Consider the following 54,842-nt stretch of genomic DNA (forward strand, 5'->3'; position numbering starts at 1 on the left):
CGTCTTCCAGCGTCCCGCCGAGCCCGCGCACCATCTCGGCGATCACATGGTCGCGCCGGATCAGCAGGCAGTCGCCGGAGATCGCCGTCGGCAGATGCCGGTTGCCCAGGTGCCAGGCCAGCGTCAGCAGGTGCGCCGCATCGCGACCGCGCACGGCATGGAGTTCTTCCGGCTTGGCGCGCACTTCGATGAGCCGCCCGTCGCCCAGCACGATGGCGTCGCCCTCGCGCAGCAGCACGGCCTCCGCAAGGTTGAGAAGAAAGGCGATACCGCCGTCCGAAACCATGGCCATGCGGCGTCGGTGCCGCTGGCTTTCGTCCAGGGTGATGGTGTCGGCCAGCGGGCCGGGCCCGGCCTCGCGGGGGATGATTGTTTCAGCTTCGATCACGCCGGTTTCAAGCCTTCTTCTGCGTGCAGGTGACGGGGGCGGCGTCGCTTTCCATCTCGTTGGAGAAGGTCACGCTTTCGCCCTTGCTCCACCAGACATACTGGCGCGCGGCATACCGCGCGCCCGAGCCCGCGATCACGTTGACGAATACCACCGGTGCGCCGTCGATGCCCACGATCGCCAGGCTGTTTTCTCCCACGTTGATGTAGTCCGCGCTGCGGTCGACACCGTCGGAACAGGAATAGACGACCGTCGTCCGCTCGACCTGCCCGGGCAGGTCCAGTTCGACCGGGGCCGCAAGTGCGCCCACAGGGGCAAGCATGATTGCGGCGGCGAAGATGCGGTGCATGTCGGGCGCTCCGTTCCGTTGCGTGTCCCGTCCTTAGATAAAGGCCGTTTCAGAACAGGAAATAGCGCTGCGCCATCGGAAGCACCGCCGACGGCTCGCAGGTCAGGAGCTCGCCGTCGGCGCGCACCTCGTAGGTTTCGGGGTCCACCTCGATATGCGGCGTCCTGTCGTTGAGGATCATGGAGGCCTTGGAGATGCCGCCGCGCGTGTTTTGCACCGGCAGGAAGGCGCGCTCGCAGCCGAGCCGCTCCACGATGCCGTCGTCCAGCGCCGCCTGCGACACGAAATGCGCGGTGGACGCACCGACCGCCTTTCCGAAAGCGCCGAACATCGGGCGGTAATGCATAGGCTGCGGCGTCGGAATGGAGGCGTTCGGGTCTCCCATCGGGGCGGCCGCGATGGTGCCGCCCAGAAGCACCATCTCGGGCTTCACGCCGAAGAAGGCCGGGTTCCACAAGACGAGGTCGGCCCGCTTGCCAACCTCTATCGAGCCGATCTCGCGCGACAGGCCATGCGCGATGGCGGGGTTGATCGTGTATTTGGCGATATAGCGGCGGACGCGGAAATTGTCGTTATCGCCGGTCTCCTCGGCCAGCGCGCCGCGCTGGCCCTTCATCTTGTCGGCGGTCTGCCATGTGCGGATGATGACTTCGCCCACGCGGCCCATGGCCTGGCTGTCCGACGAGATGATCGAGAAGGCGCCGATATCGTGCAGGATATCCTCCGCCGCGATCGTCTCCTTGCGGATGCGGCTTTCCGCGAAGGCGATGTCCTCCGGAATGGACGGGTCCAGATGATGGCACACCATCAGCATGTCGAGATGCTCTTCCAGCGTGTTTACCGTGTAGGGCCGCGTTGGGTTGGTGGAGCCGGGCAGCACGTTGGGCAGGCCGCAGACCTTGATGATGTCCGGCGCATGGCCGCCGCCCGCCCCTTCCGTGTGGAAGGCGTGGATGGTGCGACCCCGGAAGGCGTCGACCGTGTTTTCCACGAAGCCGCTTTCGTTCAGCGTGTCTGTATGGATCATCACCTGCACGTCGAAGGCGTCGGCTACCGAAAGGCAGCAGTCGATGGCGGCGGGCGTGGTGCCCCAGTCCTCGTGGAGCTTCAGCGCACCGGCCCCGGCGCGCACCATCTCTTCCAGCGCCGCGGGGCGCGAGGCGTTGCCCTTGCCGGACAGGACGAAGTTCATCGGAAAGGCATCCAGCGCCTGCAGCATGCGGGCCATATGCCACGGGCCAGGCGTGCAGGTGGTTGCCAGCGTGCCGTGCGCCGGGCCCGTTCCGCCGCCGATCATGCAGGTGACGCCCGAGTAGAGCGCCTCGTCGATCTGCTGCGGCGCGATGAAGTGGATATGCGCGTCGATACCGCCCGCCGTCACGATCTTGCCTTCGCCGGCTATCGCCTCCGTGCCGGGGCCGACGATTATGGTGACGCCGGGCTGCGTGTCGGGGTTGCCGGCCTTTCCGATGGCGGCGATGCGCCCGTCCCGAAGGCCGATATCGGCCTTGTAGATGCCGGTGTGATCGACGATCAGCGCGTTGGTGATGACCGTGTCGACCGCGCCTTCGGCACGCGAGGCCTGCGACTGGCCCATGCCGTCGCGGATTACCTTGCCGCCGCCGAACTTCACCTCTTCGCCATAGATGGTATGGTCGGACTCGACCTCGACGATCAGGCCGGTATCGGCCAGCCGCACTTTATCACCGGTGGTCGGGCCATACATGGAGGCATAGGTTGACCGGTCTATCCTGGCTGGCATCGCAAGTCTCCGGGCATCGATGGGCGGCGTACGAGTCGCCACCTCGGAATGCCTGAGTTTTAAGCTGATCCCGCCTCTGTTCGCAATGCGTGCAGCGTCGATGAAAGGGAGATTCCCATGGCTACCCCGAAGGGCCTTGTTCTGGCCGGGCTGACCGCGCTCGCGGCGACGCTTTCGACAGAGGCCGTCGCGCAGCCCTACGAGCCCGGACCGCTCGGCCGGGTCCCGGGCTCTTCCGTATCCGGCATGCGGATCGACGGCGCGCCGCGCGTCCGGCGCAATGTCGATATTCCACGCGCCAAGGTTTACGGGGATACGGTGGAAGAGCGCGCCTATGGCCGGGAGTTCGACGACAGCTATTTGCGCCCCAAGGTCGTGCAGCCACGCGCCGCCCCACCGGTGGAATTGCGTGCGACGGAAGGCCGCTCGGATCTGAACACCATCAATTCCGGCGTGTTCTCGCGGTCGGACCCCGGCGTCATCAGCCGCAGCGGCGTGACCCGCCCGCAGTTGAAGCCGCCCCGGGTGAAAGATCGGGCCCGTATCGTCGAATGAGGCTTCTCAACCGTGCGGAACCGCTGCATTCTCCTGGCAGTTGAAGCTGCACAACCGTCGCTATCCAGGATGAACGAAATGACCATAGCCAGAGTTTCGATTGCCGCCATGCTCGCGCTCGGCCTGGGCGTCCCGGCCATGGCGCAGGATCTTGGCGGCGCAGGCGCGGGCGGCGGCTCCAGCCTCGGCGGCGCGGGCGTATCGGTGGGCGGCACGTCCGGCGGCGTCGGCGCCGGGCCGGACCCGGCAGCATCTGCCGGCTCGTCCAGCATCAACAGCCTCAATGTGGACGACGCGGCCCGCACGGGCGATTTCGGTGCAGCGACGACCATCGGCGGCACTTATGGCGGCACGGATGATTTCCAGTCGCTTGCCCGTACGGGCCCTTCGCGTCTTTACGACATTCCGCGCCCGCATGTCGGCGTGCAGCTGGAGCAGATCCGCTCCGCGCTGCGCATGTGGCCCAGCGCAACGCCGAAGCCCGACGGTTCCTGATGACCTAGAGCGCGCCCATCACCCGCGCATTGAAACCATAGACCGTGCGGCTGCCGGACAATGGAACCAGCGTCACGTCGCGCCCCTGCCCCGGCTCGAAGCGAACGGCCGTACCGGCCGCAATGTCGAGGCGCATGCCGTGTGCGGCTTGCCTGTCGAAAGCCAGGGCCGGGTTCGTCTCGGCGAAATGGTAATGCGAGCCGACCTGAACCGGCCGGTCGCCCGTATTGTCGACGCGCAGCGTAATCGCCGCCGCACCGGCGTTGAGGACGATCTCGCCCGGCTTCACGATCACTTCACCCGGAATCATGCAGACCTCGCCCATTGATGGTCGGTCGATCATAACGACGCCCGTTGGCGGCGCAACTCTTTGACGCGCCATCCGTTAACCATACGCATCTTGAATGCCGCCTTTCACGATCGCATATACAGACAAGTTCACGCGGCAAGCGTATTGAAGACCGCGTCACCGGATGGTGGGAACGGAAACCATGAAATCGCTGATCGCCCTCGCCGGAGGGCTTACCCTCGTGGCCCTCTCGTCCGGCGCTGCCGGAACGGGCGCTTCCGACGTAACCCGTGTCGTCACCATCGGCGATCGCACGGGACCCGCCTTCTATTCCGCCATCGAAGGCCGCTATCGCTTCGTCGAGAAGGATGGCGGCATGGTTGCCGACCTGCCCCGCTGAAGGCTCAGCGTATCGGCTCGTGTACGGTCACGAGCTTGGTTCCGTCGGGGAAAGTCGCCTCCACCTGAATATCGTGGATCATCTCGGCGATCCCGTCCATGACCTGGTCCCGCGTCAGCACCGACGCGCCGGCCGCCATCAGATCGGCGACGCTGCGCCCATCGCGCGCGCCTTCCACGACGTAATCGGTGATCAGCGCGATGGCTTCCGGGTGGTTCAGCTTCACGCCGCGTTCGAGCCGCCTGCGCGCCACCATCGCGGCCATGGAAACCAGGAGCTTGTCCTTCTCGCGGGGGGTCAGGTTCATCGATCTACCTTCGGGATTTCAAGTTCAACTCGACCATAGGCGCGGCAATGGCGCGTCGGCCAGCACTTCCAGCACCGGGATCAACGTTTTCCGCAATCGATAACCATCCTCGGCCACGATGCGCACCGCCAGCAGCCCCTCGAAGACGCTTGCGCCGCCCGCCCGTGGCGGCAGCCTTTCGCGCACCGCGCCAAGGCGCATCGATGCGTCCGGCAGTTGCGCGACGATCGTCGCGAAGGCGCGCGCGCCATCCAGCGTCGCGGCCTGCCGGCCAAGCTCGCCGATCGCGCCGGAAAGCCGCGCCTCTTCGGCATGGAGCAACCGGCCGCCGCGCCGTATGCGCCAACGCTCGTGCAGCAGCCCGGACGCGACGGTCTCGCCCATGGCCGCCCGGCCTAGCACCACGCTCTCGCACAGCAGGAACGTCGCACTGGAAGCGGCGTCCAGCGTCAGGCTGCGGCGCAGCTCTGCGGCATCGTAGAGGATCGTCTCCTGCGGCAGCCAGAACAGCCGCGCGCCCGCGCCCGCCATCAGCTTGACGTCCAGCTGCGCCGGGCCGCCCAGTGCGCGATAGACGCGTTCCGCCGCCTGGGTCGTCACCGTCAGCGCCGCCCCGTCGGCAACCGTCATGCCGACATCCAGACGGTCTCCACCCGCCATTCCGCCGGCCGTGTTGACCAGCACAGCCTCTGCCGAAGGCAGGCGCGGAAAACGCAGCTTGAGGCAACCCTCCTGGTACAGGTCGGCGATGCGCGTGCGGCCCGCCTGCAGGTGCACCCGCAGCGACGCCGCGCCGCGTGCCCGCTGCAAGGTGGGCATGCCGTCAGACGGTAAGGTGCCTGCGCACGGAAGGGTCATCCAGATCCTCGCCAACTCCGTCGAACACGATCTGCCCGCGATCCATGATGTAGACCTTGTCGGCCAGGTCGCGGCAGAAATCGAGATACTGTTCCACCAGCAATATGGCCAGTCCCGCCTCGTCCTTCAGGAAGCGGATGGCCCGCCCGATATCCTTGATGATGGACGGCTGGATGCCTTCGGTCGGCTCGTCCAGCACCAGCAGGCGCGGCCGGGTGACGAGCGCCCGCCCGATGGCAAGCTGCTGCTGCTGGCCGCCCGACAGGTCGCCGCCCCGCCGGCCCAGCATGCTCTTCAGCACGGGAAACAGCTCGAAGACATGGTCGGGTATACTCATGTCGGCGCGCTTGAGCGGCGCGTATCCGGTCATCAGGTTTTCCCGCACCGTCAGCAGCGGAAAAATCTCGCGCCCCTGCGGCACGAAGCCGATGCCGCGTCGGGCGCGGCGGTAGGGCGCTTCGCCGGCGATCGCCGCCCCGTCGAATTGGATGGCGCCGCGCCGTATGGACTGCTGGCCCACGATGGCGCGCATCAGGCTGGTCTTTCCGACGCCGTTGCGCCCGAGGACGCAGGTGATCTGCCCTTGGCCCGCTGTCAGGGAGACGCCGCGCAGGGCCTGCGCCGCGCCGTAATAGAGGTCGATATCGTCGACTTTCAGCATCTCGTCAGCGCCCCAGATAGACTTCGATGACGCGCGGATCGGCGGAAACCGCATCGAGCGTGCCTTCCGCCAGTACATGGCCCTCGTGCAGGCACGTTACTTTCACTCCCAGCTCCCGCACGAAATGCATGTCGTGCTCCACCACCACGACGGACCGCGTCTCGGCGATCTCGCGCAACAGGCGGGCGGTTTCTTCCGTTTCGGCGTCGGTCATGCCGGCCACCGGCTCGTCGATCAGCAGCAGCTCGGGATCCTGCGCCAGCAGCATGCCGATCTCCAGCCACTGCTTCTGCCCGTGGCTGAGGTCCGCCGCCATGAGGCCGCGCCGCGCCGTCAGCCGCGTGACGTCCAGGATGGCGGCGATGCGCTTCGACTCCGTGGCATAGGCGTTGAAGAACAAGGTTCCGAACACGCCGCGCGTGCCGGCCATTGCGAGGCTCAGATTGTCGGTGACGGTGAGGTTCTCGAACACGGTGGGTTTCTGGAACTTGCGGCCGATGCCGAGAATGGCGATCTCCGCCTCGTCGTGGCGCGTCAGGTCGACGGTGCCGCGAAAGAAGACTTCGCCGCTGTCGGGGCGGGTCTTGCCGGTGATGATGTCCATCATCGTCGTCTTGCCCGCACCGTTGGGGCCGATGATGGCCCGCATCTCTCCCTTGCCGACGACCAGCGACAGGGCATTGATGGCCTTGAAGCCGTCGAAGCTCTTGGAGACGTTGTCGAGGTAGAGGAGCGAGCCGCCCTTGTCGGGCTGGCTCGGCATGCCGATGATCTGCGTGCTCATGTCCGCCTACTCCGCCGCGCTTTCCGCGATGACGCCCTTTTCCGCCCGCATCGCGCGCCGGCGCTCCGACAGCGCGGTCCAGCCGTGCTGGGCCGTGCCGACGATGCCGCGCGGCAGGAGGATGGTGACGGCGATGAACATGCCGCCGAGGGCGAAGAGCCACAGGCCCGGCGCAACCCCCGTCAGCCAGCTTTTCGCGGCGTTGACGACGAGGCCGCCGAGCGCCGCTCCCCACAGGGTTCCCCGTCCGCCGACGGCGACCCAGATGACCGCCTCGATGGAGTTGGCCGGAGCAAACTCGCTGGGGTTGATGATGCCGGTCTGCGGCACGTAGAGCGCGCCCGCCACGCCGGCCAGGATGGCCGATACGGTGAAGACGAACAGCTTGAACCGCTCCACCCGGTAGCCGAGGAAGCGCGTGCGGCTTTCCGCGTCGCGGATCGCCACCAGCACGATGCCGAGCTTGGAGGTGACGATGCCGCGCGCCACGAGGAAGGCGGCGGCCAGCATCAGTGCGGTGATGGAAAACAGCGCGATGCGCGTTTCCCGGGCACGCAGATCGAAGCCGAGAATATCCCGGAAGTCTGTAAGGCCGTTATTGCCGCCGAAGCCCATTTCGTTTCGGAAGAAGGCCAGCATCAGCGCGAAGGTCAGCGCCTGCGTGATGATCGACAGGTAGACGCCGGTGACGCGCGAGCGGAAGGCCAGCCAGCCGAAGCCGAAGGCGAGCAGGCCCGGCACCAGCACCACCATCAGCATGGCGAAGCCGAAATTGCCCATGCCCCACCAGTACCATGGCAGCTCCGTCCAGTTCAGGAACACCATGAAGTCGGGCAGGTCCGGGTTGCCGTAGACCCCGCGCGCCCCGATCTGCCGCATCAGATACATGCCCATGGCATAGCCGCCGAGCGCGAAGAAGGCGCCATGGCCGAGCGACAGGATGCCGCAATAGCCCCAGACGAGGTCCAGCGCCAGCGCCAGCATGGCGAAGGCCAGCCAACGGCCCAGAAGCACCACCCAGGTGGTGGGCAGCGAGGCCGGTGAATCCGGCCCGAAGACGATGTTGGCCAGCGGCACGTAGACCGCGATGGACAGGAGCACGGCAATGAAGACGAAGCCGCCCGGCCCGCCGAAGAGACGTTTGGCGATCATGCTTCCACCGCCCTTCCCTTCTGCGCGAAGAGACCGCGCGGCCGCTTCTGGATGAAGAGGATCACGAGCACCAGGATGAAGATCTTGGCCAGCACGGCGCCGGCATAGGGCTCGAGGAACTTGTTGACGACGCCCAGCGACATCGCGGCCGTCAGCGTGCCCCAGAGCGAGCCGACGCCGCCGAAGACGACGACGAGGAAGGAATCGATGATGTAGCTCTGCCCGAGATTGGGGCTCACATTGTCGATCTGGCTGAGCGCCACGCCCGCGACGCCGGCGATGCCCGAGCCGAGGCCGAAGGTCATCGCGTCGACCCACGGCGTCCGAATGCCCATGGCCGCCGCCATGCGCCGGTTCTGCGTCACGGCGCGGATGGACAGGCCGAAGCGCGTGGCCTTCAGGAGCAGCATCAGGCCGGCCAGAACCGCCATGGCGAACAGGATGATGACGAGGCGGTTGACGGTCAGGCTTGCGCCGAACACGTCGATGGTGCCCGACATCCAGGATGGCGAGGAGACCTCGCGGTTGGACGCGCCGAACAATGTGCGCACGCCCTGCTGCAGGATCAGGCTGACGCCCCATGTGGCCAGCAGCGTTTCCAGCGGCCGGCCGTACAGGAAGCGGATGACGCCGCGCTCGATGGCGACGCCGACGAGGCCGGCCACGACGAAGGCGGCAGGCAAGGCGAACAGCAGCGACAGGTCGAACAGGCCCGGCGCATGGTCGCGCAGGATTTGCTGCACCATGAAGGTCGTGTAGGCGCCCAGCATCACCATCTCGCCATGCGCCATGTTGATGACGCCCATGACGCCGAAGGTGACGGCAAGCCCGATGGCGGCCAGAAGCAGCACGGAGCCGAGCGACAGGCCGAAGAAGACGTTCTGGGCGATATCGATCAGCGCCAGCCGGCCCTGCACCGCCTCCAATGCGCTGCCGGCAGCTTCCGCAAGCGGCCCCTCGCCTTCCACCAGCGGCGTCAGGATCACCAGCGCGTCGCGATCGCCGCGCGCGCCGATGATCTCCACCGCCTCGATCTTTTCGGCCTCGGGCCGGTCCGAGTTGAGGATGGCGCCGGCACGCGCCTGCCGCATCAGGGCGGCGATGCCGGCGTCCGGTTCGGCCGCGATGGCGGCGTCCAGCGCCTCGATCGCTTCCGGATCGCGGGCGGAAAAGATGGCGTTGGCGGCGGCGCGGCGCTGGCCGGCGTCCGCGCTCTGCAGCGTCAGGGAGCCCATGGCCGCCCGCACGGCGCGCCGTATGCGGTTGTTGACGCGGATCGCCTCCACGGCGCTGCGCGGCGCCTGTCCGGCGGCCGCGCCCGTCAACGGATCTTCGAGGTCATAGGCATTGCCGTCGCGCGTTCCGATGAAGACGGCGCCGTCGGCCTTGCGCGAGACGAGGTTGCCCGCTTCCAGCTCTTCCAGCACGCGGGCGGCTTCCGGCCGTCCGGTCGCGGCGAGCGCGCCGATCGCCTCTTCGGTCTGGTTGTAATTGCCCTGGCCGAGCGCGTTCACGAGCGCGCCGAGATCGTCCTGCGCAAGCGCGGGGCTCGGCAGGCACAGGCAGGCCAGCCATAGAAACGTGGTTGCGATGATGGTGCGGAGCATCTTGTCCCGTTTGCCCTGGCAAGAGGCGCGCCGGAGCCTGGCCCGGCGCGCCGCATGGTGGAGAGGTGGCTTCCGTCAGGCGCCCTTACTGGGCGGCTGCCTGCTCGCCCTGGCCGCCGCACTTGCCGGTGACGACGTTGAAATTACCGCAGGACATGGGCTTGCGCCAATCGGAGATCAGGTCCTTGGAGCCTTCGAGATAGGGGGACCATTCCTGCGCCACGACCAGGCCGGGCGTTTCGAACACGGTCTGGAACTGGCCGTCGTCCTGGATCTCGCCGATCAGCACCGGCTTGGTGATGTGGTGGTTCGGCATCATGCTGGAGTAGCCGCCCGACAGGTTCGGCACCGAGACGCCGACCATCGCATCGATGACGGCATCCGGATCGGTCGTCCCGGCCTTCTCGACGGCCTTAACCCACATGTTGAAGCCGATGTAATGGGCTTCCATCGGATCGTTGGTGACGCGGTCCTCGTTGCCGATGAACGCGTGCCAGCTCTTGATGAACTCTTCGTTCTCGGGCGTATCGACGCTCATGAAGTAGTTCCAGGCCGCCAGATGGCCGACCAGCGGCGCGGTGTCGATGCCGGCCAGCTCTTCCTCGCCGACCGAAAACGCCACGACCGGGATGTCCTCGGCCTTGACGCCCTGGTTGGCCAGCTCACGGTAGAAGGGCACGTTGGCGTCGCCGTTGATGGTGGAAACGACGGCGGTCCGCTTGCCGGCGCTGCCGAACGCCTTGATCTCGGACACGATCGACTGCCAGTCGGACTGGCCGAAGGGCGTGTAGTTGATCATGATGTCTTCCTGGGCGACGCCGAGCTGGTCCTTCAGGTAGGTTTCCAGGATGCGGTTCGTCGTGCGCGGATAGACATAGTCGGTGCCGGCAAGCACCCAGCGCTCGACACCTTCTTCCTGCGCCAGGTAGTCGACGGCCGGAATGGCCTGCTGGTTGGGGGCGGCGCCCGTGTAGAAGATGTTGCGGGAGGATTCCTCGCCCTCGTACTGGACGGGGTAGAACAGGATGCCGTTCAACTCCTCGAAGACCGGCAGCGCCGACTTGCGCGACACCGACGTCCACGCGCCGAAGACGGCCGCGACCTTGTCCTGCGTCAGGAGCTGGCGCGACAGTTCCGCAAAGCGCGGCCAGTCGGATGCCGGATCGACCACCACCGCCTCGAGCGGCCGTCCGAGAAGGCCGCCCTTCTTGTTCTGCTCGTCGATGAGCATGAGCATCGCGTCTTTCAACGTGGTCTCGGAAATGGCCATCGTGCCGGACAGCGAATGCAGCACGCCGACCTTGATCGGCTCGCCCTGCGGCGCGGCGGCGTCCTGCGCAAAGGCCCCCGTCAGGCTTGTCGCCGAAATCATGGTGGCGCCGAGCGCCCCCCGCACCCATTGCATAGCTGAAGTCATCCCCATCTCCATTTCGTCGACCGCGACATGCGGTTGCCGACGGAGAGGTGTGCAAGCCTCATGCCAACTTGCGACAGCCCGCCTGCGACGGGTGGCGCGCCATGAAACGAAAGCCTATTTTTTCCGCAACGCGACAGGCATGCGTCAAAAGCGGTAACGCGCGCTCACAACTGCAGGTCACTGATTAGGCACTCTGCCTACGCAATGCGCCCGATGCCTCCACTGATCATGCAATGGGCAACAGGATTTCGCCTTTACCGATGGTCGTCATGTCGCCTGCAAGTCTGCGCAGCGAGGAGGGCAAGGCCGGCATGTCCGGCACGAGACGGCTGAGAAGGCGGAGAAACAGGATCTCGGCGACGCCGTTGTCGACGAAGCTTGCCGGCACGGATGCCGGCGCGGCCGCAAGGACGATCGTGCCGCGCCGCATCAATTGTCCGACCCCGGCTCCGCAGGCGCCTCCGACGACGAGCGTGCCGGCGATCATCCGCGATCCGGCATAAGCAGCCGCGCTTCCGGCAACGATGATCGTGCCGCGCCGCATTCTGTCTCCGGCGCGCGCGCCTGCATCGCCCCTGACGACGATCTGCCCCCCGCGCATTCCGGCCATTTCGCCGGGCATCGGCCCGCCCAGACGGTCGCCGGCGTCGCCGCCGATGCGGATGCTGCCCCCGGCCATGCCGGAGCCCGCCAGCGGCCCCGCCCCGCCCTCGATATCGAGATGTCCTCCCGTCATGCCGCGGCCGGCCAGTTGTCCGACATCGCCGACGACACGGATCGTACCGGCCTCCAGCCCCTGGCCCAGCCCGTCCAGTCGCGGCGAGCCGCCCTCGATCACTAGGGCGGCTTCATCGCCGATTCGGATGTCGAACAGATCGCCCAGCAACGGCCCGCCCCGCGCCATGCCGATGGGCAAACCGGCGATCTCCGCCGGCGTCGAAGCGGCGAAAGCCGATGGGTCGATGCCGGACATGTCCAGCCGTTCACAAGGCGATGCACGCAGGGACAGGACGGACGCGGTCATGGCAGGAGATCCAGGAGGCGGAAGTGATGGGGGCCGAGCTTGCCGCCGTAATTGCCGGCCGAGATACGCATGGCGCCCCGTTCCGGCCCAAGGGCGACGGCAGCGGCCAGCCCCGCCCGCATAGCCGCCGCGACGTGGTCGAAGCTCAGTCCGTCGATGACGATTTCCAGCACCGAGCCGATCTCCGGCGACAGGGCGCTGTCGACCGTGCCTTTCAGCGTCGGGCAGTAGGCATCGTTGGTGGAGGCCATCATGCCCTTGTACTTGCCGCCGATCTTGGAGCCGGAGCGCACGATGCCGCCGGGAAACGGCATGATGCAGCCGTCGATGGCGGCGATGGCGTCGCGCGCCGCCTCCGCCGCGGCCAACGCGCGTGCGGCGTCGGAGGCCAGCAGCAGAAGATTGCCGCCGCCCACGGCCTCTTTCGTCAATCCGGTGGAGGCTTCGCACAGGAACTCGCCTTCCATCACCGGCAGCCGCCAGAAATGGCGCGCGCCGATACGCTTGGAGATCTGCCAGCCATCGGCGAAGTAACGGATCGCATCGCCCAGCGGCAGCCGCGCCTCGCCCTCCAGCCCGGCATAGCAGGCGGAAGAAGGGCTGGTCAGGATGCACTGTCCGAGCCGTGTGGCGAGTTGTTTCCCGAGCCCTGCGGTATCCATCGCGAAAATCAGGATACGCACGCCCGGCCGCCCGTCCGGCGTGTCTTGCGGTGCCAGGACGGCATCGATGGCGGCCTCGCAGCCGCAGGCGATGACCGACGTGGCAAAACCCGTAAAGGAACGCGCTGCCTCGATGGCCCACGCTTCGTCGACCGCCGTCACCACGAGGGCGGTGCCGCGCATGGGGAAGGCCTCGGCGAACGTGTCGTCGACGGTGACGCCGTTGACGAGGCGCGCGCTCATCGCACGACCTCCAGCACGCCGCCGCCCAGCGCGCCGTCTTCCACCTCGAACCAGCGCAGCGGCAAGCCGTATTTCTGGTCGTAGAAGGTCTCCAGCCGACGCACCATCGCGCGGTCGCGGGGGCGCGACAACGCCATCGTATGCCCGGCGGGCGTGGCGGTGACCTGCCCGCCGCGCACAACGGGCACGCCATCCTTCAGCACATGCTCGGCTGCGCCGAACATCGCGGCGACATCCGCGCCCGGACGAAAGACCGAGATATCTGCCCGTGCGCCGGGGGCCAGCGTGCCCCGGTCCGGCAGGCCCAGCAGCCGTGCCGGGGCGGCGCGCGTCATGATGGCGATCTCCGTCAGCGTGTACTCGCGCGAGAGTTCCGCCAGCGCGCTGTGCTTGCGTACGCCCGGCGGCAGAGCATCGAGCCACTCGGCGCGCAAGTCGCGGCTCATCAGCAGCGCGAAGAGATCCGGATAGGTGGTGAAGGGAGCCCCGTTCGGATGGTCGGTGGTGAAGAAGACCCGCCACGGATCCTCGATCAGCAGGAAGAGCTCCAGCCCGATCGCCCACTGCATGGCGTTGTAGTAATCGGTCTGGCGATAGTTCATCGGCACGACGCCGCCGCCATTGGCGTCGCCGTCCACGATGGCCGACTTGCGCGGGCGGGCCAGCGGCCGCCCGGCGAACTGGCGCAATTCGTCGGACGAGATGGTGACGGTCTGGCCGAACATCACCTGGCCGATATCCACGGTCAGCTCGGGCCGGGTGTTGACGAGGTCGGCCAGCCGCCGCGCCTGCGACGAGAAGCCACGGCGGCCATCGGTGCCGTAGCCGTAGAACTGGATATGGGCCAGGTGCATCGGAACGCCCTCGGCGGCAAGCATCGTGGCCTCGGCAGCGGCCTGTCCCTCGCCCGGCACTCCCAGATTGTTGCAGTGGACGTGCAGCGGATGCGCGATGCCGAGCCGTCCTACGCTGTCATGCAGTGCCTTTACGATACGCCGCGACGAAAGCCCGTATCCCGGCACCTCGTCGTCGAAACCGAAGCTGCGGACATCGGCCTTGAAGGCCGCCGATCCGCCGGCATTGATGCATTTGACGCCGAGGGCGCCGGCCGCGGAAACCTGCCACGCGACATAATCGTCGATCTCCGCCTCGCCCGCGCCGTCCCGCAGGCGCGACAGCAGGAAATCGTCATTGCCCAGAACCACCAGCGCCGCACGATCGATGATCGGGATATCCGCCAGTTCCAGATGGGTATGCAGGGCGCCCGATGGGCCCATGGCGGGCTCGACCACCATGGTGAAGCCCATCCGGGCGTAGCGCGTCCCCGTTTCCCAGGTGGTCCAGCCCACCTGCGACAAGGCCGTTGCGGCGGGACGCCGCGCATGCGCCGGATGAAACTCGGGCAGGAGCAGCCGCGCGGTATTCACCAGCCCGCCGGCGATGTGGGAATGGATATCGATGCCGCCGGCCATCACCACGAGGCCCGTGCAGTCGATCACTTCGTCGGGGCCGGACGCCCCCTCCACGATCCGGCCCTCCGTCACGACGACATCCCCGACCGCATCGCGCCCGGCCGCCGGATCCAGGATGCGGCCGCCTTTCAACAGGATCGTCATGGCCGCTCCTCCGCCGAATGCCGATGCCGCACCGCCTGTTCCAGAGCGCGCAGAGCCTCAGGGATCGCCATCGCGCCAGGTTCTCCACCAGTGGCGGACCGGCCGAAACCGCCGAGTTGCGGGCGAAAATAGACGGGCTGTCCGGGAATGGCGGCGCGGATCACGATGTCGGCGGCATCTGTCCGAAATGCGGGCCCGACCGCGATATGGCTGCCGTCGATGACCTCCGCCGTCTCGGAGACGGCCAGGACGAGGTCGCACTCTTTCTGCGCGATCATGCGAATGCCGTCGAACGCATAGGGGTCGTGCCGCGGCGCTCCGCCCGCATAGGACACGCGCAGGGGAAAGCCGGTGATGGACGTGGACAGGAGCGCCGCGCCATAGGCGCCATCGTCCGGCAGAAGCGGCAGGGCCGTAAAACGGCGGCCGGTATTCAAGTCGTCGATCAGGCCGGCGGCCATCTCGTTGCCGATCGCGCAGGTGGCGGCCGCCGACCAGACGATCGCACCGAACCGGGCGCCCTGCACGAAGGCAAGAAGCCGCGCAACATCGGCCTCGCCCATCGGGCCGGCGCCGTGGCGATGTCCCTTGACACCGGCGCGCAGGATGGCCAGCGCCTCGGTCAGCCGGTCCGGCGGACAGGCCGCGAATTCCGGCCGGAGCGACGCCGGGATGACGCAAGGGGCGCTGGCCGGTCCCAGCCAGAACAAGCGCCGCGGCCCCTCCTGCGGTGTGGGCAGGTCCGGGCCGGCCTGTCCCAGGTCGTCGAGAAAGCCGGGGTGGAGCCTCGCGGCATCGGCGCCGACCACCAGGATACGGTCGGCGCGGCGTCGCACTTCGGGCGACAGGCCCATGACCAGGCCGTGATCGCGATAGGCAGACAGGAAGGGGTAGATGCCGCCGGAGCCGGCGTGGTCGATGACGCCGCCGCAGGCGCGGGCGAGCCGATGCGCAGAGCGAACGGCGTTGGCGTCCGCGTCCAGCCCGGTCACCAAAGCGCATCTGGCACGGACAAGGGCCAGGGCCGCCATGTCGATGGCTTGTTCGAGGGCGACCTCGCCCCCTGCAACGAATGCACTGCCCAACTTGATCGCTTTCTGGCGCCCCGAAACGATTTCTAGTCGAGGCTGCCATCGAGGTGAAGCGCAAAATGGTGCTGCAATGCGCAATGACGGCGATCGCGACTTGTCTTGGCGGTTGCGATCTTTTGACTCATAATACTCGTGGGCACGCGATGGCAGGGGGATTCGTGAAAACGGACGTCGTCCGCGTCTTGGCTCCGGCGCGCCTACATCTCGGCTTTCTCGACATGAATGGCAGCCTCGGCCGCACATTCGGCGGCATCGGGCTCGGCATTGCCGAACCCTGGACCTCTCTGACCCTGTGCCATGCCACCGGCGGGGCCGACAGGGTGACCGGGCTGGAGGGTCGGCGGGCCGCACGCTACCTGGAGGCGATCTCCCGGCACCTTGCGCTTCCGGGCCCCTTCTCGCTGCATGTTTCCAAGGCCATTCCCTCGCATTCGGGGCTTGGCTCGGGAACCCAGCTTGCGCTGTCCGTCGCGGCGGCCCTGCGCCATCTGGAAGGGCTGCCGTTGGACCCGGAGGGCGATGCGGCGCGTCTGGGCCGGGGCCTGCGCTCCGGTCTCGGAGCCGGCCTCTTCCGCCGCGGCGGCCTGATGGTGGATGGCGGCAAGGGCAGCCGCGACAGGCCCCCGCCCATCGTGTCATGCCTGCAATTCCCGTCCGAATGGCGCGTGCTGCTGGTTATGGACAGGAAGGGCGAAGGCATCCACGGTGCAGCCGAGGCCGAGGCGTTCCGGCGCCTCCCGCCCTTTCCCGAGGGCGATGCGGCGCGCATCTGCCGGCTCACCCTGATGCAGATGCTGCCCTGCGTCGCGGAACGCGACATCCAGGGGTTCGGCGCTGCGGTCCACGAAATCCAGCGCATGGTCGGCGCGCACTTCGCTCCGGCGCAGGGGGGCGTATTCACCAGCCCGCGCGTCGGCGCAGCCATGGCTGCCCTGGACGCCATGGGCGCTCACGGAACCGGACAGAGCTCCTGGGGGCCCACCGGCTTTGCCTTCGCCGACAGCGAGGACGCCGCGCAGAATCTCCGGCGCGGCCTTGTCGGCAAGGGTCTTGCCGATGGTCTCGACATACGCGTCGTCGCGGCGCGCGGCGGCGGGGCGGTCGTCGAGACCGTCCCGCATCGGCTGGACGGCATGGAACATGACAGGATGGAGGGAGCCCGATGAGCGAAGCGAAGATTCTTCACATGCTGACACCGCACAAGCATGTCAGCCCTTTCGACGTGAACATGGCAAGCGATGCGGGCTTCGGCGTCGTGATTCCCTATGAGTCGGTCGAGTTGTCGGAAGTGCCGGATCTGGTGCAGGACGCCATGTTCTCGCGTCCGCCGAAATGGGGACGGTCGACGGCGATCTTCTTCGGCGGCGACGATGCGGTGCTGGCCCTGGACATGATGGATGCGGCTCGCCGGGCGATGGTGCCGCCGTTCGGTGTCCATCTCTTCGCCGATCCGGCCGGCTCCTTCACCACGGCCGCCGCCATGGTGGCCTCAGTCGAGGCCGCCTTGAAGGCGGGGCCCGGCAAGACGCTGCGGGAGTGTTCGGTGGCCGTGTTCGGCGCTACGGGCGTCGTCGGCTATTGCGCCGCCGTCATAGCCGCGCTCGAGGGCGCCCGCGTGACCCTTGTCGGCCACAATGGGGTGGAGCGGGTGCGCAGGCGGGCCGAGGAGATGAAGGCGCGCTTCGATATCGACGTCGATGCGGCGGACGGGCCGGACGATGCCGCGAAGGCTGCCATATTGGGCAAGGTCGATGTGGCGCTGGCCGCCGCCAAGGCCGGCGTGCGCGTGCTGGATCGCGGCCTGCTGCAAGGTTCGCATAGCCTGCGTATCGCCGCCGACGTCAACGCCGTTCCGCCCGCCGGCATAGAGGGCATCGACCCATTCGACGACGGCAAGCCCATCGACGGCACGAATGCCGTGGGCATCGGCGCGCTGGCCATCGGCAACATCAAGTACAAGACCGAGTCGGGCCTGTTCGCACGGATGATCGAAAGCGAAACGCCGCTGGCGCTCGACTTCCGCGACGCCTTCGCCTTCGCCCGCTCGCTCAAGGTCGGATAGAGTGGCCAGGGCCTGTCTTCTCGTCGCCGCCTTCTCGGCCCGCCAGATTGCCCGGTCCGCCGTAGCGGCGGGTTACGATGTGCTCGCTGTCGACTTCTTCAACGACAGGGACCTCGCCCCGCTGTGCCTTGCCTGCGAAAGCCTGCCGGGCGGCTATCCGGACGGGTTCTCCGGCCCGGCGCTGATGGGCGCGCTCACGCGTCTTGCCAATGGGCGGCGGCCCCTGGGCTTCGTCTACGGTGCAGGCTTCGAGGACAGGCCCGACCTTCTGGACGAGATCGCACGGTTCTGGCCGGTGCTCGGCAACGAGGCCGCGACCGTGCGCCGCATCAAGGACCCCATCCTGTTTGCCGGAGCCTGCGCCGCCGCGAACGTGCCGCATCCCGAAACGCGCATGACCCCGCCGGCCGACAGGCGCGGCTGGCTGGGCAAGCGGCAGGGTGGTGCGGGCGGTGGGCATGTCGTGCCGGCCGAAAGCCTGGCGGACCCTGCCGGCCATTACTTCCAGCGCGTCGTTCCGGGCGAGCGCCTGTCTCTGGGCTTCGTGGCGCACGGCGTGCAGATCGCCAGCCTCGGCGTCACGCGCCAATGGTGCGACCCGGTTTCGAGCGCGCCCTACCGGTATGGCGGGGCCGTCGGGCCCCTGCCTCTCTCCATCGAGACCAGGCTCGTCGAAGCGGTCGAAGGCGTTCTCGACCGGATCCCGCTGGTCGGCATCGGCAGCGCCGATTTCGTGGTCGACGGTGCGGTGGCAACGCTTCTGGAGATCAACCCGCGGCCCGGCGCCACCCTGGATGTGCACGATACCCCGGAAGACCCGCTGCTGGTCCATCATCTTGCCGCCGTGCACGGCCTTGGCAGCCGGCGGCAGCCGAAGCGACCGGGCATCCGGGCAAGCGGCCTCGCCTGGGCCACGGAGGCCGGCGCCGTGGACGCCGCCTTCGCATGGCCGGACTGGGCGGCCGACCTGCCCGCCGCCGGCGCGCAGGTTGCGGCGGGGGAGCCGCTGTGCACCGTCTGCGTGGAAGACGGGGCCCATGACGGAAGAGAGGTCGACGCCCGCCGTCTGTTCGACGGCCGGCGGACCCATCTTCTCTCTTGCCTGAGGAGGGATGCCGCATGACGAGCGACCATGTTTCCGTCAACCGTGGAGCTTTGCCGCTCGTCGATGTCCTCAAGCGGAACGCCGCCGCGCTACGCGTGGCGGTATCGCAAGGCGGCTCCGGCGAAACGCTCGTCGATGCCGGCGCGCGCACGCCCGGCAGCATCGAGGCGGGCCGCATCATCGCCGAAATCTGCCTGGGTGGCCTCGGCACCGTGCGGCTCGACGCGGGCACCGGGCTTCGCAACCATCCCTTCGGCGTCACCGTGGCCACGTCGCGGCCCGTGCTGGCCTGCCTTGCCAGCCAGTATGCAGGCTGGCAGCTGACGCACGGCGCGGGCAAGGCGGGCTATTTCGCCATGGGCTCCGGCCCGGCCCGGGCACTCGCCCGCCGCGAACCCCTGTTCGAGGATCTCGGCTATCGCGACGACAGCGATGCCGCGACGCTGGTACTGGAGACGTCCAGCGCGCCGCCGGAAGCCCTGGTGCGCCGCCTGTGCGAGGATTGTGGCGTCGAGCCGGCCAACCTGACCTTGATCTATGCCCCGACGCAAAGTCTTGCCGGCACCGTGCAGATCGTGGCCAGGGTGGTGGAAGTGGCGCTGCACAAGGCGCACGAGATGGGCTTCGCCCTTGCCGACATCGTCGAAGGCATCGGCACCGCCCCGCTGCCGCCGCCGCACCCCGACTTCATCACCGCCATGGGACGCACCAACGATGCCGTCATCTATGGAGGGCGCATCCGCCTGCATGTCAAAGGGTCGGCCGTGGAGGCGCGGCGTCTGGCGCAGAACCTGCCCAGCAGCATGTGCAAGGATTACGGCGCGCCCTTCGCGGAGATATTCCGCCGTTTCGACGGCGACTTCTACAAGATAGATCCAACGCTCTTTTCCCCGGCTGAGGTGACCGTCGTGGCGCTCGAGACTGGCGAAACCTTCCGCTCCGGCGGGCTCGACGAACGGCTCGTCGACACGTCCTTCGGCTGAGGCCGCGATGCGCATCGCGCTTCTCTCCGCCGCGCCCGACCGGCATGCGCGGCAACTGGAAGAGGCCTTCGCCGCACTCGGCTGCGACTGCCATCGCTTCGAGACGGCGGAGATCGGCTTCGACACCGGCGCCGCCCACGGCATCGTCATGCCGCGGCTGGGCGAGGCGTTGCCCGATGCCGTCTGCCTGCGCACCATGGCCGGCGGCAGCTTCGAAGCGGTCACCCGGCGGCTCGGCGTCCTGCATGCCCTGTCGGCGCAGGGCATCGTCGTGTCCAACGACGCGCGGGCCGTGGAGCGCTGTACCGACAAGTCGATGACGAGCTTCCTTCTGGCGCGGGCCGGGCTGCCGACCCCGCGCAGCCATGCGGTGGAAACGCGCGCGCAGGCGCTGGCCATCCTGGCCGCAGCGCCCGGGCCGCTTGTGCTGAAACCCCTGTTCGGCGCGCAAGGGAAGGGCATCCGGCTGGTGGAGACGCCGGACGACCTGCCCGAGCCCGGCGATGTCGGCGGCGTGTACTACCTTCAGGAATTCATCGGCCATCGCCGTGCGGGGGCCTGGTGCGACTATCGGATTCTCGTATCGCGGGGCGTGGCGGTGGGCGCCATGATGCGCCGCTCGCCTGCCAGTTGGATCACCAATGTCGCGCAGGGCGCGGAAGCGGTCGGCATCGCGCCGGATCCGGAGCTGGAGCGTCTCGCCATCGCGGCGGCGGATGCGGTGGGAGCGCATTTCTGCGGCGTGGACCTGATGCGCGACGCGCATGGCGCGGCGCAGGTGATCGAGGTCAATTCCATGCCGGCCTGGACGGGGCTGGAACAGGCGACCGGCATCGACTTCGCCGCCATCCGCGCCCGCGACCTGGTTGCCGAGCTCCGCGCCGAAGGCCGGCATCGCGTCCGGACGGCGCGATGAAGACCCCGGACGACATCGCCGCGCTGTTCGTCCGCGCATGCAACGCCGAACTGGCCGCACTGAAACCCGGCAACGTGCATCGCTTCGAGGCGGGGCACGGCATGACGGTCGCCGATTTCGAGACGAGCGCCGATGTCTCCGCCCCGGCGATCTGCGCGCCCGGCGCCGGCGTCGGCGCGCGGATTCTGGCGGCGGTCTCGGCCACGCGCGGGGCCGTCGGCCAGAACACCAATCTCGGCATCCTGCTTCTCTGCGCGCCCCTGGCAAAGGCGGCCGAACGGCCCGGCGCATCGCTGCGCGGCAGCCTTGATGCCGTCCTTGCGGACCTGCGTCCGCAGGATGCGGAGGATGCCTTCCGGGCCATCGCGCTGGCCGCGCCCGGCGGACTCGGCACGGCGCCGGAGGCGGACGTCCGCCGGCCGCCGCCGGTCGGCCTGCGCGACGCCATGCGCCTTGCCGCGGACCGGGACCTCATCGCCCGGCAATATGCCAACGGCTATGCCGAGATCTTCGCTATCGGCGTCCCGCTTGCGGCGGGCCGTCCGATGGACAGGGCGGCGCAGGACGTCTTCCTGGCCTTCGCCGCGACGGTGCCCGACAGCCATGTCGCACGGAAGTTCGGCAGCGAGGCGGCGATCGGCCTGATGCATCGCTTCCGCGCCCTTGTCGGCGCCCCACGCGAGGCGTTGGCGGCCTTCGATGGCGCGCTGAAGGCCGAGGGGCTGAACCCCGGCACCAGCGCGGACATGACGGTCGCGTCGCTGTTTGCCGCCGCGCTGGACGAAAAAACGTCCGAGCCGGGCGGAACCCGCCTTGCCGGCCATGGAAAGGATTGACGGGGCCGCAACTGGAGGTCAGTCTCTTGCCAACTGTCTGGCTAACCGGTCCCCCACGGACGTTGAGAACAAGGGCAGTCAGGACCAGGCCGGAGGAGGGTCGGGTTTGCGGGGGAAATTCGTGGGCCGCGAGGGGCGTGTTTCCATTCCGCACGACTGTTCCACCGGTGGTCCGGCATCGCGCCGGCGCCAAGCCGGATCGTGGACAACCAGGGAGAGACATTGACCATGGCGAAGATCAACAAGGTTCTGGTCGGCGAGTCGCTTGTCGGCGAGGGCAACGAGGTCGCGCATATCGACCTCATCATGGGCCCGCGCGGCTCGGCCGCGGAAAGCGCCTTCTGCAACGCGCTGACCAACAACAAGGACGGCTTCACCTCGCTGCTCGCCGTCATCGCACCCAATCTCGTGACCAAGCCCAACACGGTCATGTTCAACAAGGTGACGATCAAGGGCGCCAAGCAGGCCGTGCAGATGTTCGGCCCGGCGCAGACCGCCGTCGCACGGGCCGTCGCCGATGCCGTCGAAAAGGGCATCATCCCGCAGGACGAGGCCGACGACATCTTCATCTGCGTCGGCGTCTTTATCCACTGGGAGGCCGAGGACGACGCCAAGATCCGCGACTACAATTATCGGGCCACGCTGGAATCCATCGAGCGCGCGGTCAACGGCAAGCCGACGGCCGCCGAAGTCGTGGCGCAGAAAGGCTCGGCGCACCATCCCTTCGCCGGAGCCTAGACACGAGACCATCCCGAGGAAGACGAACCGGCGATGAAAGCAGGCCTTCTTCGGCGATTGGCCGCCATATTCGGGTTTCAGTAGAGGGCGCCGATCCGCCCGTCGTGAAGCGCCGTGGCCACAAGGGCCCCGGCGCATCCCTGCGCCGCCAGGGCGCGGATATCCTCCGCATCGCGGACACCCCCGGCGGCGTACACCGCCCTTCCCTCGGCGCGCGCCAGGACGGCCTGGATCGTCTGGATCTCCGGCCCCGCGCCACCGCCCACCGCCGCCATCGTCATGCAGATCACCCGCCGGGGCCAGGATCGGTGGTCGCCCAGCCACGATGCCGGCCCGACGAAGCCCCGCGCCGAGAAATCCAGCGATAGAACCGCCTCCGGCGGCAGCTCCACCACTGCGCAGGAAAGGCTTTCGGTGCCGAAGACAGGCCGCATGCCGGCCTGCGGCAGGCTCTCCTGCCCCGGTGCGCCGAAGCCGCCATCCACCCAGATATCCACGCCCGGCAGGCGCGCGCCGATATGCGCCAGCAGATCCCGCTGCAATGCGCCGCCCAGGATCGCATCGAGATCGGCGACATAGAGCGTGTCGGCACCGGCCGCCTGCACAAGCCGGGCGGCAAGCCCCGGCACGTCGTCGGCATGGCCGAGGGGCGTGCGGATCGGCGCGTAGCTTTCCCGCCGCCCGCCGCGCCCATGCACGACGACACCGCCCATCAGGTCCAGCACCGGAACGATCCGCATTCGCCTCTTCCCTTTCATGGCATTTTACGGTCCTTTCGGAGCCCATCGCAAACAGGCTCGGATAAGCAGAGGCAATGACCGGCATGGAAAGACGGCTCGGATGGGACGTGGGCGGGGCCCATCTGAAGGCCGCACTCTTCGAGAACGGGCGGCTCGTCGGCGTCTGGCAGGAGCCATCCCCCCTGTGGCGCGGGCTGGAGCATCTCGATACGGCGCTGGACCGTATCCTGGCCGCGACCGGCAACGTCGAACGCCACCACCTGACGATGACGGGCGAATTGGCCGACATCTTCCCGGACAGGGCCAGCGGCGTGCGGGTCCTTTGCGAGCGCCTCGCCGCACGGCTGGGCGGCGAACTCCTGGTGCATGCCGGGCCGCGCGGGCTGTTGCCGCCGGCGGACGCCGCCCGGCACCCAGCATTGGTCGGCTCGGCCAACTGGCATGCCAGCGCCGGCTTCGTCGCCGATACGGTCGATACCGCGCTGTTCGTGGACATGGGGTCGACGACCACCGATATCGTTCCGATAGCCGGCGGAGCCGTTTGCAACGCCGGCTATACCGACAGCGAGCGGCTGGCCTGCGGCGAACTCGTCTACCAGGGTTTCACGCGCACCAGCCTGATGGCGGTGGCGCGGTCGGTTCCCTTCAAGGGCCGGGTGGCGCCGCTGATGGCCGAGCATTTCGCGACCATGGCGGATGCCGCGCGGCTGGCCGGCCATCTGGACGAGGCGGACGACCAGATGCCCTCGGCAGACGGCCGGGACAAGACGCCACCGCATTCACGGGCCCGTCTGGCCCGCATGCTGGGCGTCGACGCGGCCGACGGTACCGACGAGGACTGGTGCGCCGTCGCCCAGGCTCTGACGGAGGCGCAGCTGCGCCTTGTTCACGACGCCGCATCGCTTGTGCTTTCCCGCGGGGAGCTTGCGCCGGAAGCGCCGCTGGTCATCGCCGGCACGGGCCGCCCGCTGTTGCGGCGGCTTGCGCAGCGCCTGGACAGGGGCGTCGTCGACTTCGCCGATCTGGCGGACTGCCGGTCCGGCCTGCGCGAGGCGGCCAGCCGCGCCGCGCCGGCCGTCGCCCTGGCGCATACAAGCCGGGCCGCTCAACGGGCGGCGCGTGAAATGCCGGCGCGGCCGAGCGCGTGATACAGGACGATGGCGCCGATGGTGGCGGTGCCGATGCCGTCCAGCGTGAAGCCGGCGACATCCAGCTTGAAATTGCCGGCGCCCAGAACGAGCGCGACACCCACGGTGATCAGGTTGCGCGGATCGGCGAAGTCCACCTTGTTCTCTACCCAGATGCGGCCGGCCGTCGCTGCGATGAGGCCGAAGACCACGATGGACAGTCCGCCGAGCACCGGGCCGGGAATGGTCTGGATGAGCGCGCCGAACTTCGGCGAGAAGCCGAGCAGGATGGCGATGGCCGCAGCCACCAGGAACAAAAGCGTCGAGAAGATGCGCGTCACGGCCATGACACCCATGTTCTCGGCATAGGTCGTCATGCCGGTTCCGCCGAACGAGCCGGATACCATCGTGGCGATGCCGTCGCCGATGAAGGCGCGGCCCAGATAGGGGTCCAGGTTGCGGCCGGTCATCGCGCCGATGGCCTTGATGTGCCCGAGGTTCTCGGCCACCAGGATGATGACGACCGGGGCGATGAGCGTGACCGCCGACGCCGAGAAGACCGGTGTCGTAAACTGCGGAAGTCCGAACCACGCTGCCGCCGCGACGCCGGAAAAGTCGACCGGCGCTCCGAGGCCCATGCCATTGGCGAGAACGAGATAGAGGATGTACGCGGCGGCTCCGCCGATCAGGATCGGCAGCCGCCGCGCCATACCGGGCGCATACACGGCCACAAGGCCCACGGCGGCAACCGTGGCGATGGCCACCCAGCGCGATAGCTGGTCGCCCTCCGGGTTGGCCGGGGAAATGCCCGATGCGCTGGCAATGGCGATCGGCGCGAGCACGAGCCCGATGGCGGCGACGATGGCGCCCGTCAGGACGGGTGGCATCAGGCGCTCGATCCAGCGGTGCCCCGCCGCCATCACGACAAGGCCGATCAGCGCGTAGATCGCCCCGGCGACGATGATGCCGCCCAGGGCCAGGGCGATGTTCGGATTGGGTGCGCCGGCCATGGCGCCGGTGGCCACGAGGACCGGTCCGATGAAGGCGAAGGACGAGCCGAGATAGCTCGGCACGCGGCCCCCGACGGCGATGAAGAAGATAAGCGTCGAGATGCCGGAAAAGAGGATGGAGACATTGGGGTCGAACCCCATGAGGATCGGCGCCAGGACGGTGGAGCCGAACATGGCGACGACATGCTGGAGCCCCAGCACGACCGTCTGGCCGGCCGGCAGGCGCTCGTCCGGCAGGATCCGCCCTTCGGTCTTCAACGTCCAGCGCGGGAAGTAACCGCCTCTATCGCTCATCATGGCCCCCTCAAGCCTGCCATCGCCGTTCAGGCCCCGGCGCCGTCGTCGCGGTAGAATGCCGCAATCCTGTCCATCAGCCAGTCCCATGCCTGCCTTTCGCGCGGACCGGCGGTCTTGTCCACCGCGATCTGCAAGTAGGCGATTTCATCCTCTACTTTCCGGCGCGGCAGCATCGTCAGGCGGCTGGCGAGGATGGCCAGTTCCAGCACCGCCGCGCGCGCCCGGTTCATGCCGGCGAAGGGCGCATGCGCACCCGATGCGGCGACCCGGCAATGGAATCGCGGTCGCACCGCATCGTCCTCCACATGCTCGACCTGCAGCACGTCGTGGGCCAGCGCCGCGGCAAGGCGCGGCGCGGGGCAGCCGTCCAGCGGCACGAGCGGCCAATCCTTCCGCCCGGTCAGGCAGCCGGCGAAGATCAGGACGTCGTCGGTGTAATTGGCGACGGCAAACCCCGTTTCCTCGATGTTCACGAGCGTCGTCGACGGCCGGAACGGCGCGACGATCCATCGCCCTGTCTCCTCCCCGCCCGCCGCGATGATGCCGAGCGGCGCGATATGGACGCTGCCCGATGCCGACACGCTGGTCAGGATGGTTTCCCGGATCATCGCTCGCCCGCCCCGCCGCGGCCGGCTTTCAGCGTGTGGCCCGCTTCCGCGAGACGTGTCCGATCCTCGTCCCCGGTTTCCGGCGTTGCGACGCCGAAGCGGAGCGGCTCGTCCTGCGCGAAGCGCTTGCCGAGGCGAAAGGCGATCTCGGCCTTCTGCAACTCCGCGCCCAGATAGAAGGCGTGGGCCGGATCCCCGTCGACATCCAGCAACGGATAGAAAGAGAAGGCGTCGCCATGCACCGCATGCTGCCCGCGCGTAAAGAGGTGGATGCCGTCCTCTGCCACCTCTATGCGGTAGTTGCGGTCGCGCACCGCGGCGGCCTGCTCCACGATGTCGGCGGCGCTGTTGGCCACCGGCTTCAGGTCGTGCACCTGCGACAGGGCCGGCGAATAGCCGCGCGGCAGGGCATTGTCGGCGCGCGCCGCATGCATGATGCGCCGCGCGATGTCATGCTCTTCGATGGTGCGGCGCGTATGGGCGCTGACATGGACGACGAGCAGGTTGCGGATGGAGAGTTCCGAGGCCACGCCCAGCAGCAGCGCCGTGATGCCGGAACTGTCGGCCTCCGTCAGTTCCGTCAGATTGCCGGTTCCCATCATGATGTCGATATGGGGTCGCGCCGCACGCAAGGCATGATAGCGGGCCAGCGAGTCGGCGAAACCGAAATGGATCGGGTCGAGGACCGGGTCCGCGATGAAGGACAGGCCGCGCTGCGTAGCGGCATCCACCGCGCGCAGAAGCGAATTGAGATCGCGGGGCTCTGCCGGCACGAGGATCGGGATGCAATCTCCCTCCGATGCGATGTCGAGCGTATGTTCGGTCAGGCTCAGCAGGTAATCGGCGCCGGCACGCGCCGCGCGCGCCAGCTCGCCCCGGTCGGCGCTGTCGACGCTGACGGCGAGCCCTTCCGCCTTCAGCGCGCGGACGGCGTCCTCCAGATGGGGAAACGGCGTATCCGGCAGGCAGCCGAGATCGATCACATCGGCGCCGGAAGCCGCCATTTGCCGCCCCCGGGCGACGATGGAGGGCACGGACAGGGCGGATGCATCGACGATCTCGGAGAATATCCGCATGTCGTGCCGCGACAGGTCCGCCGCCTTGCGGCCCCGCCCGAGGAATTGCGGCAGGTCCGCAACCTCGTCCGGACCACGGGTGACAGTGATGCCGTAATGCCGCTCGAGCGTGGCGAGATCGGCGCGGCATCGTCCGGGCAGCACGATCCTGTCGGCATCCACCGGAAGGGCAAGTCGCCGCTGGATGATGTCTCCGGTCATCAGGGCGGCAACCTTTACGCCCATGTCGCGGATGGAAAAATCGAAATCGGTCGGCCCCATTTCGGCCAGGACACGCTCCAGCCGCGGCAGCGCCAGCCGTCCGGTCAGGAACAGGAGGCGCTGGCCGGTGAAGGGACTTGCAGGCGGCGGCGCGCCGTTCACTCCGCCGCTTCGACGGCGTAGGCCCCCGGCGGCGTGCTGCGCGGTATGGCCCGGCCCGGTATGCCCCCGCCCGACAGCCGCTTGCCCGCCAGCGTCAGGTCCGAAGGGCCGGCAACATAGACGTTGGTCTCGGGCTGAAGCAGCTTGACGAAGGAAGCATCCACCCCGCCGGCCGCCGAGATGGCGTCGAGCGTCGAGCCCTCGGGCATGTCGAGCTGCTTGATGAGGCACAGCGAGCACCCCGCGAACTGCCCGGCGAGCCATGCGGCGAGGCTGTCGGACGTCACGCTCCAGTTTCGGGGAATCTCGCCGGCGCGCAGCGCCAGCTTTGCAGGCATCCACACCGGTATCCGGCCGGCATCCAGTTCGCGCCGGATGGCCTCCATGGAGGCGACGGCCACCAGCCGGTCGCCGAGGCTTGCCAGCGCGCGGCCGAACTGCTCCATCGCCAGGATCGCCATGTGGTGGGCCGCATCGTCATCGAAGCCGATCACCGGCTGGAAACGGCGCACCACTTCCGCGAAGGGCCCTCCTCCGGGCACGAGCACCAATGGGCGGGACGCCTTTTCCATGCTCGCGACCCACAGTTTCAGGTCGGGAGAGGAGATCGAGCTCCCTCCGACTTTGACGATGAGCAGGTCCTTCACGCTGCGGACTCCTTGATCGTTCGGGCATCGCGCGCGGCTTCCCCCTTGGGCGCGCCACGCGATCGGTGGCCACTCTTTCGCCTTTTTCCGGCAGAGGGCAAGGGTGGCCGCCGATCAATTCGATGCTGCGTCGCAGCATCCGACGGCTGCTTCGCGGCGGATTTCGATGCCCGCCGCCGCAGGTCCGAGATCGAGTTTCTCCACCCGCACGGTCACGCCCGCAACGCGGGTGTCCTGGAGGATCGTCGCGGCAAGTTCCTCCGCGATCGTCTCCACGAGATCGACATGCCCGCGCGCCACGATGGCCCGGACGGCATCCATCATGAGGTCGTAGGAGTAGATATCGGCCATCCCGCCCGGACCGGCCATCCGCCTCGGAACCTCGGCCTCGATGGAGAAGCGGACGCGCTGCCGCCGCCCCCGCTCGAAGCCATAGGCTCCGATCTCCATGTCGTGGACGAAATCCCGTATGAAGACGCGGTCCACCGGCCCGGCCGCGACCGGGCCGGCCTGCGGATGCACGAGCGCGGCGATGCCGGCAACGCGCGCCGCCGAGATGCCGTCTCCCCGCCCGCCGGCGGTCAGCGCACCGCGAAAGCCGAGATAATCCGGACGCAAGGGCAGAAGGCGCGGCACGTCCGGCGCCTCCAGCGCCCCGGCGAGCCCGCAGAACAGGCCATGGCCGCGTGCGGCTTCCAGGAAGGTCGACAGGACGGAGAGCGGCGCATGGTCGATCAGCCGGCGACCGTCCTTGCTGGCCGTATCCAGCATGATGCCGGCAAAGCCGGCCGAAGCGACGCGGTCCAGCAATCGAAGATCGACGCCCTCGTCGGCGAACAGGACGGCGATCAGCCGCGTCGCGGCGGCATGCGCGGCAAGGCTTTCGAGGGCGGCATCGAAGCGACCGGCATCCGGCGTCGACAGGCCAACCTTCACGAAGTCCGCCTGCCGCCGCGCCTCGACTGCGGACGCCAGCACATCCGGCGTCATGGACAGCGTTCCGGCGACGGCGGATACGGGCCTCAGCCCGGCAACCGCAGCCAGGATATCGGCCAGACTTTCCAGGTCCGCCGCCCCCAGCGCCCCGGCATCCGGCTCCTTCACGTCGATGATGTCGGCCCCGTTCTCCAGCGCGGTCAGGGCCTCGGCGCGGTTTCGGACGCTTGCCAGGAATTTCGTCGCCATGTTCTCCGGTCTTTCATCGCTGCGGGGCCGGTCTTTCTATAGGCCGCCGCGCCCGCCGTTGAACAGTATGCGGCGACGAACGGGAAAAAGTCGCCTTGCGGCCGGGCATCATTATGCCTTCCCTTGGGCAAGACTTCCGGGGAGGCTCGACCATGAAGATGTTCAACTGCGCCCTGATGGCCGCGACTGCGCTGTGCCTTGCGGGCGCGGCCGAGGCCCAGCAGCCGGGCCCGGAAACCGCCGTCATCCGCATCGGATTGCTGCGCGCCTACGAGCCCGTGCTCGCCTTGTCGGCCCTGGATATTCCGCCGGAGACGATCGGCATCGCAGGGGCGGAGCTGGCGATCGCGGATAACGACACGACCGGCGCCTTCATGGGGCAGGATTTCGAGCTGTCCGTCACGACGCTCAAGCCGGGCGAGGACATCGGTCCGGCCATGCGCGCCTACGCCGATGCCGGCGTGCACTTCATCGTCACCGACCTGCCGGCCCCGGACACGCTCAGGGCAGCCGACCTGGCGCGCGATGCCGGGGCAAGCGTGCTGAACGCCGGCGCCACCGACGACAGCCTGCGCGAAGAGAACTGCCGGCCCAACATGTTCCATACGGCGCCGACCCGCTCGATGCTGACCGATGCGCTGGCGCAGTATCTGATGTGGAAACAGTGGCGCAACTGGGTGCTGATTTCCGGCGAGCACGAGAACGACCGTCTCTTCGCCGACGCGATGAAGGCTTCCGCGCGCAAGTTCGGTGGCGACATCCTGGAGGAGCGTACGTTCGAGGACGCGGGCGGCGCCCGCGCCACCGATTCCGGACAGGCGCAGGTGCAGCGGCAGATCCCCGTCTTCATACAGGGCCTGCCCGATCACGACGTCGTGCTGGTGGCCGACGAGAGCGAGGTCTTCGGCAGCTTCATACCCTGGCGCACCTGGCTGCCCCGCCCGGTCGCCGGCACCGCGGGGCTGGTGGCCGCCTCCTGGCACCCGGCCAGCGAGCAGTGGGGCGGCGCCCAGATCCAGAACCGCTTCGAGAAGATGGCCGGCCGCCGCATGCTGCCGAAGGACATGCAGGTATGGACCGCCATCCGCATCGTGGGCGAGGCCGCGACACGCACCCGGTCTGCGGAGCCGGACCGGATCGTGGAGTATATCAAGGGCCCGGACTTCTCCATCGCCGCCTTCAAGGGCCAGAAGCTGACCTTCCGCGACTGGAACTGGCAATTGCGCCAGCCGATCCTGCTGGGCGAAGGCAGATCGGTCGTTTCCGCCTCCCCCCAGGAGGGATTCCTGCACCAGACGAGCGAACTCGACACTCTGGGGGTGGATCGGCCCGAAACCGCCTGCAATCTCGCGCCGTGACAAAGCACGGCGAAAGCTGCAATCTGTGATCGACGCACGATCCGCAATGGGAGGCTCGATCGACGGTGTCGCTGCAGGCAAGGCTTATCCTCGCCATTTTGGGCGCGCTTTGCGCCATGTTGCTGCTGGGTGGTCTTGCGACCGTCCTGCATGTGCGCGAGCGCATCGAGGCCGAGATGCGCTCCGCCCATATCGTGGCCGAACACCGGGTCGCGCGGCAGATCGCGGAACTGCCCGCGACGATGGATCACGAGGCGAAGTTCCGGGCGCTCATCCGCACCTTCGACAGCGACCGGCATGCCCGCCTGTCGCTCATCGGCCGCGACGGACGGATCATCCAGCGCTCGCATCTCGACGGCCCCCGGCAGCCTGCGCCGGCGTGGTTCGCGGCGCTGTTCGCGCCCGGGCCGGAGGTCAGCATCATTCCCCTGCCCGTCGCCGGACCGGTCGCCGCACTGGAACTGACGGTGGATCCGGCCAGTCACACGCGCGACGTCTGGACCGATCTGGGCCTCGGCCTCACCCTGCTCGGCCTTTTCGTGGTGACGGCGCTGGCGCTGGTCTGGGTCATCGCCCGCACGTCGCTGAAGCCGCTCGACGGATTGCGGCAGACGCTTTCCGCCATCGGCCAGGGCCGCACGGACGAGCGGGCGGACCTGGCCGGGCCGCCGGAAATCCGCGCCCTTGCGCAAAGCTGCAACGACATGGCGGCGCGATTGTCCGCGATGTCGGCGGACAATCGCCGCCTCGGCGAACTCGTCTACCGGATGCAGGAGGAAGAGCGCGCCGAACTGGCCCGCGACCTGCATGACGAGGTGGGGCCGTTCCTGTTCGCCATCGACGTCGACGCCGCGTCCATCGAGCGCGAGCCCGCCGCCCCCGCCAACAAGGNCGAACTCGTCTACCGGATGCAGGAGGAAGAGCGCGCCGAACTGGCCCGCGACCTGCATGACGAGGTGGGGCCGTTCCTGTTCGCCATCGACGTCGACGCCGCGTCCATCGAGCGCGAGCCCGCCGCCCCCGCCAACAAGGAACGCGCCGGAGCCATTCGCCAGGCGACGGCCCGCGCCCGGCTGGCCGTGCGCCGCATCCTGGCCGACCTTCGCCCCGGCCTCCTGCCCGGGCTCGGCCTGCGGGAAACCCTCATGCATCTGGCGCACGACTTCGAAAGCCGCCGTCCGGGCATTCGCATTCGCATTGCCGTACCGGAGGCCGGCTTCGACGCCCAGACGGACGCGACGCTGCTGATGGTGCTGCGGGAGGCGATACTGAACGCGCTGCGTCACGGCACGCCGAGCCGGCTGGACGTCAGCGTGCGCGCCATCGCGGGACAGGCGGAATTTTCCGTCGTCGACGATGGCGGCGGCCGCCATGCGGATGCCGATGGCTTCGGCATCATCGGCATGCGCGAACGGGTCGAGGCTGCGGGCGGCGGGCTGCACATTGTGCCGGTGGGCACGCCGGCCGGGCTTCGCGTCGAGGGCCGTCTTCCGATCGCGGCGCACGGCCCACTGGACGGATTGGAAGCCGCGGCATGACCAAGATCCTCATCGTCGACGACCACATGGTGGTGCGCGACGGCGTACGCCGGCTGATCGCGCCGCTTCAGCCCGAGGCGGTCGCCGAAGCCGAAACCCCGCGCGACGCGCTGGATGCGTTCCGGCGGATGCGGCCGGACATCGTGGTCCTCGATATCAACCTGCGCGGCGGCAGCGGGCTGGAAGTCCTGCGCCGCCTTCATGCGGACGACGCCAAGGCCCGCATCGTCGTGTTCTCGATGTATTCGGACCTCGTCTATGCGACGTCCGCACGGCGCGAGGGCGCGCTCGCCTATGTTTCCAAGAGCGCGCCGTCCGACGAATTGCTGACGGCCATCCGCCGCGCCCTGCGCGGAGAGCCCTATGTGGACTGCGTCACGGCCGCCACGCAGGAAAGCGCCGCGATCAACGTGGCGGCGCGGCTTTCGACGCGCGAACTCGAGATCCTGCATATGCTGGGCGAGGGCCAGAGCCTCAACGACATCGCCTCCGGCCTCGGCGTCGCCTACAAGACGATCGCCAACAGCTCGACCCGCATCAAGGAAAAGCTCGGCCTGGAACGAACCTCGGACCTGATCCGCTTCGCGGTCGAGACCCGCGGCGGCCGGCTTCTCGGCGGCATCTGAGCATCTTTGCCCCAATCGGCACGGCGCCAACCATTACGGGAACTATTCCCATGGGTCGCCGCGTCATTTTTCCCTAGCGTCGTGGAAAAGCAGCGTATGGGGAGGATCGATGACGAAGCCCGTTCTGGCGGCAATGGCCGTGGTAGCCTGCATGTCGGCAAGCCCGGCATTCGCCTACAAGATCTACGTGTCGAACGAGCGCGGCAACGATGTCACCGTGCTTGATTCCGCCACCTTCGAGGTCGTCGACACGATCAAGGTGGGCCAGCGTCCGCGCGGCATCGTCGTTTCCCCGGACGGAACGAAGCTCTATGTCTGCGCCAGCGACGACGACACGATCGAGGTGATCGATACCGCGACGCACGAGATCATCGGCACGCTCCCGTCGGGGCCCGACCCGGAACTGATGGTCGTTTCGCCGGACGGAACGCGCATGTATGTCGCCAACGAGGACGACAATCTCGTCACCGTCATCGATCTGCAGTCCGGCAGCCGGGTGGTGGAGATACCCGTCGGGGTCGAGCCAGAGGGCATGGGTGTTTCCCCGGACGGCAAGATCATCGTCAATACGTCGGAAACCACCAACATGGCGCATTTCATCGACCGCGATTCCGAGCAGATCGTGGCCAATGTGCTGGTGGATTCCCGGCCGCGTTTCGCCGAGTTCAAGAAAGACAATTCGGAAGTCTGGGTCTCGGCCGAGATCGGCGGCACCGTCAGCGTGATCGATGCCGCGACCCGCGACATCAAGCACAAGGTGACATTCGAGATCCCCGGCATCAGCGCCGAGCTGATCCAGCCCGTGGGCGTGCGCATCACCGAGGACGGGTCGAAGGCCTATGTCGCCCTCGGCCCGGCCAACCGCGTCGCCGTCGTGGACGCCAATACCTACGAAGTGAAGGACTATCTGCTGGTCGGCCAGCGGGTTTGGCAACTGGCCTTCTCGCCCGACGGCAGCCATCTCTTTTCCACCAATGGCATCTCCAACGACATTTCGATCATCGATACCGCCAGAGACGAGGTGATCCAGTCCGTGCAGGTCGGCGAGCAGCCCTGGGGCGTCGCGGTGGCGGATCCGCAATGACAGGTCACGACGACCGGACACGACAGGGAGGGAACACTATGACGATGAAGACGCACTGGCTGATGCTGATGGCTGCCTGCCTTGCCTTCGCGCCGCATGTCGCGGCACATGCGCAGGGCGGCGACGCGACGCAGATCGAGGCGGACGAAGACGATGACGATGACGATGACGGAGCCGAGGCGCCGGCCGCGCCGGGGGCGCCGACAGGCGCCGGCAACGCCCAGATGCCCGCCAGCGCCATGTCGGCCGATGCGATGGGGCTGCCTCCCCTGTCGCGGTCGAGCCAGGATGTGGAGGAACTGATCCTCGGCAGCGCCGACAACGATTTCGCCGTGAACACGAAGGATTTCGTGATGCGGGTCGGCCAGGCCTATCGCTGGCGCATCAGTTCCGACGGAGCGCTGGAATACAAGTTGAGGGCACCGGATTTCTTCCGAAACATCTGGTTCAACCAGATCGTCATAAGCGATCTCGAGGTGCATATGGCCGGCCCGCCCGCCTGGCTGGAATACGATGCCAAGGGCACGATCCAGATCCAGTTCAACACGGTCCGGCCCGGCAATTTCGAATGGTGGATCGACGGGCTCGACGGCGCGCAGGCCATGAAGGGCACCATCACCGTCGTTCCCTGAGGCGATCGTGCCGCCCCCCGCGACGACGACGCGCCCGCAGGCGCTGGAACTCGATGGCGTCGGCCATGCCTATGGCCGGCGGCGGACGCTGGACGACGTGTCCTTCGTGGTGCCGCAAGGCAGCTTCACCGCGCTCATCGGCCCCAACGGGGCCGGCAAGAGCACGCTGTTCTCGTTGGTCACGCGCCTGTTCGACGCGCGCGAGGGCACGATCCGCATTCTCGGCCACGACCTGTCGCAACATCCGGGGCGCGCATTGCGGCATCTGGGCGTGGTCTTCCAGGGCCGGACACTGGATCTCGACCTGTCGATCGGCCAGAATCTCGCCTACCACGCCGCCCTGCACGGCATGTCGGGGCGCGAAGCGCGGGCCCGGGCGCGCGAGATCCTTTCCGGGTCGGAACTCCTGGACCGCATGGGCGACAAGGGCCGCGCCCTGTCCGGCGGACAGTTGCGACGGGTGGAGATCGTCCGGGCCTTCATGCATCGGCCGCGCCTGATCCTGCTGGACGAGCCGACGGTCGGGCTCGACATCGCCTCGCGGGCCGAAATCATCCGCACCGTGCGCCGGCTGGTTCGCGACGAAGGTGTCAGCGTGCTGTGGGCAACGCATCTCATCGACGAGATCGAGGACGGGGACCGCGTCGTGGTGCTGCATCGCGGCCATGTGCTGGCGGAAGGCGATTGCCGCGACGTGGTGGAAGCGGAAGGAGCCGGAACCATCGGCGAGGCCTTCTCGCGGTTGACGGCGCTTGCGCCCGTGCATGCGGCGAGGGCGTCATGATCGTCTACTGGCGCTGCTTCTCCGGCATCGTGGTGCGCGAGGCACTGCGCTTCCTTCACCAGCGCGAGCGTTTCGTCTCCGCGCTGGTGCGCCCGCTGCTGTGGCTGTTCATTTTCGCCGCCGGCTTCCGGCAGGTGCTGGGCGTATCGATCATCCCGCCCTACCGCACCTACATTCTCTACGAGGTGTTCATCACGCCGGGGCTGATCGGCATGATCCTCCTGTTCAACGGCATGCAATCCTCGCTGTCGATGGTCTACGACCGCGAGTCCGGCTCGATGAAGACCTTGCTGGTCAGCCCGCTGCCCCGCTGGTTCCTGCTGGTGTCGAAGCTTGTGGCCGGCGTGATGGTTGCGGTGTTGCAGGCATACGTCTTCCTGGCCATCGCATGGTTCTGGCGTGTGCGCCCGCCCGAGATCGGCTACCTCACCGTACTGCCCGCCATCATCCTGTCGGGCCTGATGCTGGGCGCGCTCGGCATGCTCCTGTCGTCGCTGGTGCGGCAACTCGAAAATTTCGCGGGCGTGATGAACTTCGTCATCTTCCCGATGTATTTCGCCTCGTCGGCACTGTACCCGCTGTGGCGGGTGCGGGAATCCTCGCCGCTGCTGTACCAGATCTGCCGGTTCAACCCGTTCACCCACGCGGTCGAGCTGATCCGCTTCGCGCTGTACGGTCAGCTCAACCTGCCGGCCCTGGCCGTCGTCACCGCCTGCACGGCAGCCTTTCTCGGCCTCGCCATCCTTGCCTACGACCCCATGCGCGGAACGATCGCCCGCAAGGGCGAAGCGCGTCCCGCAAGCTGAACAGGAGATGCCCCATGCGCCTGACCGCCATCATCGCCTCCGGACTCTGGCTCATCTCCGGTCCGGCGCTTGCCCAGGCGCCGGCCCCGCGCGACATACCCGAAGGCTTCGTCCTGCCCGGTCCGCCGCCGAAGGGCGCCGCCGCAAACCCCGTCCTGGCCGCGCCGGAACATCACGGCACCGCCGACTGGCCCTGCATGCAACGCAAGGTCGCCCGGATGGACGCCGCCCAGATCTGGCCCGCCGCGCCGGAAACCGCAGCGGCGGCGGAACGCACGCCGGCCGAGCGCCAACTCGTCCGGGAGATCGCGCAGCGCCGGGTGGCCATTCCCGATGCACGCCAGCGCCTGACGGATTATCTGGCGGCATTGCCGACGGAACGGCGCAAGGCCGCCGCCGAAGCAGTCTTCGTCGACCTCCTGCACGAGTTGAACCGCGAGCGGGCGGATGTCATCAACGGCATCGGCCGCTATGCCGGCAAGCAGAAGACCCTGGCCGAAAGCATCCGTGCCGAGACGGCGAAGTTCGACCGGCTGATGAGCCAACCCATGCCCGACCAGAACGAAGTCGCCCGCGAGCAGGAGGCGCTTCTGTGGCAGACCCGCGTCTTCGACGAACGCCGCCAATCCCTGACCTATGTCTGCGAGGTACCCGTGCTGATCGAGCAGCGCATGTTCGCGCTCGGCCGGGTTCTCAGGGATGCCGCGGTGGACGGTCGATAGACCGGGTAGGAGACAGCCCCATCGATTCGGACTGGAGGGCGCCATCCTCCGCGACGACGCCGCGCCAGACGCGATTGCCGATCCGGACGGTCAGCCGCCAGCGTCCGACATCCTCGCCCTCGCCGCGCTCTACGCGGCTCTGCACCATCCTGCGGGCCATCAGGCCCCGCATCCGGGCCTCGGTAAGGGAAAAGCGCGCGGCCAGGAAATCGGCATCCAGCACGATGCCGTCCTCGTCCACCGAAACGCCCGGATGGTTCGTATCCATGCGGCCATTATGAACGCACGTCCGCATCGCGGCCAGACCTTCGCTACGCTTTCTCTTCCTGCACGGAGCGCAGCCCGGTCACGGCCTTCCAGAGGGGGCCGAGGATCTTTTCGACGATGGGAATCAGCGCGAAACCGGCGGCAAGGCCGACGATGCCCGATCCGATGGCCGTGACCAGCCACGTGACCGCGCCCGAAGCCGGCGGAACGAGGCCACCCGCCGCGACGGCGATGTCGTGGATGAGATGTTCGGGTGCGGCGAGCCCGTAGCCGGCCAGGCTATGGACGATGATCCCGCCGCCCACCCAGACCATCGCGGCCGTACCGAGAACGGCAAGCCCCTTCAGGAAGCCGGGCATGCCGCGCACCAGTCCCCGCCCTATGGCCGCCAGCGCGCCGTTGCCGCCCCGGGCCAGTGCCAGCCCGACATCGTCGGCCTTCACGATCAGGGCGACGGCGCCATACACCGCGACCGTGATGCCGATGGCCACCACCGCCATCACCGCCGCGCGCATCCACACCGTATCCGGCCCGAGGCCCGCCAGCGTGATCGCCATGATCTCGGCCGACAGGATGAAGTCCGTCTTGATGGCGCTGGCCACGCGTTCGTCTTCCAGCGTCTGCGCATTGGGCGCGACGGTGCCGATTTTCGCCTCGTGCTTGTGCGCCTTGTGCGGGGCGATCTTCTCGTAGACCTTCTCCGCCCCTTCATAGGCGAGGTAGAGGCCGCCCAGCATCAGGAGGGGCGTGATCGCCCACGGCGCGAAGCTGCTGAGCAGAAGCCCGCCGGGCAGAAGGAAAGCCAGTTTGTTGATCAGCGACCCGCGCGCGATGCGCCAGACGATGGGAAGCTCCCGGTCGGCGGAGAAGCCGACCACATATCGCGGCGTCACCGCGGCATCGTCGATGACGACGCCGGCCGCCTTGGCGCCGGCCTTCGCCGCCTGCGCCGCGACATCGTCCAGCGACGCTGCGGCAACCTTGGTCAGGGCCACGACGTCGTCGAGAAGTGCGATCAGTCCGATACTCATCCAGCCGTCCCACCTGAAAACCACGCGGCAAGTATATGGGAGCGAAAGTGCCACGCGGTAGCGTGCTCGTGCACATGCGCCGATATCGGGCGCCGGGGGCTCCAACCTGCCCAATCGCTCGCCACGCATCGCGGCGACTGCCGAGAGAACAGGCAACGCCACCGCCGCTGATGGTCGCGGAACAGGCATCGGGGCAACTGGCACGCCAGTTGCTGTCCGTGTGGGTTGCACTTTGCCGACCCCGGCAGTCCCATCGAAAGGCCCAGAATGCTCGATCGTCGCTTTTTCCTGTCCGCGCTCGCCGCATTGTCCCTCGCTCTCGGCATCGGCCCGTCCTCCGCAAAGGCCGATGCGCTGGACGACATCACCGCCCGGGGCACGCTGCGTGTGGCCGTGCCGCAGGATTTCCCGCCCTTCGGCTCGGTGGGGGTCGACATGACCCCGCAGGGCTACGACATCGACATGGCGGCGTTGATCGCGGAGAAGATGGGCGTCGATCTGGAACTGGTGCCCGTCACCTCGGCCAATCGCGTTCCCTATCTGCAGACGGGCCGCGTCGACCTCGTGATTTCATCCCTCGGCAAGAACCCGGAGCGCGAGGCGCTGATCGACTTTTCCCATGCCTACGCCCCGTTCTACAACGGCGTGTTCGCCCCGGAAGACGTGGCCATCGCGCAGGCTTCGGACCTGTCCGGGCGCACCGTCGGCGTGACGCGCGGCTCGGTCGAAGATCTCGCCTTGACCGACCTTGCGCCGACCGACGCGCAGATCCGCCGCTACGAAGACAACAATGGCACCATCTCGGCCTTCCTGTCGGGGCAGGTCGAGACCATCGCCACGGGCAACGTCGTCGCGGCCTCGATCCTGGAACGCAACCCGCCCCGCCGTCCGGAGCCGAAATTCCTGATCAAGAATTCGCCCTGCTACATCGGCTTGTCCAAGGACCAGCCGGCGCTTCTTGCCAAGGTGAACGAGATCGTGGCGCAGGCCAAGGGCAACGGTTCGCTGAACGCCATCTCGCAGAAATGGCTTGGCGCCGACCTGCCTGCCGATCTCTAGCACCGTGGGCTATCAGTTCGAATTCGGCTGGATATGGGTCTACCTGCCGCTGCTCTTCAGCGGCGTCGCCGTGACGCTTCAACTCATCCTCGTCGGCGCCGTCCTCGGTATCGCACTCGGCATAGCGTGCGCCTGGACGCGCGCCCTCGGGCCGCGCTGGCTGAGGCCCTTCGTGGCCGCCTATGTCGAGTTGATCCGCAATACTCCCTTTCTGATCCAGCTCTTCTTCATCTTCTTCGGCCTGCCCTCGATCGGCTTGCAGCTGACGGAAATGCAGGCCGCCAACCTCGCGATGATCGTCAACCTGGGGGCCTATGGCTGCGAAATCGTGCGGGCCGGCATCCAGGCGACGCCGCGCGGCCAGTTCGAGGCCGGCGCAAGCCTTGCCATGACGCAACTGGAAACCTTCCGCCACGTCGTGCTGGTCCCGGCGCTCGCCCGCATATGGCCCGCACTCTCCTCGCAAGTCGTGATCGTGATGCTCGGCTCTGCCGTCGTCTCGCAGATCGGGGCGGAGGACCTCACCTATGCGGCCAGCTTCATCCAGTCGCGGAACTTCCGTGCCTTCGAAACCTACATGGTCTCGACGCTCATCTATCTCTGCCTGGCGATCCTCGTCCGCAAGGCGATGTCGGTGCTGGGAGGCCTGATCTTCCCGAAGACGGCAGGAGCCCGCTGATGGTCGAGTTCACCCTCTGGGACATCCTGCGCAATCTCCTGCTGGCAACGCGCTGGACGGTCCTCCTGTCGCTTGCCGCCTTCGCCGGCGGCGGGCTGGTCGGCCTTCTGGTCCTGTTCCTGCGCCTGTCACCGACGCGCCTCGTCCGCACGCTGGCAAAGGGCTACATCGAGCTGTTCCAGGGTACGCCGCTGCTGATGCAGCTATTCCTGGCCTTCTTCGGCCTGTCGCTCTTCGGCGTGAACCTGCCGGCCTGGCTGGCCGCCGGCCTGGCGCTGATCCTCTGGACGGCTGCGTTCCTGTCCGAAATCTGGCGCGGCTGCGTCGAAGCCATCCAACGCGGCCAATGGGAGGCCTCCGCAAGCCTCGGCATGGGGCGCGTCCAGCAGATGCGGCACGTCATCCTGCCCCAGGCCCTGCGCATCGCGGTTCCGCCGACGGTCGGCTTCTCGGTGCAGGTCGTCAAGGGCACCGCCCTGACATCCATCATCGGCTTCGTGGAGCTGACGCGCGCCGGCACAGTCGTCACCAACGCCACCTACCAGCCGTTTACGGTCTACGGCCTGGTGGCGCTCATCTACTTCGCACTGTGCTGGCCCCTGTCCAGATCCAGCCAGATCCTGGAAAGGAAGCTCAATGTCGCTCATCGCGGTCACTGACGTCCGCAAGCGCTTCGGCGACAACGAGGTGCTGAAGGGCATCGACCTCGACATCCAACCCGGCGAGGTCGTGGCCATCATCGGAAGGAGCGGTTCGGGAAAATCCACGCTCCTGCGCTGCGTCAACGGCCTGGAAATGATCGATGGCGGCTCGATCACCGTGGCGGGCGCGCAGCTCCTGCCCGACGAAACCCACTTGAAGGCACTGCGGCTGAAGGTCGGCATGATCTTCCAGCAGTTCAACCTGTTTCCGCACCTGACGGCCGGCCGCAACGTGATGCTGTCGCAGACGGTGGTGAAGAAGAAGACGAAGGGCGAGGCCGAGGCCATGGCGCGCCGGCAGCTCGAGCGTGTCGGCCTGGGCGGCAAGTTCGATGCCTATCCGGACCAGCTTTCCGGCGGCCAGCAGCAGCGTGTCGCCATAGCCCGGGCGCTCGCCATGGAACCGATGGCCCTCCTGTGCGACGAGATCACCTCGGCACTCGATCCCGAACTGGTGGCCGAGGTGCTGCAGGTCGTGCGGGAACTTGCCGCGGAAGGCATGACGCTGGTCATGGTGACGCATGAGATGAATTTCGCGCGTGACGTGTGCAATCGCGTCGTCTTCATGCATCAGGGCCGAGTTCACGAGATCGGCCCGCCGGACGAGGTCTTCGCCGAGCCGAAAACCGCGGAATTGCGGCAGTTCCTGAGGCTGAACTGACGCGACCGGCCTATTGCGGCTCATGCTGCTCCAGCGGCTGGCCGGCCTGTGCCCAGCCGTCGGTGCCGTCCGGATACCAGGCGACGGAGGTGTATCCCATGGCGATGGCGCGCCGGGCGGCATTCCAGCTCATCCAGCAATTGCGCTGGCAATAGAAGACCAGCGGATGCGCCCGGTCGCCGCCGCTGGCCTTCGCCAGCCCGTCGGCGAAATAGCGTTCCGTCTGTGGGGCAAGATCGCCATAGCCCGTGTCGGCAAGCCAGATGGAGCGGGGAATAGCCTCGCGACGCGCGGGATGCCAGATTGTCCCCTCCGGCAGGTTGGCGGGCCTCGGCGCGCGCGGCAGGACGTCGACGAACACGGCCTCGCCGTCGCGCCACAGCGCGACCGCCTCCTCGCTGGTCAGGACATGCGCGCCCGCCAGCGTGGCCGGTGTCGGCGCGCGGTAGTCGGAGCGGCGATAATCGCCGGGTTCGCTTACCTGCGCCCCGGCCTGCGCGGCAAAGACCACCGACAGCAGCGCCAGCATGGCCGGGGCGGAGCGCCGCATGGCCTATCCACCCTGCTGCAGGGCGATGGGCCGGTTCTGCTCGTCCAGCAGCGGGACGCCGTAGGACAAGAGGATCTCGTTGATCTCGTCCTGGTTCTCGGCGATCACCCGGTTCAACGTGCGCTTCCATTCCTGGTCGCTCGGTCGAACGCCCATCGTGATGCGAAACACCGTTGCGGGCCCCCGCGGCTCCTTCAGCAGCGGCACCACGACATAATCGCCGCCCGCCTTGCCGGCCTGATATCCGGCAAGCGGCCCCCACAGGACGGCGGCATCGATGACGCCGCTCTTCAGGTCCGCCATCATGTCGGCCGCGGAATTGTCGATCCGCGTATCGACCATCAATTGATAGCCCTTGGCCTTGCCCATCAGTCCGGCCTTGGCGATGTAGGTCGCCGGCGGCGTGCCCGCGACGACGCCGACCGTCTTGTCCTTGAGCCGCTCGTCTTCCAGCGTGTCGACGCCGTCGAGCTCGCCGCCCTTGCGATACACGAGCGAGTAGGCTGTCCGGTAGTATGCGTTGGTGTTCTGAACCAGCTCGTCGCCCTGCGGATAGCTCATGATGATATCGCAGCGATGCAAGCCGAGCGTCATCCGCACGAAGCCCGTAGCCTGCGGAAAGTAGGTGTAGCTCACCGACTTGCGGCCGAGCTTGCCCGCGAGGAAGTCGGCAAGCTCGTTCTCGAAACCTTCGCCCTTCTCGTTGGAATAGGGCATGGAATTGGGATCGGCGCAGACGCGCAGGACGTCCGGGTCGACCAGCTCGATCGCGCCGCCGAAATCCCGGTCCTGCGCGTGCGCGGAAGCCGGCGCGAAGGCGCCGGCCAGCACGAGCGCCGTCAAAAGCGTCAGAATCCGAGACATTCGTTTTCCGCCGCGCGCGCCTCTTCGTTGATCGGCGGACGCTTCGGCTCTCCCTTGCCGACGACGCCGTCGGTACGCGCTCTGAGGTAGATGTAGATGGCGTCGAGATAGCACATCACGTTCTTGTCTTCGCCCCAGGCCGGCATGACCGAATTGCCGCCTGTGTTCCAGACGTTCTGCTGTCCACCGACGACGATGCCGGTGAATTCGTAGTAGTCGATCCGCTTCAGGGAGTCCGTCAGGTTGGGAGCGAAGGAAGACCCCTGCCCGTCCGGCCCATGGCACTGCATGCAATTGGCCGTGTATTTCTTGTAGCCGCGCCAGGTGTAGAAATCGGCTGTCCCGTCCTCCTGGAGCGAATAGGTGGGCACGTCGGAGGAATCCACGAACTTGCCGTTCTCGCCCTCCTTCGCCTCGACACCGTTGTTGGCGGTGTCGACCGAAGGATGGGCCGAAGGCTGCTGCGCCGACGCCGCCCCCATGGAAAGGAGGACGACGCCGGCAAACGCCATGATGACCCTGTTCATCGACAAACCGTCTCCGATCTCAATTGGCATCGGTTGCGGAAGCGGTCTGGTCGGGGACGGTAAAGACGGTCAACTGCCCGCCCAAAGCCGTATATCGGGACAGGGAAGCATAGCCGCCGACCGCGCCGAGGCCGTCATTGGCATCCGTCAGGCCGGCTGCGAGGCCGATGCCGGCCCAGCCGCCGATGCCCGACAATACGGCGACATACTGCTGCCCGTCACGCTCGTAGGTCGTGACGTTGCCGATGATGCCGGACGGCGTCTTGAAGCTGTACAGCTCCTTGCCCGTTTCCGCGTCGACCGCCTTGAGATAGCCTTCCAGGGTGCCGTAGAAGACGACGCCGCCGCCCGTGGCCAGAGCACCGGACCATACCGAGAATTTCTCGGGGATCGACCATTTGATCTCCCCGGTGCCGGCATCCCAGGCGATGAAGTTGCCCATGCCGCCATGGCTGTTGGGCGCCGGGTACATGGACAGGGTCGCCCCGACATAGGGCTGCCCGGCCGTGTAGGCCACGCGGAACGGCTCGTAATCCATGCAGACATGGTTGGTCGGAACATAGAACATGCCCGTGTCCGGCGAGAAGGTCGCCGGCTGCTGGTCCTTGGTGCCCAATGCCGCCGGGCAGATGCCCGTGGTATTGACGTCCTCTCCGTTGAATTCCGTCGAATACTGGTCCACCACCTGCGGCCGGCCGTACTGATCGGAATTCTTGTCCATCACCACTTCGGTCGCCCAGTTCACGACCGGGTCGTATTTCTTGGCCACCAGCAATTCGCCGGTCACCCGGTCGAGCGTGTAGGCGAAGCCGTTGCGGTCGAAATGCACGAGCGCCTTGCGGTCCTGCCCGTCCACCGGAATATCGGCCAGGATCATCTCGTTGACGCCGTCGAAATCCCATTCGTCATGCGGCGTCATCTGGTAGACCCATTTCGCCATGCCGGTGTCGGCGTCGCGGGCGAAGATGGTCATCGACCATTTGTTGTCGCCGGGGCGTTGCGACGGATTCCAGGTAGAAGGGTTGCCCGAGCCGTAATAGACGAGGTTCGTTTCCGGATCGTAGGAGAACCAACCCCAGGTCGTCCCGCCGCCGATCTTCCACTGGTCGCCTTCCCACGTCTTCAGCGACGAATCCTTGCCCACCGGCTTGCCGAGTTCGGTCGTCTTTTCCGGGTCGAACAGCATCTCCTCGTCCGGCCCGGTCGAATAGGCGCGCCAGGCGACGGAGCCGTCCTTCAGGTTATAGGCGGTCAGCGAGCCGCGGACGCCGAATTCGCCGCCGGAAATGCCGATATAGACCTTGTCCTTCACCACCAACGGCGCGGCCGTGCCGGTTTCGCCCTTGGAGGCGTCGCCGTTCTTGACCGACCAGAGCTGCTCGCCCGTATCGGCGTTGAGCGCGACGACCGTGGTGTCGGCCTGGTGCAGGATGATCTTGGCCGGCTGATCGCCTTCAGGCGGCACATAGGCGACGCCGCGATTTACCGTGTCGCAGCACATGACCGGGATGACGTTGGCATCCTGCCGCGGTTCGTACTTCCACTTGATCGCACCGTCTTCCGCCAGATCGAGGGCGTAGACGATGTTGGGGAAGGGCGTGTGCACGAACATCGTATCGCCGATCACGAGCGGGCCGCCTTCGTGGCCACGCAGAACGCCTGTCGAGAACGACCAGGCGACCTGCAGATCGCCCACATTGTCCTTGTCGATGTTCTTCAGCGGCGAGTAACGGGTATTGGCATAGTCGCCCGATTGCATGACCCAGTTCGTCGGGTCCTTGCCGAGTTCGGCAAGAGCATCGTTGGCCGATGCGCCTGAACAAAGGGCAAGCAGCATTGTCGAGGCGGCGGCCGCCTTCGTGATGGATTTCAGCACGGATTCCTCCCAAAGCAAGCGTCAGCAAGCCATGCGCGGTCGCGGAACCGCACGAACAACGACACAATGTTTATGGGGACGGTTTCCGGCAGCGTGTCACGACCGCCAATAGGGGTCCTGGTGGGCACCGTTAAAGTTCGCCCTACCGAGGCCTTCGAGATCTGTCGACGCTCCCAACACCGACAGCCTTGAAGCCGGAAACCAAGGATGAGGCTAGGCCGAGTTTCCCGTTTGTGCAAGTATCAATTGTAAGAAAATGTTGCTGCAATGCAAACGCATATATTATTGCATCGCAATACAGACTATCCACACAGTAAAAATCGCGTCAAACAATATCTTCTCGAAGATTATACTCCATCGAACCAAGGCTTCATATCGATGATCGGCTTTGGCATTAACGGGAAGACGCATGTCTAAACTGTCGGGCTTGTGCCTGGTGAACTGAAATTCGATGGCCGGGAATTGAAAGTTCAACCTGGAATTGCTGTCCGATCACCTGCGCATCCGCTGGATGGAAAGGTTCTATTATGATCCGCATCCGGAATCCGACATGGATTTTTTCCCGACTTCAAGCAGCACAGGACTTTGCGGCCATCATGATGATCTGCGGCATCGGCATCGCTGTAGCTGCCGAACCCCTTGCCTTCAAGGAGGTCGCGCCAAGCCTCTACGTCCATGTCGGAAATGTTGCGGTGCCGGATAGCGCGAATCTCGGCGACACGTCCAATATCGCCTTCGTCGTCGGAAACGACAGGGTGGCAGTCGTGGATGCAGGCGGTAGCAGGAGCGTCGGGCAAGGCATATTGGCGGCGATACGGGGTGTGACGGACAAGCCGGTCGGCTGGCTGATTCTGACGCACATGCATCCCGACCACGTGGCCGGATCCGGTCCGCTGGTGGACGCGGGCGCAACCGTGATCGCACATTCCGGGTACGAAGCGTCGATGGCGCCGCGCAGGGACTTCTACCGCGATCTTGAGGTTCGGCGGCAGGCAGCTTCTCCGGAGGACTTCTTCTTCCCCGAGCCGGACGAAGGGGTGGAGGGCGACCGGATCATCGACCTCGGCAACAGACGGCTTCGATTGACAGCCTGGCCGGCCGCCCACACCTCCAGCGACCTTACCGTGCTGGACGAGGCGTCCGGAATATTGATCGCCGGCGACCTCGTCTTCGTCGATCATGTGCCGACGCTCGACGGCAGCCTGAAAGGCTGGATCGCGGCGCTGCCGCGCCTGGCAGCCATTCCGGCCCGGCAGGTCGTACCGGGGCATGGCCCTGCCCCCCTGCCTTGGCCGGGCGCACTCGGGGACGAGGCCCGCTACCTTGCGGCATTGGCCCGCGACATCAGGGCGCAGATCGCGTCCGGTGCCTCCATCGGCGCCGCCCAGGCGGGCGCCGCGGCATCCGAACGGGGGCGATGGTCGCTCTTCGACGCATATCACGGCCAGAACGTCTCGGCCGCCTTTACCGAGCTCGAATGGGAATAGCCTTCCCTAACGCACGCAAGCGCGCCACAATGACGATGGGCATCGTCGATCGGGGAGGATCGGACATGGCCGCCATGCCTATGAATCGCCTTTCATGCGCCGTGCTTGCCGCGCTTGTTCTTTGCCTGCCCGTCACGGCACGGGCCGAGTCGACGCAGGCGGCGGACAGTTGGAGCGAGTTGAAGGACGTCATCTTCGGGGATCGGCCCATCGCGGACGATCGCGTCGTCGCGCTGGAAGCGCCGTCCCGGGCCACCGATCCAGCCGTCGTGCCCGTCGTCATCCGGCTGTCCGACGATGCGCAGATCGACCGGCTAACGCTCATCGTCGATGAAAACCCGGCTCCCGTCGCCGCCACCTTCACGCTCGGGCAGGGTACGGGCATCCGCTCCATCGAAACGCGACTGCGGGTCAATGCCTACAGCAATGTGCGCGCCGTCGCCGAGACGGCGGACGGATCCCTGCACGAGTCCGTCGTTTATGTGAAGGCGTCCGGGGGCTGCGCCGCACCGGCGGCCCGAAACCCGGCCGAGGCTGCCGCGACGCTGGGCGAGATGCGGCTGCGACGGCTGGTGGAAGCGGCCAACGGCCAGACGCAGGAAGCGCAACTGATGATCCGGCATCCCAACAATTCGGGGCTGCAGCGCGATCAGATTACGCATCTCTACATCCCGGCGCATTTCGTTTCCGACCTAGAAATCCGCCTGGACGACAGGCCGTTCCTGTCGATGAGCGGCGGCATCAGCATTTCCGAGGATCCGAATTTCCGCTTCCGGTACGATGGGCCGGAGGGTGTGTTCAAGGTGATCGCATCGGACACGGAAGGCCAAACCTTCGCCAGGGTCTTCAGCCCCGGCGAGGGATGACGCCGGTTCAGAAACAACGCACCTCCGCCTCGGCCTGCGCGCGACGCAGATCGCCGATGGCGGCTTTCGCCGGAGCGGACGTGCGGAAGACGACGCCCTTCTCGCCAGTCACCTGCCCCATCGACAGATAGGTGCTCGCCTCGACATAGCGGTCGTAGGGGACGATCGAGGCGACGACGTCGAACGAGCAGGAGCATTGTCGCAGCGCCTGCTGCGTCTGCCCGTTGGTCTGCATGCAGGCGAAAACGTAATCCGCAACGGCCTCGGTGGGATAGTCGTTCGTGGCTGCCTCGGACGGCGCCGCGGCGAGCCCGCAGGCCAGGACGGCGATGAATCGCATGGTCATTCGGGCCTCCCCTGGCCGCTGTCATAGGCGATGAACTTGCCGAAGGCGCGCGGGCCGTCACCGACCGGCACCTCGCCCAGCCTCTGCAGTGTCGCCGCATCGATCTTCATCAGCGTATTGTCGAACCAGTTGACGACGTAGAGCGCGCGTCCGTCCCCGGCAGCCGCGATCCCCTCCGGGTACTCTCCGACATCGACCGTACCGACGGCCTCGAAACTCTCGGCGTCGAACACGCTCAGGGTTGCGCCGTGCTGGTCGGTGGCGAATACGCGGCCTGAGGCGGTGGCCGTCGCGTAGGGCCGGTCACCGACCGGCACGCTCGCCAGAATCGTCAGCGAAGCCACGTCGACGACGCTGATGTCGTTGGAAACGACATTGGCCACGTGTACCCGGCGGCCATCGGGCGAGAACTCGACACCGAAAGGGCGTTCGCCGACAGCGACCGTGCCCACGAGGGACATTCCGCCGGTTTCGAAGATGGAGATGCGGTTGGAATCGCGGTCGGCCGTCACCACCAGCCTGCCGTCCGGAGATACGGCGACACCCGATGGCGAAAGACCGGTCGATACCTCGGCGACGATGCGCCCATCCTGTGGATCGACGACTGACAGTCGATGGGCATACCAGTCCGCGACATAGACCGGCGCGCCCGACGGATGCACCGCGACACCCAGCGGCCCGCCCTTCACCTCGATGCGCCGGGCCACGGCAGCCGCCGCGGTATCGATGACGGTGAGCGTGCCGGACTCCGGGCTGGTCACATAGGCGTGGCGCCCGTCCGGCGGCACGGCGACACCTGCGGGCTTGCCGCCGATGGGAATGGTCGCAACGACACGCATGGACGCCAGGTCCACCACGGACAGGTCATCGCTCGACTGGTTGGTGACATAGGCCGTGTCCGCCCAGGCGGCATTTGCCGTCAGCAGGGCCGCCGCCAGTGCCGCGCACCGAAGGGCCGACGCCGGCATGGGATCAGGACCCGTTTTCCAGACTTGCCTTGAGCCCCTCGGCGACCTTCTCCTGCATGGCGGCCACGGCATCGTTGGCGGCCTTGTCGTTGAGGTTTTCCGGCGGCTCGTTGTTCGGGTAGCCCCGGTAATAGGCGCTGCGGATCTCGATCTCGGACTTGTCGCCGCCGGCCGCGGGCTTCACCGTCAGGAACTCGCTGTAATTCGTCACGGGCAGGATCGCCGTATCCACCTCCGGCATCTGGATCTGGTAGCTCATGCGCCCGGCATCATACTTGTAAAGCTCCTGGCGCAGCACGCCGCCATCCTTCAACGTCACTTCGCGCACGCTTTTTACTGCGTTTCCCGGCTCGGCCTTCACCGAGGCGACCAGGGGATTCCACGAGAGATCGTCGAAATTGCCGATCCTTTGCCAGACGGCGGCCGGAGCCATATCGACTTCGATGGTGGTGGCATGCTTCTGCCGCGACGGGCCATGCGCCAGGGCAATCCCCGGCAGGACCGTCAGGGCCAATGTCAACGCGACGAAGCTACGTGTCACGCTATCCTCCCTCACGACGCAACGGTGTCCGGCAGGAACGCTATGACGTCCGCCCTGTCATGGGAAGGCCGAGGGGCGCGCGGAGACGATATCGGGAAGATTTCCCGAGCGACCGGGGAAATTTACCGGAACGCCTTGAAGGCGACGGTGGTGAAGGTGTCCGACACGCCATCCACGGTCTGCAGCCGCTCCGTGACGAAATGTCCCGTATCGCTGTCCGGGTCGAGATAGAATTTGGCGATCAGGTCGAACTGGCCGGACGTGGAATAGACCTCCGACAGTTCCTCCACTGTCTCGACCAGGGCTTCGGCCACCGCATAGGCCCGGCCCGGCCGGCACTTGAACTGAACGAAGATGGCGCGCACGGCGTGCCCCCGAGGAAAGCGTTGCGGACAGGGGCGCGATGGACGGCGCCCTGTCCCTTGCTATCAATCGACGAAGGCGCGTTCAACCACATAGGTGGCGGGCTTGTTGTTGGCCCCTTCCTCGAGGCCAGCCTTTTCCAGGAGCGCCGCCGTATCCTTCAGCATCGCCATGGAGCCGCAGATCATCGCACGGTCGATGTCCGGGTCCAGCGGCGGCAGGCCGAGGCTGGAGAACAGCGAGCCGTTCTCGATCATGGTCGTGATGCGCTCGCCGCGCGGCTCGCCCTCGCGGGTCGCCGACCCATGATAGAGAAGCTTGTCCCCGACGATCTCGGACAGGATCTCGTCCTCTGCGACGGAAGCCACGAGATCCTTGCCGTATTGCAGTTCAGCAGTCTCGCGGGTCGTGTGCGTCAGGATGACCTTCTCGAACTTCTCATAGGTCTCGGGATCGCGGATGATGCCGGCAAAGGGCGCGATGCCGGTGCCGGTCGAAAACAGGTACAGACGCCGCCCCGGAATGAGCGCGTCGAGCACGAGTGTCCCCGTCGGCTTCTTGCGCATCAGCACGGTATCGCCCGGCCTGATCTTCTGCAGATGCTCGGTCAGCGGGCCGCCGGGCACCTTGATGGAGAAGAACTCCAGCTCCTCGTCCCAGGACGGGCTGGCGATGGAATAGGCGCGGAAGACAGGCTTCTCGGCGTTGGGCAGGCCGATCATGGCGAACTCGCCCGTCCGGAACCGGAAGCTGGCCGGCCGCGTCATGCGGAAGCGGAACAGGCTGTCGGTATAGTGGTGGACGTCCGTCACCGTCTCGGCAAAGACGTTCGCGGGCACAGGAAACACCGGCTGCGCTTCATCCTGCGGCTTGACGATAGCGTTCATGTCGATCGGCCTTTGGCGTTATTGGGACGTTCTGGCGGCATACGGGGCGTTCATGCCGCAGAAAGCGTCCCATTGCGAGAAAGAATTTTCTCAAACTTCCACCTTGCGTGGAATGGCCCCTTCGGTTCCGAAGACGCGGCGATACCGCTCGATTTCGGACGGCAGCCCCGTCGCCTTGGCCGGGTTGTCCGAGAGCTTCACCGCCGGCCGGCCGGCCGCGTCCTTGACCTTGCAGACGAGCGAAATGGGCTTCAGCCCGTTGGTCGGCTCGGGCGCGACGCCCCTGAAATCGTTGGTCAGGTTCGTTCCCCAACCGAAGCTCATGCGGACGCGGCCATGGAAATGGCGGTAGGTTTCCTCGATGGTCTCGATGTCGAGCCCATCGGAGAACACCAGCAACCGCTCGCGCGGATCGACCCCGCGTCGCCGCCACCAGTCCATGATCGCCTCTCCGCCCTCGACGGGCGGCGCGGAATCGGGACGAAAGCCGGTCCAGCCGGCCACCCAGTCCGGGGCGTTGTCCAGGAAGGAGCGCGTTCCGAACGTGTCGGGCAGCACGACCAGGAGGTTTCCGTCGTACCAGTCCTGCCACTCCCGCATCATGCGGTAGGGCGCGTCGCGAAGGGCGTCGTCGTCCTGCGAAAGTGCGGCGGCCACCATCGGCAGTTCGTGCGCGTTGGTGCCGATCGCCTCAAGGTCCGTTTCCATGGCCAGAAGCACGTTGCTGGAGCCGGAAAAGCGGCTGCCGAGCTTTTCCTTCAGGGCTTCCACGCACCAGCGCTGCCACAGGAAGGAGTGGCGTCGGCGGGTGCCGAAATCCGAGATGCGGATATCGGGAAGCTCGGCCAGCCGCTCGACCTTTTCCCACATCTTGGTCTTGGCGCGCGCGTAGAGCACGTCCAGCTCGAAGCGCTTGAAGCCCCGCATTGCCGCACGCGACCGCAGTTCGTTGATGATGGCGAGCGCGGGAATCTCCCACATCATCGTATGCGTCCAGGGCCCGTGGAACTGCAGCTCGTACTGGCCGTCGCGCCGGCTGAGATCGTAGGGCGGCAGTTCGAACCCGCTCAGCCATTCCAGGAAATCGGGACGGAATATCTGCGACTTGCCGTAGAAGCTGTTGCCGGCCAGCCAGATCATCTCACGCTTGGAAAAGCGGATCGTGCGCGCATGGTCCAGTTGGGCGCGCAACTCCGCCTCGTCGATCTCGTCGGCGATGCGCACCGAGGCCGTCCGGTTGATCAGCTCGAACGTCACCTGCGTATCGCGATAGCGACCCCAGATGAGCTGCAGCATCAGGAGCTTGTAGAAATCGGTATCGAGAAGGCTCCGGATGATCGGATCCAGCTTGAACGTATGGTTCCAGACGCGCGTTGCGATATCGATCGCGACCATCGAGATTGACCTCAGGCGAAAAGCGAATAGGCGAAGCGCGCGCAGATCAGCAGCAGGAATACGCCGAAGGCCATTTCCAGCCGCTTCTTGTCCAGCCTGTGGGCCAGCGCGGCGCCCATCGGCGCGGTGATGACGCTGGTGACCGAAAACAGCGCGAAGCCGATCACCGAGACGTAGCCGAAGGCGAGCGGCGGTTGCAGCGCCGCAACGCCGGGGTACTGCGCCGCCGCCGGCCAGCCGGCATAGATGTAGCCGATCGTTCCGGGAATGGAAATGATGACGCCCAGCCCCGACGACGTCGCCACCGCCTGGTGGATGGGCCGGCTGTAGAAGGTCATGAAGAGCGACGAAAGCTGCCCCCCGCCGATGCCCATCAGGGCCGACAGGATGCCGATGATCCAGCCATAGACCACCATTACGACCCGGCCGGGCATATCGAGGCCGAGACGCCAGCTTTCCCGGCCGAACAGCAGCTTGACTGCCGATATGCCCGCCACGACGATGAAGACGATCTTGAACAGGTCGGCCGGTGCGTAGCGGGCGATGAAGCTTCCGGCGGCGACGCCCAGCACGACCGGTACGGCCCATACCTTCAGGATGGACATGTCGACCGCGCCGCGCCGCCGGTGCGCGCTGAAGGAGCGGATGGAAGTGGGGATGATGATGGCGAGCGAGGTGCCGATGCAGAGCGGCATGCGCACGTCTTCCGGAACGCCTAGGATACGGAAGAGCTCATAGAGGATCGGCACCGCGACCGCGCCCCCGCCGACGCCGAACACCCCGGCCAGCAAGCCGGTGACGGCCCCCCCGGCCAGAAGCGCCGCGGCGAGCCAGATCGCCTCCCCCATTGCGATATCGATCATGTCGTCTCCCCTCGTGCTCCCCACTCATAGGTGTGGGGAACACGGAAGCACAAGGTTTGCGCGCGGATATTTCGCCGCGCGCCCTCTCAGAAGGTCGTGCTGACCCTGAGGTAGAAGGAGCGGCCGGGTTCGTTGAAGGTCGCCGCACCGGCCGAGGTGCCGCTGCCCTTGCGGAACAGCCGTTCGTCGAAGATGTTGCTGACGCCGGCGCCGATCCGCAATTGCTCGTTAGCCTGGAAGTCCAGGTTGAAGCCGACCAGCGTGTAGGGATCGAGGTCGTCGGTATTGCCCGCAAGGCTGCCGGTGGTGACGTTTCGGTAGGGCGCTTCCGTCTTGCCGTAATGGGTCAGCGTCAATGCCGTGAACAGGCGCTCGGTAGCCTGCCACTCCAGCGCGGTATTGATCGTGTATTCCGGCACGAGGGACAGCGGATTGCCGGTTTCCTTGTCCTCTGATTCCAGCATGTAGGTGGCGTTGGTGCGCCAGTTCACATTGTCCAGGAGAGGCACGAGCAGGTTGCCCTCGAGGCCGGACAGCACGGCCTTCGGCGTGTTGTCCCACTGGAAGAGCTGGGCGCGGCCCAGAACCCCGACCGGCACGACACCGGCCGTGATGCGATCCTTGTAGTCGTTGTGGAAATAGGTCAGGCCCGCCTGCCAGCCGGTCTCGTTGATGTAGTTGATACCGATTTCCTTGTTGACGCTCGTCTCGGCCTTCAGGTCCGGATTGCCGATGACGTAGCAGCCGAGTCCGAGCGACGGAAAGTTGAAGGGGCAGCCGTTGCCCATCGTGTAATAGACGTAGTTCTCGTTAAGCTGGTACAGGTTGGGCGCCTTGAAGGCGCGGGCGATACCCGCCTTCAGCGAAATCTCGTCCGTCAGGTCGTAGGAAGCGTTCAGGCTGGGGCTGGCATTGCCGCCGAACTCGCTGTGATAATCGCCGCGGATACCCGGCGTCAGCACCAGCTTGTCGGTGACGTAGATATTGTCCTCGAGATACAGGCCGTAGAGCTGCGCGTCGATCTTCGAGTCGCGGTCGGCCGGATTGGACGGGACGCCCGGGATGGTCACGCCGCCGGTGATCGCCTGTCGGAGCGAAACCGGGTCGTCCATGTATTCGCCGCGGAATTCGGCGCCCACCGTGACGTTCTGGTCGAAGTGATAGGTGAAGGGAATGTTGAATTCCGACTTCGCCGCCCAGTTGTCGAGCGTGATCGTGCCCTTCTCCAGGCTGCTGCTGATCGCGCCTTCGCCACTTCCGGCCGTTCCCTCCAGGAAGCGGTTGTTGCGGGTATTCTCCCATTGCAGATAGGAGTTCGAGGTGCCGAACTCGTAATTGCCGCGATGGGTCAGCGCCAGCGTGGTGCGGTAGAGCGTGTTGGTCTCCTCGCCCTGGCCGGCCAGCTCCTCGATCACGTCGTTGGTGCCGGCCAATTGGCGGTCGCCGGTGAAGATGTTGCCCTGCCGGCTGTAAGCCGCCTCGAACTCGAACTCGTTGGACTCGTTCGCGTACCAGGTGAGTACGCCGCGCACGTCCTTGTTGACGACACCCTCGCGACCGGCCGGGATATCGGTCGGCAGCAGCGCCGCGTCGGCGTTGATAGCCGGGTCGTCCGCGTCCGTCTTGCTGTAGCTGCCATAGACCCGATAGGCGAAATCCTGCCCGAGGGGTCCGCCTGCGAAGACGTTGCCCCGGAACGTCTTGCCCTCTTCCGAGTGCTGCGGAATGTTGACGTAGCTCGAAACGGTGACGCTCTGCTCGGCCGGGCGCTTGGTGATGATGTTCACGACGCCGCCGGCGGCACCGGAGCCGTAGCGCGCGGCGGCCGGGCCGCGCAGCACCTCGATGCGCTCGACCGCCTCGGGCGGCACCCAGTTCGAGTCGCCGCGCGTGTCGCGCTCGCCGGAACGGCCGTATCGGATGGCATTGCGCGACAGGACGGGCTTGCCATCGATCAGGATCAGCGTGTTCTCCGGCCCCATGCCACGAATGTCGATCTGGCGGTTGT

Annotated in this window: 59 protein-coding genes and 1 pseudogene (2 of these 60 cut by a window edge); 25 read left to right on the top strand and 35 right to left on the bottom strand. The window is 66.8% G+C overall.

Annotation, left to right across the window (positions count from 1 at the left end; all coding sequences use genetic code 11):
* The 3 genes in view from NDN16_RS00790 to ureC are tightly spaced (at most 49 nt apart) and all read right to left on the bottom strand, a layout consistent with a single transcriptional unit that may run on beyond the window.
* Positions 1–388 carry the 5' portion of an urease accessory protein UreE gene (locus NDN16_RS00790; protein ID WP_251111719.1) on the bottom strand. The gene continues 68 nt to the left of window position 1, outside the view, so only the first 388 of its 456 coding nucleotides appear in the window; it begins with the start codon at positions 386–388; its stop codon lies beyond the left edge, outside the window.
* A gap of 7 nt (positions 389–395) precedes the next feature.
* Positions 396–737: an MliC family protein gene (locus tag NDN16_RS00795; RefSeq protein WP_251111720.1), complete on the bottom strand. Its 342-nt coding sequence runs from the start codon at positions 735–737 to the stop codon at positions 396–398.
* A gap of 49 nt (positions 738–786) precedes the next feature.
* Positions 787–2,499, bottom strand: coding sequence for an urease subunit alpha (ureC, locus tag NDN16_RS00800; protein ID WP_251111721.1), 1,713 nt, complete (start codon positions 2,497–2,499; stop codon positions 787–789).
* Positions 2,500–2,616: 117 nt separating this feature from the next.
* On the opposite strand from ureC, the gene NDN16_RS00805 reads away from it, so the two are divergent.
* A complete protein-coding gene (locus NDN16_RS00805) occupies positions 2,617–3,054 on the top strand; it encodes a hypothetical protein (RefSeq protein ID WP_251111722.1) in 438 nt (145 codons plus the stop codon).
* Positions 3,055–3,132: 78 nt separating this feature from the next.
* The gene (locus tag NDN16_RS00810) at positions 3,133–3,549 is read left to right on the top strand and encodes a hypothetical protein (protein ID WP_251111723.1); all 417 of its coding nucleotides are present in this window, start codon (positions 3,133–3,135) and stop codon (positions 3,547–3,549) included.
* Positions 3,550–3,553: 4 nt separating this feature from the next.
* Here the strand turns inward: NDN16_RS00810 and NDN16_RS00815 are convergent, their stop codons facing one another.
* Positions 3,554–3,859: an urease subunit beta gene (locus NDN16_RS00815; RefSeq protein WP_251111724.1), complete on the bottom strand. Its 306-nt coding sequence runs from the start codon at positions 3,857–3,859 to the stop codon at positions 3,554–3,556.
* A gap of 181 nt (positions 3,860–4,040) precedes the next feature.
* Between NDN16_RS00815 and NDN16_RS00820 the strand changes: the two genes are divergently transcribed.
* Positions 4,041–4,238 carry a hypothetical protein gene (locus NDN16_RS00820; RefSeq protein ID WP_251111725.1) on the top strand — a complete coding sequence of 66 codons (198 nt, stop codon included), beginning with the start codon at positions 4,041–4,043 and terminating at the stop codon, positions 4,236–4,238.
* A gap of 4 nt (positions 4,239–4,242) precedes the next feature.
* Here the strand turns inward: NDN16_RS00820 and NDN16_RS00825 are convergent, their stop codons facing one another.
* The 11 genes from NDN16_RS00825 to NDN16_RS00875 all read right to left on the bottom strand — a co-directional run bounded on the left by NDN16_RS00825 (position 4,243) and on the right by NDN16_RS00875 (position 15,654).
* Positions 4,243–4,545: an urease subunit gamma gene (locus NDN16_RS00825; protein ID WP_251111726.1), complete on the bottom strand. Its 303-nt coding sequence runs from the start codon at positions 4,543–4,545 to the stop codon at positions 4,243–4,245.
* Positions 4,546–4,569: 24 nt separating this feature from the next.
* Positions 4,570–5,364: an urease accessory protein UreD gene (locus tag NDN16_RS00830; RefSeq protein ID WP_285292349.1), complete on the bottom strand. Its 795-nt coding sequence runs from the start codon at positions 5,362–5,364 to the stop codon at positions 4,570–4,572.
* Positions 5,365–5,368: 4 nt separating this feature from the next.
* Positions 5,369–6,064: an urea ABC transporter ATP-binding subunit UrtE gene (urtE, locus tag NDN16_RS00835; protein WP_251111728.1), complete on the bottom strand. Its 696-nt coding sequence runs from the start codon at positions 6,062–6,064 to the stop codon at positions 5,369–5,371.
* A gap of 4 nt (positions 6,065–6,068) precedes the next feature.
* Positions 6,069–6,848, bottom strand: a complete 780-nt coding sequence (gene urtD / locus NDN16_RS00840; protein ID WP_251111729.1) for an urea ABC transporter ATP-binding protein UrtD — start codon at positions 6,846–6,848, stop codon at positions 6,069–6,071.
* A 6-nt stretch (positions 6,849–6,854) separates the two neighbouring features.
* Entirely contained in the window at positions 6,855–8,000 is a 1,146-nt protein-coding gene (gene urtC / locus NDN16_RS00845; protein WP_251111730.1) for an urea ABC transporter permease subunit UrtC, read from the bottom strand.
* Entirely contained in the window at positions 7,997–9,607 is a 1,611-nt protein-coding gene (gene urtB, locus NDN16_RS00850) for an urea ABC transporter permease subunit UrtB (RefSeq protein WP_251111731.1), read from the bottom strand. The genes urtC and urtB overlap by 4 nt, the downstream gene beginning before the upstream one ends.
* 85 nt (positions 9,608–9,692) lie before the next feature.
* Positions 9,693–11,012, bottom strand: a complete 1,320-nt coding sequence (gene urtA / locus NDN16_RS00855) for an urea ABC transporter substrate-binding protein (protein WP_435301036.1) — start codon at positions 11,010–11,012, stop codon at positions 9,693–9,695.
* 238 nt (positions 11,013–11,250) lie between these two features.
* The gene (locus NDN16_RS00860) at positions 11,251–12,048 is read right to left on the bottom strand and encodes a formylmethanofuran dehydrogenase subunit C (protein WP_251111733.1); all 798 of its coding nucleotides are present in this window, start codon (positions 12,046–12,048) and stop codon (positions 11,251–11,253) included.
* Positions 12,045–12,953 (bottom strand): formylmethanofuran--tetrahydromethanopterin N-formyltransferase, encoded by a 909-nt coding sequence (gene fhcD / locus NDN16_RS00865; protein WP_251111734.1) that lies wholly within the window; start codon positions 12,951–12,953, stop codon positions 12,045–12,047. Before fhcD ends, NDN16_RS00860 begins: the two co-directional genes overlap by 4 nt.
* Entirely contained in the window at positions 12,950–14,569 is a 1,620-nt protein-coding gene (locus tag NDN16_RS00870) for a formylmethanofuran dehydrogenase subunit A (protein WP_251111735.1), read from the bottom strand. Before NDN16_RS00870 ends, fhcD begins: the two co-directional genes overlap by 4 nt.
* Positions 14,566–15,654, bottom strand: coding sequence for a hypothetical protein (locus NDN16_RS00875; protein WP_251111736.1), 1,089 nt, complete (start codon positions 15,652–15,654; stop codon positions 14,566–14,568). The genes NDN16_RS00870 and NDN16_RS00875 overlap by 4 nt, the downstream gene beginning before the upstream one ends.
* A 164-nt stretch (positions 15,655–15,818) precedes the next feature.
* Between NDN16_RS00875 and NDN16_RS00880 the strand changes: the two genes are divergently transcribed.
* The 7 genes from NDN16_RS00880 (at position 15,819) to fae (ending at position 22,300) form a co-directional block, all read left to right on the top strand.
* Positions 15,819–16,826 carry a beta-ribofuranosylaminobenzene 5'-phosphate synthase family protein gene (locus NDN16_RS00880; RefSeq protein WP_251111737.1) on the top strand — a complete coding sequence of 336 codons (1,008 nt, stop codon included), beginning with the start codon at positions 15,819–15,821 and terminating at the stop codon, positions 16,824–16,826.
* A complete protein-coding gene (locus NDN16_RS00885; protein WP_251111738.1) occupies positions 16,823–17,722 on the top strand; it encodes an NAD(P)-dependent methylenetetrahydromethanopterin dehydrogenase in 900 nt (299 codons plus the stop codon). Before NDN16_RS00880 ends, NDN16_RS00885 begins: the two co-directional genes overlap by 4 nt.
* 1 nt (position 17,723) lies before the next feature.
* Positions 17,724–18,845, top strand: coding sequence for an ATP-grasp domain-containing protein (locus NDN16_RS00890; RefSeq protein WP_251111739.1), 1,122 nt, complete (start codon positions 17,724–17,726; stop codon positions 18,843–18,845).
* A complete protein-coding gene (gene mch, locus NDN16_RS00895; RefSeq protein WP_251111740.1) occupies positions 18,842–19,810 on the top strand; it encodes a methenyltetrahydromethanopterin cyclohydrolase in 969 nt (322 codons plus the stop codon). The genes NDN16_RS00890 and mch overlap by 4 nt, the downstream gene beginning before the upstream one ends.
* 7 nt (positions 19,811–19,817) lie before the next feature.
* Positions 19,818–20,726 (top strand): ATP-grasp domain-containing protein, encoded by a 909-nt coding sequence (locus tag NDN16_RS00900; protein ID WP_251111741.1) that lies wholly within the window; start codon positions 19,818–19,820, stop codon positions 20,724–20,726.
* Positions 20,723–21,562 carry a triphosphoribosyl-dephospho-CoA synthase gene (locus tag NDN16_RS00905; protein WP_251111742.1) on the top strand — a complete coding sequence of 280 codons (840 nt, stop codon included), beginning with the start codon at positions 20,723–20,725 and terminating at the stop codon, positions 21,560–21,562. The genes NDN16_RS00900 and NDN16_RS00905 overlap by 4 nt, the downstream gene beginning before the upstream one ends.
* Before the next feature lie 228 nt (positions 21,563–21,790).
* Positions 21,791–22,300 (top strand): formaldehyde-activating enzyme, encoded by a 510-nt coding sequence (gene fae, locus NDN16_RS00910; RefSeq protein WP_251111743.1) that lies wholly within the window; start codon positions 21,791–21,793, stop codon positions 22,298–22,300.
* Between the two features lie 77 nt (positions 22,301–22,377).
* Here fae and NDN16_RS00915 read toward each other — a convergent pair whose 3' ends face one another.
* Positions 22,378–23,040: a HisA/HisF-related TIM barrel protein gene (locus NDN16_RS00915; protein WP_251111744.1), complete on the bottom strand. Its 663-nt coding sequence runs from the start codon at positions 23,038–23,040 to the stop codon at positions 22,378–22,380.
* A gap of 83 nt (positions 23,041–23,123) precedes the next feature.
* Between NDN16_RS00915 and NDN16_RS00920 the strand changes: the two genes are divergently transcribed.
* Positions 23,124–24,188 carry a hydantoinase/oxoprolinase family protein gene (locus NDN16_RS00920; protein ID WP_251111745.1) on the top strand — a complete coding sequence of 355 codons (1,065 nt, stop codon included), beginning with the start codon at positions 23,124–23,126 and terminating at the stop codon, positions 24,186–24,188.
* On the opposite strand, the gene NDN16_RS00925 is transcribed toward NDN16_RS00920, so the two are convergent.
* The 5 genes from NDN16_RS00925 to NDN16_RS00945 form a co-directional block, all read right to left on the bottom strand.
* Positions 24,146–25,471, bottom strand: coding sequence for a solute carrier family 23 protein (locus NDN16_RS00925; RefSeq protein WP_251112071.1), 1,326 nt, complete (start codon positions 25,469–25,471; stop codon positions 24,146–24,148). The genes NDN16_RS00920 and NDN16_RS00925 overlap by 43 nt on opposite strands.
* 29 nt (positions 25,472–25,500) lie before the next feature.
* Positions 25,501–26,082, bottom strand: coding sequence for a DUF447 domain-containing protein (locus tag NDN16_RS00930; protein WP_251111746.1), 582 nt, complete (start codon positions 26,080–26,082; stop codon positions 25,501–25,503).
* A complete protein-coding gene (locus NDN16_RS00935; RefSeq protein ID WP_251111747.1) occupies positions 26,079–27,521 on the bottom strand; it encodes a DUF6513 domain-containing protein in 1,443 nt (480 codons plus the stop codon). Before NDN16_RS00935 ends, NDN16_RS00930 begins: the two co-directional genes overlap by 4 nt.
* Positions 27,518–28,168, bottom strand: coding sequence for an amino acid kinase (locus tag NDN16_RS00940; protein ID WP_251111748.1), 651 nt, complete (start codon positions 28,166–28,168; stop codon positions 27,518–27,520). Before NDN16_RS00940 ends, NDN16_RS00935 begins: the two co-directional genes overlap by 4 nt.
* A 114-nt stretch (positions 28,169–28,282) precedes the next feature.
* Positions 28,283–29,353 (bottom strand): (5-formylfuran-3-yl)methyl phosphate synthase, encoded by a 1,071-nt coding sequence (locus NDN16_RS00945; protein ID WP_251111749.1) that lies wholly within the window; start codon positions 29,351–29,353, stop codon positions 28,283–28,285.
* A 158-nt stretch (positions 29,354–29,511) separates the two neighbouring features.
* On the opposite strand from NDN16_RS00945, the gene NDN16_RS00950 reads away from it, so the two are divergent.
* The 8 genes and pseudogenes from NDN16_RS00950 to NDN16_RS00985 all read left to right on the top strand — a co-directional run bounded on the left by NDN16_RS00950 (position 29,512) and on the right by NDN16_RS00985 (position 36,903).
* Positions 29,512–30,711: an ABC transporter substrate-binding protein gene (locus NDN16_RS00950; protein ID WP_435301037.1), complete on the top strand. Its 1,200-nt coding sequence runs from the start codon at positions 29,512–29,514 to the stop codon at positions 30,709–30,711.
* A 242-nt stretch (positions 30,712–30,953) separates the two neighbouring features.
* Positions 30,954–32,249: a HAMP domain-containing sensor histidine kinase gene (locus NDN16_RS00955; protein WP_435301038.1), complete on the top strand. Its 1,296-nt coding sequence runs from the start codon at positions 30,954–30,956 to the stop codon at positions 32,247–32,249.
* Entirely contained in the window at positions 32,246–32,875 is a 630-nt protein-coding gene (locus NDN16_RS00960) for a response regulator transcription factor (RefSeq protein WP_251111752.1), read from the top strand. Before NDN16_RS00955 ends, NDN16_RS00960 begins: the two co-directional genes overlap by 4 nt.
* Positions 32,876–32,930: 55 nt before the next feature.
* A pseudogene (locus NDN16_RS00965) lies at positions 32,931–33,959 on the top strand (PQQ-dependent catabolism-associated beta-propeller protein); the annotation flags it as partial.
* A gap of 38 nt (positions 33,960–33,997) precedes the next feature.
* Positions 33,998–34,591, top strand: a complete 594-nt coding sequence (locus NDN16_RS00970; protein ID WP_251111754.1) for a hypothetical protein — start codon at positions 33,998–34,000, stop codon at positions 34,589–34,591.
* 7 nt (positions 34,592–34,598) lie between these two features.
* A complete protein-coding gene (locus NDN16_RS00975; RefSeq protein WP_251111755.1) occupies positions 34,599–35,375 on the top strand; it encodes an ABC transporter ATP-binding protein in 777 nt (258 codons plus the stop codon).
* Positions 35,372–36,181, top strand: a complete 810-nt coding sequence (locus NDN16_RS00980) for an ABC transporter permease (protein ID WP_251111756.1) — start codon at positions 35,372–35,374, stop codon at positions 36,179–36,181. Before NDN16_RS00975 ends, NDN16_RS00980 begins: the two co-directional genes overlap by 4 nt.
* 14 nt (positions 36,182–36,195) lie before the next feature.
* A complete protein-coding gene (locus NDN16_RS00985) occupies positions 36,196–36,903 on the top strand; it encodes a hypothetical protein (protein ID WP_251111757.1) in 708 nt (235 codons plus the stop codon).
* On the opposite strand, the gene NDN16_RS00990 is transcribed toward NDN16_RS00985, so the two are convergent.
* Both NDN16_RS00990 and NDN16_RS00995 read right to left on the bottom strand, forming a co-directional pair.
* A complete protein-coding gene (locus NDN16_RS00990) occupies positions 36,875–37,171 on the bottom strand; it encodes a DUF6522 family protein (protein WP_251111758.1) in 297 nt (98 codons plus the stop codon). The two genes, NDN16_RS00985 and NDN16_RS00990, sit on opposite strands and share 29 nt — an antisense overlap.
* Positions 37,172–37,214: 43 nt before the next feature.
* A complete protein-coding gene (locus tag NDN16_RS00995; protein WP_251111759.1) occupies positions 37,215–38,201 on the bottom strand; it encodes a DUF808 domain-containing protein in 987 nt (328 codons plus the stop codon).
* A 267-nt stretch (positions 38,202–38,468) separates the two neighbouring features.
* On the opposite strand from NDN16_RS00995, the gene NDN16_RS01000 reads away from it, so the two are divergent.
* The 4 genes from NDN16_RS01000 to NDN16_RS01015 are packed head-to-tail and all read left to right on the top strand — an operon-like array spanning position 38,469 to position 41,301.
* Complete coding sequence (locus NDN16_RS01000; protein ID WP_251111760.1) at positions 38,469–39,260, top strand: transporter substrate-binding domain-containing protein; 792 nt, start codon at positions 38,469–38,471, stop codon at positions 39,258–39,260.
* A gap of 4 nt (positions 39,261–39,264) precedes the next feature.
* Positions 39,265–39,939 (top strand): amino acid ABC transporter permease, encoded by a 675-nt coding sequence (locus NDN16_RS01005; protein ID WP_251111761.1) that lies wholly within the window; start codon positions 39,265–39,267, stop codon positions 39,937–39,939.
* A complete protein-coding gene (locus NDN16_RS01010) occupies positions 39,939–40,598 on the top strand; it encodes an amino acid ABC transporter permease (protein WP_251111762.1) in 660 nt (219 codons plus the stop codon). Before NDN16_RS01005 ends, NDN16_RS01010 begins: the two co-directional genes overlap by 1 nt.
* Entirely contained in the window at positions 40,576–41,301 is a 726-nt protein-coding gene (locus tag NDN16_RS01015; protein ID WP_251111763.1) for an amino acid ABC transporter ATP-binding protein, read from the top strand. The genes NDN16_RS01010 and NDN16_RS01015 overlap by 23 nt, the downstream gene beginning before the upstream one ends.
* Positions 41,302–41,311: 10 nt before the next feature.
* Here the strand turns inward: NDN16_RS01015 and NDN16_RS01020 are convergent, their stop codons facing one another.
* From NDN16_RS01020 to NDN16_RS01035, 4 genes are read right to left on the bottom strand one after another with little or no spacing between them, the layout of a single operon-like run.
* Positions 41,312–41,851 carry a PQQ-dependent catabolism-associated CXXCW motif protein gene (locus tag NDN16_RS01020; protein ID WP_251111764.1) on the bottom strand — a complete coding sequence of 180 codons (540 nt, stop codon included), beginning with the start codon at positions 41,849–41,851 and terminating at the stop codon, positions 41,312–41,314.
* 3 nt (positions 41,852–41,854) lie between these two features.
* A complete protein-coding gene (locus NDN16_RS01025; RefSeq protein ID WP_251111765.1) occupies positions 41,855–42,715 on the bottom strand; it encodes a substrate-binding domain-containing protein in 861 nt (286 codons plus the stop codon).
* A complete protein-coding gene (locus tag NDN16_RS01030) occupies positions 42,700–43,242 on the bottom strand; it encodes a c-type cytochrome, methanol metabolism-related (RefSeq protein ID WP_251111766.1) in 543 nt (180 codons plus the stop codon). The genes NDN16_RS01025 and NDN16_RS01030 overlap by 16 nt, the downstream gene beginning before the upstream one ends.
* 19 nt (positions 43,243–43,261) lie before the next feature.
* Positions 43,262–45,079: a methanol/ethanol family PQQ-dependent dehydrogenase gene (locus NDN16_RS01035; protein WP_251112072.1), complete on the bottom strand. Its 1,818-nt coding sequence runs from the start codon at positions 45,077–45,079 to the stop codon at positions 43,262–43,264.
* A gap of 635 nt (positions 45,080–45,714) precedes the next feature.
* On the opposite strand from NDN16_RS01035, the gene NDN16_RS01040 reads away from it, so the two are divergent.
* Both NDN16_RS01040 and NDN16_RS01045 read left to right on the top strand, forming a co-directional pair.
* Positions 45,715–46,605, top strand: a complete 891-nt coding sequence (locus tag NDN16_RS01040) for a quinoprotein relay system zinc metallohydrolase 2 (protein ID WP_251111767.1) — start codon at positions 45,715–45,717, stop codon at positions 46,603–46,605.
* Between the two features lie 65 nt (positions 46,606–46,670).
* Positions 46,671–47,471: a quinoprotein dehydrogenase-associated SoxYZ-like carrier gene (locus NDN16_RS01045; protein WP_251111768.1), complete on the top strand. Its 801-nt coding sequence runs from the start codon at positions 46,671–46,673 to the stop codon at positions 47,469–47,471.
* 7 nt (positions 47,472–47,478) lie between these two features.
* Here NDN16_RS01045 and NDN16_RS01050 read toward each other — a convergent pair whose 3' ends face one another.
* From NDN16_RS01050 to NDN16_RS01085, 8 genes are all read right to left on the bottom strand, one after another.
* Positions 47,479–47,811, bottom strand: coding sequence for a hypothetical protein (locus tag NDN16_RS01050; RefSeq protein ID WP_251112073.1), 333 nt, complete (start codon positions 47,809–47,811; stop codon positions 47,479–47,481).
* Between the two features lie 2 nt (positions 47,812–47,813).
* A complete protein-coding gene (locus NDN16_RS01055; protein WP_251111769.1) occupies positions 47,814–48,785 on the bottom strand; it encodes a beta-propeller fold lactonase family protein in 972 nt (323 codons plus the stop codon).
* A gap of 4 nt (positions 48,786–48,789) precedes the next feature.
* Positions 48,790–49,326 (bottom strand): SRPBCC family protein, encoded by a 537-nt coding sequence (locus NDN16_RS01060; protein WP_251111770.1) that lies wholly within the window; start codon positions 49,324–49,326, stop codon positions 48,790–48,792.
* A gap of 122 nt (positions 49,327–49,448) precedes the next feature.
* Complete coding sequence (locus NDN16_RS01065) at positions 49,449–49,691, bottom strand: Lrp/AsnC ligand binding domain-containing protein (RefSeq protein WP_192390048.1); 243 nt, start codon at positions 49,689–49,691, stop codon at positions 49,449–49,451.
* 63 nt (positions 49,692–49,754) lie between these two features.
* Positions 49,755–50,576: a ferredoxin--NADP reductase gene (locus NDN16_RS01070; RefSeq protein ID WP_251111771.1), complete on the bottom strand. Its 822-nt coding sequence runs from the start codon at positions 50,574–50,576 to the stop codon at positions 49,755–49,757.
* Positions 50,577–50,666: 90 nt separating this feature from the next.
* Positions 50,667–51,971, bottom strand: a complete 1,305-nt coding sequence (gene pncB / locus NDN16_RS01075; protein WP_251111772.1) for a nicotinate phosphoribosyltransferase — start codon at positions 51,969–51,971, stop codon at positions 50,667–50,669.
* Between the two features lie 11 nt (positions 51,972–51,982).
* Positions 51,983–52,834, bottom strand: coding sequence for a sulfite exporter TauE/SafE family protein (locus tag NDN16_RS01080; RefSeq protein WP_251111773.1), 852 nt, complete (start codon positions 52,832–52,834; stop codon positions 51,983–51,985).
* An 86-nt stretch (positions 52,835–52,920) separates the two neighbouring features.
* Positions 52,921–54,842, bottom strand: partial view of a FepA family TonB-dependent siderophore receptor gene (locus tag NDN16_RS01085; protein WP_251111774.1) — the 3' portion only. The gene runs 343 nt beyond the window's last position; only the last 1,922 of its 2,265 coding nucleotides appear in the window; its start codon lies beyond the right edge, outside the window; its stop codon occupies positions 52,921–52,923.

Source organism: Aureimonas altamirensis, assembly GCF_023702225.1.
Lineage (GTDB): Bacteria > Pseudomonadota > Alphaproteobacteria > Rhizobiales > Rhizobiaceae > Aureimonas > Aureimonas altamirensis_B.

Excerpts from the sequence above, each read along its gene's own strand:
- NDN16_RS00795 (WP_251111720.1), bottom strand. The coding sequence starts at position 737 with ATGCACCGCATCTTCGCCGCCGCAATCATGCTTGCCCCTGTGGGCGCA.
- ureC (WP_251111721.1), bottom strand. The coding sequence starts at position 2,499 with ATGCCAGCCAGGATAGACCGGTCAACCTATGCCTCCATGTATGGCCCG.
- NDN16_RS00805 (WP_251111722.1), top strand. The coding sequence starts at position 2,617 with ATGGCTACCCCGAAGGGCCTTGTTCTGGCCGGGCTGACCGCGCTCGCG.
- NDN16_RS00810 (WP_251111723.1), top strand. The coding sequence starts at position 3,133 with ATGACCATAGCCAGAGTTTCGATTGCCGCCATGCTCGCGCTCGGCCTG.
- NDN16_RS00815 (WP_251111724.1), bottom strand. The coding sequence starts at position 3,859 with ATGATTCCGGGTGAAGTGATCGTGAAGCCGGGCGAGATCGTCCTCAAC.
- NDN16_RS00820 (WP_251111725.1), top strand. The coding sequence starts at position 4,041 with ATGAAATCGCTGATCGCCCTCGCCGGAGGGCTTACCCTCGTGGCCCTC.
- NDN16_RS00825 (WP_251111726.1), bottom strand. The coding sequence starts at position 4,545 with ATGAACCTGACCCCCCGCGAGAAGGACAAGCTCCTGGTTTCCATGGCC.
- NDN16_RS00830 (WP_285292349.1), bottom strand. The coding sequence starts at position 5,364 with ATGCCCACCTTGCAGCGGGCACGCGGCGCGGCGTCGCTGCGGGTGCAC.
- urtE (WP_251111728.1), bottom strand. The coding sequence starts at position 6,064 with ATGCTGAAAGTCGACGATATCGACCTCTATTACGGCGCGGCGCAGGCC.
- urtD (WP_251111729.1), bottom strand. The coding sequence starts at position 6,848 with ATGAGCACGCAGATCATCGGCATGCCGAGCCAGCCCGACAAGGGCGGC.
- urtC (WP_251111730.1), bottom strand. The coding sequence starts at position 8,000 with ATGATCGCCAAACGTCTCTTCGGCGGGCCGGGCGGCTTCGTCTTCATT.
- urtB (WP_251111731.1), bottom strand. The coding sequence starts at position 9,607 with ATGCTCCGCACCATCATCGCAACCACGTTTCTATGGCTGGCCTGCCTG.
- urtA (WP_435301036.1), bottom strand. The coding sequence starts at position 11,012 with ATGCAATGGGTGCGGGGGGCGCTCGGCGCCACCATGATTTCGGCGACA.
- NDN16_RS00860 (WP_251111733.1), bottom strand. The coding sequence starts at position 12,048 with ATGACCGCGTCCGTCCTGTCCCTGCGTGCATCGCCTTGTGAACGGCTG.
- fhcD (WP_251111734.1), bottom strand. The coding sequence starts at position 12,953 with ATGAGCGCGCGCCTCGTCAACGGCGTCACCGTCGACGACACGTTCGCC.
- NDN16_RS00870 (WP_251111735.1), bottom strand. The coding sequence starts at position 14,569 with ATGACGATCCTGTTGAAAGGCGGCCGCATCCTGGATCCGGCGGCCGGG.
- NDN16_RS00885 (WP_251111738.1), top strand. The coding sequence starts at position 16,823 with ATGAGCGAAGCGAAGATTCTTCACATGCTGACACCGCACAAGCATGTC.
- mch (WP_251111740.1), top strand. The coding sequence starts at position 18,842 with ATGACGAGCGACCATGTTTCCGTCAACCGTGGAGCTTTGCCGCTCGTC.
- NDN16_RS00900 (WP_251111741.1), top strand. The coding sequence starts at position 19,818 with ATGCGCATCGCGCTTCTCTCCGCCGCGCCCGACCGGCATGCGCGGCAA.
- NDN16_RS00905 (WP_251111742.1), top strand. The coding sequence starts at position 20,723 with ATGAAGACCCCGGACGACATCGCCGCGCTGTTCGTCCGCGCATGCAAC.
- fae (WP_251111743.1), top strand. The coding sequence starts at position 21,791 with ATGGCGAAGATCAACAAGGTTCTGGTCGGCGAGTCGCTTGTCGGCGAG.
- NDN16_RS00915 (WP_251111744.1), bottom strand. The coding sequence starts at position 23,040 with ATGCGGATCGTTCCGGTGCTGGACCTGATGGGCGGTGTCGTCGTGCAT.
- NDN16_RS00920 (WP_251111745.1), top strand. The coding sequence starts at position 23,124 with ATGGAAAGACGGCTCGGATGGGACGTGGGCGGGGCCCATCTGAAGGCC.
- NDN16_RS00925 (WP_251112071.1), bottom strand. The coding sequence starts at position 25,471 with ATGAGCGATAGAGGCGGTTACTTCCCGCGCTGGACGTTGAAGACCGAA.
- NDN16_RS00930 (WP_251111746.1), bottom strand. The coding sequence starts at position 26,082 with ATGATCCGGGAAACCATCCTGACCAGCGTGTCGGCATCGGGCAGCGTC.
- NDN16_RS00945 (WP_251111749.1), bottom strand. The coding sequence starts at position 29,353 with ATGGCGACGAAATTCCTGGCAAGCGTCCGAAACCGCGCCGAGGCCCTG.
- NDN16_RS00950 (WP_435301037.1), top strand. The coding sequence starts at position 29,512 with ATGTTCAACTGCGCCCTGATGGCCGCGACTGCGCTGTGCCTTGCGGGC.
- NDN16_RS00960 (WP_251111752.1), top strand. The coding sequence starts at position 32,246 with ATGACCAAGATCCTCATCGTCGACGACCACATGGTGGTGCGCGACGGC.
- NDN16_RS00970 (WP_251111754.1), top strand. The coding sequence starts at position 33,998 with ATGACGATGAAGACGCACTGGCTGATGCTGATGGCTGCCTGCCTTGCC.
- NDN16_RS00980 (WP_251111756.1), top strand. The coding sequence starts at position 35,372 with ATGATCGTCTACTGGCGCTGCTTCTCCGGCATCGTGGTGCGCGAGGCA.
- NDN16_RS00985 (WP_251111757.1), top strand. The coding sequence starts at position 36,196 with ATGCGCCTGACCGCCATCATCGCCTCCGGACTCTGGCTCATCTCCGGT.
- NDN16_RS00990 (WP_251111758.1), bottom strand. The coding sequence starts at position 37,171 with ATGGATACGAACCATCCGGGCGTTTCGGTGGACGAGGACGGCATCGTG.
- NDN16_RS00995 (WP_251111759.1), bottom strand. The coding sequence starts at position 38,201 with ATGAGTATCGGACTGATCGCACTTCTCGACGACGTCGTGGCCCTGACC.
- NDN16_RS01000 (WP_251111760.1), top strand. The coding sequence starts at position 38,469 with ATGCTCGATCGTCGCTTTTTCCTGTCCGCGCTCGCCGCATTGTCCCTC.
- NDN16_RS01010 (WP_251111762.1), top strand. The coding sequence starts at position 39,939 with ATGGTCGAGTTCACCCTCTGGGACATCCTGCGCAATCTCCTGCTGGCA.
- NDN16_RS01015 (WP_251111763.1), top strand. The coding sequence starts at position 40,576 with ATGTCGCTCATCGCGGTCACTGACGTCCGCAAGCGCTTCGGCGACAAC.
- NDN16_RS01020 (WP_251111764.1), bottom strand. The coding sequence starts at position 41,851 with ATGCGGCGCTCCGCCCCGGCCATGCTGGCGCTGCTGTCGGTGGTCTTT.
- NDN16_RS01025 (WP_251111765.1), bottom strand. The coding sequence starts at position 42,715 with ATGTCTCGGATTCTGACGCTTTTGACGGCGCTCGTGCTGGCCGGCGCC.
- NDN16_RS01030 (WP_251111766.1), bottom strand. The coding sequence starts at position 43,242 with ATGAACAGGGTCATCATGGCGTTTGCCGGCGTCGTCCTCCTTTCCATG.
- NDN16_RS01035 (WP_251112072.1), bottom strand. The coding sequence starts at position 45,079 with ATGCTGCTTGCCCTTTGTTCAGGCGCATCGGCCAACGATGCTCTTGCC.
- NDN16_RS01040 (WP_251111767.1), top strand. The coding sequence starts at position 45,715 with ATGATGATCTGCGGCATCGGCATCGCTGTAGCTGCCGAACCCCTTGCC.
- NDN16_RS01045 (WP_251111768.1), top strand. The coding sequence starts at position 46,671 with ATGGCCGCCATGCCTATGAATCGCCTTTCATGCGCCGTGCTTGCCGCG.
- NDN16_RS01050 (WP_251112073.1), bottom strand. The coding sequence starts at position 47,811 with ATGCGATTCATCGCCGTCCTGGCCTGCGGGCTCGCCGCGGCGCCGTCC.
- NDN16_RS01055 (WP_251111769.1), bottom strand. The coding sequence starts at position 48,785 with ATGCCGGCGTCGGCCCTTCGGTGCGCGGCACTGGCGGCGGCCCTGCTG.
- NDN16_RS01070 (WP_251111771.1), bottom strand. The coding sequence starts at position 50,576 with ATGAACGCTATCGTCAAGCCGCAGGATGAAGCGCAGCCGGTGTTTCCT.
- pncB (WP_251111772.1), bottom strand. The coding sequence starts at position 51,971 with ATGGTCGCGATCGATATCGCAACGCGCGTCTGGAACCATACGTTCAAG.
- NDN16_RS01080 (WP_251111773.1), bottom strand. The coding sequence starts at position 52,834 with ATGATCGATATCGCAATGGGGGAGGCGATCTGGCTCGCCGCGGCGCTT.